This window comes from Pseudomonas fluorescens (genome assembly GCF_902497625.1).
Taxonomy (GTDB): domain Bacteria; phylum Pseudomonadota; class Gammaproteobacteria; order Pseudomonadales; family Pseudomonadaceae; genus Aquipseudomonas; species Aquipseudomonas fluorescens_BQ.
On record NZ_CABVGX010000051.1, the window covers coordinates 1 to 40,729 of the forward strand.

The 40,729-nt window shown below is 60.4% G+C and carries 31 protein-coding genes; 18 read left to right on the forward strand and 13 right to left on the reverse strand.

Annotation, left to right across the window (positions count from 1 at the left end):
- Positions 1 to 272 precede the first annotated feature (272 nt).
- Positions 273 to 710, forward strand: coding sequence for a Spy/CpxP family protein refolding chaperone (locus F8N12_RS23430; protein WP_150582488.1), 438 nt, complete (start codon positions 273 to 275; stop codon positions 708 to 710).
- Between the two features lie 174 nt (positions 711 to 884).
- On the forward strand, positions 885 to 2,228 hold the full coding sequence (locus F8N12_RS23435) for a sensor histidine kinase (RefSeq protein ID WP_150582489.1): 1,344 nt from the start codon (positions 885 to 887) through the stop codon (positions 2,226 to 2,228).
- A 92-nt stretch (positions 2,229 to 2,320) separates the two neighbouring features.
- Here F8N12_RS23435 and F8N12_RS23440 read toward each other — a convergent pair whose 3' ends face one another.
- Positions 2,321 to 2,890, reverse strand: coding sequence for an NAD(P)H nitroreductase (locus F8N12_RS23440; RefSeq protein WP_150582490.1), 570 nt, complete (start codon positions 2,888 to 2,890; stop codon positions 2,321 to 2,323).
- Between the two features lie 121 nt (positions 2,891 to 3,011).
- On the opposite strand from F8N12_RS23440, the gene F8N12_RS23445 reads away from it, so the two are divergent.
- Positions 3,012 to 4,466, forward strand: a complete 1,455-nt coding sequence (locus F8N12_RS23445) for a TrkH family potassium uptake protein (protein ID WP_150582491.1) — start codon at positions 3,012 to 3,014, stop codon at positions 4,464 to 4,466.
- Here the strand turns inward: F8N12_RS23445 and F8N12_RS23450 are convergent.
- Positions 4,423 to 5,484, reverse strand: a complete 1,062-nt coding sequence (locus tag F8N12_RS23450; RefSeq protein ID WP_150582492.1) for an AraC family transcriptional regulator — start codon at positions 5,482 to 5,484, stop codon at positions 4,423 to 4,425. The genes F8N12_RS23445 and F8N12_RS23450 overlap by 44 nt on opposite strands.
- Before the next feature lie 161 nt (positions 5,485 to 5,645).
- Here F8N12_RS23450 and F8N12_RS23455 point away from each other — a divergent pair, with 161 nt between their 5' ends.
- A complete protein-coding gene (locus F8N12_RS23455) occupies positions 5,646 to 5,957 on the forward strand; it encodes a DUF962 domain-containing protein (protein WP_150582493.1) in 312 nt (103 codons plus the stop codon).
- A gap of 26 nt (positions 5,958 to 5,983) precedes the next feature.
- Positions 5,984 to 6,574 (forward strand): HD domain-containing protein, encoded by a 591-nt coding sequence (locus F8N12_RS23460; protein WP_150582494.1) that lies wholly within the window; start codon positions 5,984 to 5,986, stop codon positions 6,572 to 6,574.
- Positions 6,575 to 6,696: 122 nt separating this feature from the next.
- On the opposite strand, the gene F8N12_RS23465 is transcribed toward F8N12_RS23460, so the two are convergent.
- Positions 6,697 to 7,512 carry a UDP-2,3-diacylglucosamine diphosphatase gene (locus tag F8N12_RS23465; protein WP_150582495.1) on the reverse strand — a complete coding sequence of 272 codons (816 nt, stop codon included), beginning with the start codon at positions 7,510 to 7,512 and terminating at the stop codon, positions 6,697 to 6,699.
- Positions 7,513 to 7,651: 139 nt separating this feature from the next.
- Between F8N12_RS23465 and F8N12_RS23470 the strand changes: the two genes are divergently transcribed.
- The gene (locus F8N12_RS23470; RefSeq protein WP_150582496.1) at positions 7,652 to 8,416 is read left to right on the forward strand and encodes a helix-turn-helix transcriptional regulator; all 765 of its coding nucleotides are present in this window, start codon (positions 7,652 to 7,654) and stop codon (positions 8,414 to 8,416) included.
- 208 nt (positions 8,417 to 8,624) lie between these two features.
- The gene (locus F8N12_RS23475) at positions 8,625 to 9,518 is read left to right on the forward strand and encodes a DMT family transporter (protein ID WP_150582497.1); all 894 of its coding nucleotides are present in this window, start codon (positions 8,625 to 8,627) and stop codon (positions 9,516 to 9,518) included.
- On the opposite strand, the gene F8N12_RS23480 is transcribed toward F8N12_RS23475, so the two are convergent.
- The 4 genes from F8N12_RS23480 to recQ all read right to left on the reverse strand — a co-directional run bounded on the left by F8N12_RS23480 (position 9,512) and on the right by recQ (position 14,473).
- A complete protein-coding gene (locus tag F8N12_RS23480) occupies positions 9,512 to 9,799 on the reverse strand; it encodes a SelT/SelW/SelH family protein (protein WP_150582498.1) in 288 nt (95 codons plus the stop codon). The genes F8N12_RS23475 and F8N12_RS23480 overlap by 7 nt on opposite strands.
- A 39-nt stretch (positions 9,800 to 9,838) precedes the next feature.
- Positions 9,839 to 11,656 (reverse strand): FimV family protein, encoded by a 1,818-nt coding sequence (locus F8N12_RS23485; RefSeq protein WP_150582499.1) that lies wholly within the window; start codon positions 11,654 to 11,656, stop codon positions 9,839 to 9,841.
- Positions 11,657 to 11,782: 126 nt separating this feature from the next.
- Positions 11,783 to 12,217, reverse strand: a complete 435-nt coding sequence (locus F8N12_RS23490; RefSeq protein ID WP_150582500.1) for a MarR family transcriptional regulator — start codon at positions 12,215 to 12,217, stop codon at positions 11,783 to 11,785.
- Between the two features lie 129 nt (positions 12,218 to 12,346).
- A complete protein-coding gene (recQ, locus tag F8N12_RS23495; RefSeq protein WP_150582501.1) occupies positions 12,347 to 14,473 on the reverse strand; it encodes a DNA helicase RecQ in 2,127 nt (708 codons plus the stop codon).
- 397 nt (positions 14,474 to 14,870) lie between these two features.
- Between recQ and F8N12_RS23500 the strand changes: the two genes are divergently transcribed.
- Both F8N12_RS23500 and F8N12_RS23505 read left to right on the forward strand, forming a co-directional pair.
- Positions 14,871 to 15,458 carry a YecA family protein gene (locus F8N12_RS23500; protein ID WP_150582502.1) on the forward strand — a complete coding sequence of 196 codons (588 nt, stop codon included), beginning with the start codon at positions 14,871 to 14,873 and terminating at the stop codon, positions 15,456 to 15,458.
- A 10-nt stretch (positions 15,459 to 15,468) separates the two neighbouring features.
- Positions 15,469 to 15,864 carry a YbaN family protein gene (locus F8N12_RS23505; protein WP_150582503.1) on the forward strand — a complete coding sequence of 132 codons (396 nt, stop codon included), beginning with the start codon at positions 15,469 to 15,471 and terminating at the stop codon, positions 15,862 to 15,864.
- Positions 15,865 to 15,954: 90 nt separating this feature from the next.
- On the opposite strand, the gene F8N12_RS23510 is transcribed toward F8N12_RS23505, so the two are convergent.
- On the reverse strand, positions 15,955 to 24,657 hold the full coding sequence (locus F8N12_RS23510; protein WP_150582504.1) for a retention module-containing protein: 8,703 nt from the start codon (positions 24,655 to 24,657) through the stop codon (positions 15,955 to 15,957).
- 576 nt (positions 24,658 to 25,233) lie between these two features.
- Here F8N12_RS23510 and F8N12_RS23515 point away from each other — a divergent pair.
- The 3 genes from F8N12_RS23515 to F8N12_RS23525 all read left to right on the forward strand — a co-directional run bounded on the left by F8N12_RS23515 (position 25,234) and on the right by F8N12_RS23525 (position 30,246).
- Complete coding sequence (locus tag F8N12_RS23515; protein ID WP_150582505.1) at positions 25,234 to 26,592, forward strand: TolC family outer membrane protein; 1,359 nt, start codon at positions 25,234 to 25,236, stop codon at positions 26,590 to 26,592.
- A gap of 117 nt (positions 26,593 to 26,709) precedes the next feature.
- Positions 26,710 to 28,869 (forward strand): type I secretion system permease/ATPase, encoded by a 2,160-nt coding sequence (locus F8N12_RS23520; protein WP_150582506.1) that lies wholly within the window; start codon positions 26,710 to 26,712, stop codon positions 28,867 to 28,869.
- Positions 28,870 to 28,878: 9 nt separating this feature from the next.
- Positions 28,879 to 30,246, forward strand: coding sequence for an HlyD family type I secretion periplasmic adaptor subunit (locus tag F8N12_RS23525; RefSeq protein ID WP_150582507.1), 1,368 nt, complete (start codon positions 28,879 to 28,881; stop codon positions 30,244 to 30,246).
- A gap of 139 nt (positions 30,247 to 30,385) precedes the next feature.
- Here F8N12_RS23525 and F8N12_RS23530 read toward each other — a convergent pair whose 3' ends face one another.
- The gene (locus F8N12_RS23530) at positions 30,386 to 30,982 is read right to left on the reverse strand and encodes a tRNA-uridine aminocarboxypropyltransferase (protein WP_150582508.1); all 597 of its coding nucleotides are present in this window, start codon (positions 30,980 to 30,982) and stop codon (positions 30,386 to 30,388) included.
- A gap of 4 nt (positions 30,983 to 30,986) precedes the next feature.
- A complete protein-coding gene (locus tag F8N12_RS23535) occupies positions 30,987 to 31,880 on the reverse strand; it encodes a LysR family transcriptional regulator (RefSeq protein WP_150582509.1) in 894 nt (297 codons plus the stop codon).
- A 384-nt stretch (positions 31,881 to 32,264) separates the two neighbouring features.
- On the opposite strand from F8N12_RS23535, the gene speB reads away from it, so the two are divergent.
- The 5 genes from speB (at position 32,265) to F8N12_RS23560 (ending at position 37,040) form a co-directional block, all read left to right on the forward strand.
- On the forward strand, positions 32,265 to 33,215 hold the full coding sequence (speB, locus tag F8N12_RS23540) for an agmatinase (RefSeq protein WP_028624255.1): 951 nt from the start codon (positions 32,265 to 32,267) through the stop codon (positions 33,213 to 33,215).
- Between the two features lie 9 nt (positions 33,216 to 33,224).
- Positions 33,225 to 33,632: a YybH family protein gene (locus tag F8N12_RS23545; RefSeq protein ID WP_150582510.1), complete on the forward strand. Its 408-nt coding sequence runs from the start codon at positions 33,225 to 33,227 to the stop codon at positions 33,630 to 33,632.
- A 49-nt stretch (positions 33,633 to 33,681) separates the two neighbouring features.
- Positions 33,682 to 35,193 (forward strand): purine-cytosine permease family protein, encoded by a 1,512-nt coding sequence (locus F8N12_RS23550; RefSeq protein WP_191623213.1) that lies wholly within the window; start codon positions 33,682 to 33,684, stop codon positions 35,191 to 35,193.
- Between the two features lie 75 nt (positions 35,194 to 35,268).
- A complete protein-coding gene (locus F8N12_RS23555) occupies positions 35,269 to 36,648 on the forward strand; it encodes a sodium:solute symporter (RefSeq protein WP_150582512.1) in 1,380 nt (459 codons plus the stop codon).
- A 140-nt stretch (positions 36,649 to 36,788) separates the two neighbouring features.
- On the forward strand, positions 36,789 to 37,040 hold the full coding sequence (locus F8N12_RS23560; protein WP_150582513.1) for an acyl carrier protein: 252 nt from the start codon (positions 36,789 to 36,791) through the stop codon (positions 37,038 to 37,040).
- Positions 37,041 to 37,156: 116 nt separating this feature from the next.
- Here F8N12_RS23560 and F8N12_RS28150 read toward each other — a convergent pair whose 3' ends face one another.
- The gene (locus tag F8N12_RS28150; protein ID WP_318189661.1) at positions 37,157 to 37,282 is read right to left on the reverse strand and encodes a PA1414 family protein; all 126 of its coding nucleotides are present in this window, start codon (positions 37,280 to 37,282) and stop codon (positions 37,157 to 37,159) included.
- A gap of 140 nt (positions 37,283 to 37,422) precedes the next feature.
- Positions 37,423 to 38,316, reverse strand: coding sequence for a putrescine utilization regulator PtrR (gene ptrR / locus F8N12_RS23565; RefSeq protein ID WP_150582514.1), 894 nt, complete (start codon positions 38,314 to 38,316; stop codon positions 37,423 to 37,425).
- Positions 38,317 to 38,418: 102 nt separating this feature from the next.
- Here ptrR and F8N12_RS23570 point away from each other — a divergent pair, with 102 nt between their 5' ends.
- Complete coding sequence (locus tag F8N12_RS23570) at positions 38,419 to 39,600, forward strand: MFS transporter (protein WP_150582515.1); 1,182 nt, start codon at positions 38,419 to 38,421, stop codon at positions 39,598 to 39,600.
- Here the strand turns inward: F8N12_RS23570 and F8N12_RS23575 are convergent.
- Complete coding sequence (locus tag F8N12_RS23575) at positions 39,545 to 40,477, reverse strand: DMT family transporter (RefSeq protein WP_150582516.1); 933 nt, start codon at positions 40,475 to 40,477, stop codon at positions 39,545 to 39,547. The genes F8N12_RS23570 and F8N12_RS23575 overlap by 56 nt on opposite strands.
- Between the last annotated feature and the right edge of the window lie 252 nt (positions 40,478 to 40,729).

The following is a 40,729-nucleotide window of genomic DNA, read 5'->3' on the forward strand; positions in this document are numbered from 1 at the left end:
CGAGGCTGCGTCCGGCGGCGCAGCCGTCGCAAAACCTGTAAACGCGGTCTACCTGAAAAATACGATCGACTGAATTGACGACGGCTGCGCCGCCGGACGCAGCGTCGCGGGCTCGACAGCTGCTACAGCGGGCCCGGTGAATCGCTGGGTTTGTCAGGCAGATACTAAATCCTCTTTACCGAAGCTTTACGCTTCGCTGACCGCCGCTGACCTTGATCTGCGTAATCTGAACTCATCCGGAACGTACCGGGAACGAGACAAGGAGATTCACCATGCGCAAGACTCTAATCGCTCTGATGTTCGCTGCCGCTCTGCCAACCGTCGCCATGGCCATGCCTGAAGGTGGCGGCCCGATGGACGGCCCGCGTCACGGTGGTCAGATGCATGGCATGCACGGCAAAGGCCCGTACAGCCAACTGGACCTGAGCCGCGAACAGCGCGAGCAGATCCGCAAGATCATGGGCGAGCAGATGCACGAACGTAAGCAAGTGGTCGGCAAATACCTGGAGAAGCTGTCGCCAGCCGATCAGAAAGCCATGAAAGACGAAATGGCTGCCAACCACAAGAAAGCCGACGCCGACGTACGCGCCCTGCTGAAGCCCGATCAACAGAAGCAATTCGACGACATGCAGAAGAAGAAGGCTGAGCGCCGCGCGGAATGGGCTGAATTCAAGGCCTGGAAAGCGCAACAACCGCAAAAAGCGCAATAATGCGCTGACCCTGGGTCCGACGGCTAACCCCGTCGGGCCTGTTTCCATGCGGTTCCCTGTGGGAGCGAGCCTGCTCGCGATAGCGGTGTATCAGATCACGAAATGTTGACTGGCACACCGCTATCGCGAGCAGGCTCGCTCCCACATTGACCGACATTTGTTTGAGGACTTTCTGTGCGCTCATTGTTCTGGCGGATTCTGGCCAGTTTCTGGTTGGCCATCGCCCTGGTGGCCGGGCTCTCCATTCTGCTGGGGCACATGCTCAATCAGGATGCATGGATTCTCAGCCGTCACCCGGGCCTTAATACGCTTGCCGAACAGTGGACGCAAACTTTCGAAACTCAGGGTGAAGACGCGGCGCAGAGCCTCCTGGAACAGCGTAAACGTCAGTACCATATTGACGTTCAGGTGCTCAACGAAAGCGGCGACCCAGTGGTGCGCGGCACTTTTCCACGTCGTGCTGCTGCCTTCGAAGCCCGCCAGAACAACGATGATCGCCGCCTGCCTTGGCGACGTTTGACTGATGAATACACCAGCGCAAAAACCGGTGATACCTATCTGTTGATCTACCGCATTCCCCATCCGGAACTGGATTCGTGGCATCGCGAAAGCCTGCTCTGGCCCTTGAGTGCATTGGGGATTGCGCTGGTGGTGCTGACGCTGTTCAGCCTGTTCGTCACCTTGTCGATCACCCGGCCGCTGAATCGCCTGCGCGGTGCCGTGCATGATCTGGGGCAGACCACTTATCAGCAAAACAGCCTGGTGAAGCTGGCCAACCGGCGCGATGAGTTTGGCGTGCTGGCCAATGATTTCAACCGCATGGGCGCACGCCTGCAAAGCCTGATCGGCAGCCAGCGTCAGCTGTTGCGCGATGTATCCCACGAATTGCGTTCGCCCCTCGCTCGATTGCGAATCGCCTTGGCGCTGGCGGAGCGCGCCAGTCCCGAAGAGCGGGAAAAACTCTGGCCACGCCTGACCCGTGAATGCGACCGTCTGGAGGCGCTGATCAGCGAGATTCTGGTGTTGGCCCGCGTGGACGCCGACAATGCCAGTGCGGAGGATGTCGACCTTAATGCGTTGCTGAACACGGTACAAAAAGATGCTCAGTTGGGATCCCCGGAGCAAAGCGTCCACCTGGAGGCCGAGCCGCAATTGAGCCTCAAGGGGTGGCCGACCATGATCGAACGCGCCGTGGACAATTTGCTGCGCAATGCCCAGCGATTCAATCAGCCCGGTGGCTTACCCATCGAGATGCTGGCGCTGCGGCAGGGCGAGCGGATTGTGATCAGTGTGCGCGATCACGGGCCGGGGGTTGAGGCAGAACACTTGAGTCAGTTGGCCGAACCGTTCTACCGCGCGCCGGGGCAGACGGCGGCGGGACATGGCTTGGGATTGGCCATCGCGAGGCGCGCAGCCGAGCGACATGGCGGCAGTCTGGTGCTGGCCAATCACCCGGAGGGCGGGTTTATCGCCAGTCTCGAATTACCGGTGGTGCCGGGGGTGGTTGTTCAAGCATGAGTCCGGCGGGGTAGCGGAAAAGATCGCAGCCCCTGCAGACGCGCAAACCCCTGTAGCAGCTGTCGAGTGCAACGAGGCTGCGATCTGGCGACTCACGCTTGCGGCAAAGGCCAGGCGCTGACAAACCCGCTCAGATCAACCGTCTCCGCCACGCGCGGCTCTTTCTGCGGCGTTCCCAGATAAAGAAACCCGATGACCTCTTCTCCTGCCGCCAGGCCCAGGCCCTTGGCCACGTGCGGCGAATACGCCAACTCACCCGTGCGCCATACTGCGCCAATCCCTTGCGCGTAGGCGGCCAGCAAAATCCCGTGCGCTGCACAGCCCGCCGCCAGCAATTGCTCGGACTTGGGATATTTGACGTGATCTTGCAAACGCGCGATGACCACCACCACCAAGGGCGCCCGTAGCGGGCCGTTGCGCGCCTTGTCCACAGCAGCCTCGGAAACATCGCCGTCCTGCAGCTTCGCCGCATCAGCCAGCAACTCGCCCATCTGCTCGCGCGCTGATCCTTCGACTGTCAGGAAGCGCCACGGCTGCAAATGGCCATGGTCCGGCGCGCGCATGGCGGCGCCAAACAGCACTTCGCGCTGCGCGGCGCTGGGCGCCGGCTCAAGCAGTCGGGGAACGGAAACACGGTTGAGCAAAGCGTCGAGAGCCTGCATCGGCCACCTCCTGAAAAAAATGTCCGGCTATTCTAGCGGTATCCATCGCCGGCATGCGGTTTACATGCCCCGCCCCACGGGTAGAATGGCGCCCTCCTCAATCACAGCCCGAGCGGACTTCATGGCGTTGCCGACTTTACGGACTATTGGTTTCATCATCGGCATCTTCCTGATCACCCTGGCGATCGCCATGGTCGTGCCCATGGCCACGCTGGTGATTTTCGAGCGCACCGGCGATCTGCCTTCGTTCCTCTGGGCCAGCATGATCACCTTCGTCGCCGGCCTTGCGCTGGTGATCCCCGGACGCCCCGAGCATGTGCATTTGCGTCCGCGCGACATGTACCTGCTGACCGTCAGCAGCTGGCTGGTGGTGTGCATCTTCGCCGCGCTGCCGTTTCTGCTGACGCAGCACATCAGTTACACCGACTCATTCTTTGAAAGCATGTCCGGGATCACCGCCACGGGTTCGACGGTGCTCAACAACCTGGACAAGATGTCACCCGGCATCCTGATGTGGCGCTCGATGCTGCACTGGATCGGCGGCATCGGCTTCATCGGCATGGCGGTCGCGATCCTGCCGTTGCTGCGCATCGGTGGCATGCGCCTGTTCCAGACCGAGTCGTCGGATCGCTCCGAAAAGGTCATGCCCCGTTCGCACATGGTGGCGCGTTTGATCGTGGCGGCCTACGTCGGCATCACCATTCTCGGCAGCCTGGCGTTCTGGTGGGCGGGCATGAGCCTGTTCGATGCGATCAACCACGCCATGTCGGCAATTTCCACCGGCGGTTTCTCCACCTCCGACAAGTCCCTTGCCAACTGGCCGCAACCGGCAGTGCACTGGGTGGCCGTGGTCGTCATGATTCTCGGCAGCCTGCCGTTCACCTTGTACGTGGCGACCTTGCGCGGCAATCGCCGGGCATTGCTCAAAGATCAGCAGGTGCAGGGTTTGCTTGGGCTGTTACTGCTGACGTGGCTGGTACTGAGCACCTGGTATTGGTGGACGACTCAGTTGCATTGGCTGGAGGCGTTGCGCCATGTGGCGCTAAACGTCACCTCGATTGTCACGACCACTGGTTTTGCGCTCGGGGACTACAGCCTGTGGGGCAATTTCTCGCTGATGCTGTTCTTTTATCTGGGCTTCATTGGTGGCTGTTCGGGGTCGACGTCTGGCGGGATCAAGATTTTCCGCTTCCAGGTGGCCTACATCCTGCTCAAGGCCAACCTTAACCAGTTGATCCACCCACGCGCGGTGATCAAGCAGAAGTACAACGGCCACCGCCTCGACGAAGAAATCGTGCGGTCGATTCTGACCTTCTCGTTTTTCTTCGCGATCACCATCTGCGTGATTGCGCTGCTGCTGTCACTGCTCGGCGTGGACTGGATGACGGCCCTGACCGGTGCGGCCAGTACCGTGTCCGGTGTCGGCCCGGGGCTGGGCGAAGTCATCGGCCCTGCGGGTAACTTCGCCACCTTGCCGGACGCCGCCAAGTGGATCCTCTCCTTCGGCATGCTGCTGGGTCGACTCGAGATCATCACCGTGTTTGTGCTGTGTATCCCTGCGTTTTGGCGTCACTGACCGGTTTGCTCATCTGCGCCAGGCGCGTCCGGTATTCGCCGGGCGTGGCGTCGAACCAGCGGCGGAAGGCGCGGAAGAAATTGCTCGGGTCCGCGAACCCCAGCAAGTAGGCGATTTCCAGCAGGGTCATCCTCGGTTGCGCCAGATACTGCTCAGCCAGTTCGCGCCGGGTGTCGTCCAGCAAGGTCTGAAAACTCGTGCCCTCCTCCTGCAAACGTCGCTGCAACGTCCGCTGCGACAGGTGCAGCGTCTGCGCCACCGTATCGCGTTTGGGTTCGCCCTGAGGCAACAGGCGGCATAACACCTGACGCGCTTTGTGCGTCACCCGGCTCTCGGAAAAACGCGCCAGGTATTCCCCGGCGAAACGGTCGTGCAGCAGCGCCATGGCTTCGTTGGCCGTTGGCAGCGGCGCTTCCATGTCGGCACGCTCGAAAATCAGCGCGTCATACGGCGCGTTGAACACCATCGGGGCGTGGAATGTTTGTTCATAGGCTTCGAGGTTGGCAGGCTGGTCGCCTTGCAGCAGGACCTTGCGCGGCTGCAAGGTTCGCCCGGTCAGCCAGCCACACAGCGCCAGCGCGCAGGCCAGTGACGCTTCGGCGCTCTGTCGGGTTGGTGGCAGATGATCGCCATGCACCGTCAGAATCAGTCCGTAGCCTTCATCGAGCAGGCGGAAACTCAGGTCGGCACTTTCGGCAATGATTCGCTGATAACGCACCAGACGTTGAAAACCTTCAGCCAACGTCTGACTGGACATCAGCGCATACCCGGCCACGTGAAACGATGCCGGCCGCGCCACTTTACCCATGTTCAGTCCGATCGCGGGGTTCCCTGACAGCTCCACCGCGCGCTGCCACAGGCGTGTCATCGAATCTTGCGGGAACCTCGCATCCGGATCATCCAGTGCCGCGAAGTCAAGCCCCAGCTGCTTGAACAGAACCCGGCAATCCAGGCCGTCCATCTCCAGCGCTTTGACAATTCCCATCGCCCAGCTTGCAGAAGTCGTTCGTTCACTCATGGCGGTTACTTACAAGGGTGAGCCGCATATAGCGGCGAATTTCCAAAGGATACTAAAGTGGCGCCCATTGTCACTGGCTGACGCCAATGATCACTCTAGACTCAAATAAGCTACCCGCAGAACAACTTGCAGGCGGATCCATCACCACAGAGATCGCAGTCGTGGAAAACATCAAACGTTTCAACAGCTTCGCTGAGTTCTACCCTTACTACCTGAGTGAGCACAGCGACAGCATTTGCCGACGGCTGCACTTTGTTGGCACCACGCTGGTGATCCTGATTCTGGCCGTGACCATCAGTAGAGGCGCCTGGATGATGCTGCTGGCATTGCCGCTGGCCGGTTACAGCTTTGCCTGGATCGGCCATTTCTTTTTCGAGAAGAATCGTCCTGCGACTTTTCAGCACCCGCTGTACAGCCTGCTGGGCGATTTTGCCATGTACCGCGACATGATCCTGCGGCGCGTGCCGTTCTAGCGACACAGCAGCCAAGAGGAAAGCCGATGAATACCACCGCCCGCTTCACCCACATGCAGGACGGCACCCAGGAAGACTGGGCGATCATCGCCGGGGATTTCAGCGCCTACGCTCGCCAGTTGCCGACCCGGATTGTGGCGCACCTGAAGTTGCTGGAGGGCGACTTTGGCGGCTTCCCGGTGGATCGTCTGACCCATTCGCTGCAAACCGCCAGCCGCGCCTGGCGTGACGGACGCGACGAGGAATACGTGGTCTGCGCGCTGCTGCATGACATCGGTGACACGCTCGGTTCGTACAATCACCCGGACATTGCCGCGGCGATCCTCAAGCCGTTTGTCAGTGCCGACAATCTTTGGCTGGTCGAGAAGCACGGGATTTTCCAGGGTTACTATTTCTTCCACCACCTGGGCATGGATCGCCATCTGCGCGAGCAATTCAGTGGGCATCCGCACTATCAGGCGACCATCGAATTTTGCGCCAAATACGATGCGGCAGCGTTTGATCCGTTGTATGACACGCTGCCATTAAGCTTCTTTGAACCGATGCTGGCGCGGTTGTTTGCACAGCCGAAGAACTCGATTTACAAGGCGGCGATGGAGGAGCGTTCGACTGCCTGATGTGTTTGCGGTGCCTGCTCTGGCCCTTTCGCGAGCAGGCTCGCTCCTACATCGAACTGCGCACGCCGTTAAAATGTGGGAGCGGGCTTGCTCGCGAAGACGCCCGCCCGGCACACTTTTTATCAAGCCGGCTCAGCAACCTTGATCGCCCGCAACCCAGCCTCCCGAGCCTGCGCGTCGGCCAGGCGATATAGCTCGATCGTCCCGTCCCAATGCTCGATCAGCGCCGTGCACGACTCCACCCAGTCCCCGCAATTGAGGTAGTCGACCTCCCCGACCTTGCGGATCTCGGCGTGGTGAATGTGCCCGCACACCACGCCGTGTAATTCCCGTTTGACGCATTCATGGGCGATGGCTTCCTCAAAATCGCTGATGAAACTGACCGCGGTTTTCACTTTGTGCTTGAGGTACGCCGACAGCGACCAGTAGCCATAGCCATAGCGGGCGCGCCAATGATTGAGCCAGCGGTTAAGCGTCAAAGTGAACTCGTAAGCTGAATCACCCAGGAACGCCAGCCAGCGGTGGTAGCGGGTGATGACATCGAACTGGTCGCCATGAATCACCAACAGATGACGGCCATCGGCGGTGACGTGAACGGCTTCGTCGACCAGTTGAATGTTGCCCAGAATCAGTTTCGAATAGCGGCGCAGAAATTCGTCGTGATTGCCCGTGACATAAATCACCTCGGTGCCGCGCTTGCTCATGGTCAGCAGCCGCCGGATCACGTTGGTGTGCGCCTGCGGCCAATACATCCCGCCGCGCAGTTTCCAGCCATCAATGATGTCGCCTACCAGATAGATCCTGTCGGTGTGATAGCCCTTGAGAAAGGCCGACAGATGCTCGGCCTGGCAATCGCGCGTACCCAAATGCACATCGGAAATCCACAGGGTCCGCACACGTTGCTTACGACTGGGTTTGGCGAGCTCGGCGCTGGTCATGGGGCGGCCCTCTGCGATGGTTTGGGCAAGCTTGCGCCGCTGTGATTAATCGGCCATGACAGACACAAGTCAGACGTGTGACAGCGCCCGCCTGCGGCCCCGGTGTAGACTGGCGGCGACCGTTATCGAGAGAACCGCGATGAGACCGATCCTCACGCTACGCCACTACACCGAGGACTTGATCGTCCACAGCCACGACCACGCACAACTGGTGTTCGGGCTTTCAGGTGCACTGGATTTCGAAGTCGACGGCCGCGGCAGCCAAGTGGTGCAAGAAAGTTTCGTGGTGGTGCCGTCCGGTTTTCATCACGCCTGTGGCAGCAGTAATGGCAGCCGTTGCCTGGTGCTGGACGTGCCCAGCGATCAGTGGCTTGCGCAGTCTCTGGGCAGTCATGCCGACGCCAGCCGACGCTTGCTCGATAGTGCCGCACGGCGGTCGCTGGACGCCGGGCAGAGCCAACTGGTCCACTGGTTGGCAGGCAGCCAGGTCAACGATCCGCTGATCGCACAACAAGGCGCGGTGTTGCTGCTGGCCAGCCTCAACAATGCCAGGCCGCAAACCGTGTGTGGCCGCCGTTTGCCCTATGCCACGCTGAACACGCACATTGATCAGCACGCGGCCTATCCGCTGCAAGTTGCCGATCTGGCGCGCATTGCCGGGCTGTCGACTGCGCGGCTGCACGCTCGGTTTATGGCGGAATGCGGGCAGACGCCGATGGACTATGTTCGCAGTCGCCGCCTGCATATCGCCGTGAACCTGTTGCGAGACTCGGCGCTGCCGATTGGCGAAATCGCCAGTCGGGTGGGCTACGGTTCGCAAAGTGCCTTCGCTGCCGCCGTTTTGCGTGAGTTTGGTGCTACGCCCGGAAAGTTGCGGCGCGAGGCTGGCGACAAAACTCAGTAGTTTCCCGACAGATTTGTCGAGACACACGCGCTTTAATGTATCAGCTGGCGAAGGCTCGGGCCGTGTTCGAACGTCCGAGCGCGCAGCGGGCACTCGAACTGCCGACACGATACCTCATGACTACGACCGCTGCGCGCTCGGACGCAGGCTCCGCCAGCTGCTACAGGAACGGTGTTCGCGGGTCCGGCTCACACTGTTGAGGATTGCAATGACTCCCCGTACCGCGTTTGGCGCCTTGCACATTGGCGCATTGATGTTTGGCCTGACCGGCGTATTCGGCAAGCTGGCTGCCGCATCCCCCGCCGTCATCGTGTTCGGCCGTGCGGCATTTGCCGTAATGGCGTTGGCGGCTTTTGCCAGATTCGCCAGTCAGACACCGTGGCGCAAACTGGAAGCTGTGGATTGGCGCCGGCTGCTGCTCAGCGGTGCGCTGTTGGCCGGACACTGGGTAAGTTTTTTCATCGCGGTGAAAGTGGCGGGCGTAGCGATTGCCACCCTGGGTTTTGCCAGTTTCCCGGCATTTACCGTGATACTCGAAGGGCTGATCTTTCGTGAGCGGATTCGCGCCAATGAGATTCTGCTGGTGGTGCTCGTCAGCATTGGCCTGGTGCTGGTAACCCCGGATTTCAATTTCGCCAGCGACGCTACCACCGGGCTGCTTTGGGCGGTGGGCTCGGGTCTGTTGTTCGCGTTGCTGTCGCTGACCAATCGCGCCAGCTCCGGGCGAATTTCGCCGGTGCAGGCTGCGCTCTGCCAGAACGCGGTGGTTGCGCTGTGCCTGCTGCCGGTAGCGGCGCCGCAATTGGCCGAAGTGCGCGTCATTGACTGGCTGTGGATCGGCCTGCTCGGGGTATTCTGTACCGCAGTTGCGCACAGTCTGTTTGTCGCCAGTCTCGCCGTGATCAAAGCGCGAACAGCCGCCGTGGTGTTCGCCATGGAGCCAGTTTACGGCATCACCCTGGCCTGGCTGTTGTTCAACGAAAATCCGACGGTGCGCATGCTGATGGGCGGCGCACTGATCATCGTTGCCATCGTTGTGTCGAGCAGGCTATCGAGCAGCGCCGGCAAAAAAAATGTAACGGCCGAGGCGGTCTCTCATTGAGTCCGGTCGTTGTGCCCGAGGTCGCGACCGGGATCAATCTGATCTCGGACCCGCTGTTTCAGCACCTTGGCCTCCGGGAAGCCGCCTTCAGTCTTGCGCTCCCAGATCTGCACATCGTCACAGAATATATGGAACACCCCGCCGGAGCCGGGGATCAGCGACACTTTGCCCAGATCCTCGCCGAAAGTGCTGAGCAGTTCCTGAGCCAGCCAGGCTGCACGCAACAGCCATTGGCATTGTGTGCAGTAGGTGATGACGATCTCCGGTTTAGGCGCGGTCATGCCGGACTCCTGATTTGCCCACGCAGGCTTGATAAAGCATCACCGGATACCGGCCAATAGCGTCCGGGCAGTTTGCTTGAGGGCTTCGTCGCCGTCTTCGAGCAACTCGTTGAGCAACTCGATAGCACTGTCCAGATCACCGTCATCGATGCAGGTCTGGGCTTGCTCCAGCTTGTCAGCATGAGCGGGGACAGCCGGTTCCAGTTCGGCCGATTCAGTGCTCAAGGGCTCCAGCTCGAATGACTGCAGCGGGTCGCTGAATTCATCCAGGAATGCGTCGTCCAGAGACGCTGCGTCGGGCTCGGCCACCCACTCCAGTTCTGCCTCGTCCAGCGTGGGTTCGTCAGACATGTCGAACTCAACAGGCAACATCTGCAGGCTTGACGAGAACTGCGACTCCTCCGTCCTGGCAGATTCATTGTCAGACAAGCTGCCATCGAATGGACTGATCAGGTCCCAGCTGGAATCCATGGACAGGTCGTCCAGGTTCAGGTGGAATTCGTCGGGTGGTGCCTCCGTGGATTGCGGCGTTGTGACAATGGGCGCGACGATCGCAGGGATAACCGGGGCGATCATGGGCGCCGCTGCTACCAGCCGGGTTGGCGCGGTAGTCATCTTCGGGTAGCGCTCGCGAATCTCCTCAAGTTGATGTGGGTCAAAACCGTTGTCTATCAGGCTTTGTTCCTGGGCATCGTAGGCCGGCACATCGCCCTGTTTGCCCAGGACCTCGAGCAACCTCAAGGCAAGGTCCGTGCGCTGCGGCTCCTTCGCCAGTGCTTCGCGCAGCAAGGCCGAGGCTTCGGAAAACCGGCCATAGGCGATATAGATGCCGACGCCTTCCAGCACATCGCCCGAGGGCGTCTCTTCATGATGCAGAGGGGCGTGCTTGAGCGCGGCAGCCTGCGCGGCGGGCTCATCGTCCCGATCAAGGACCGGCTCAAGTGGCTCTGCCAGGACGGCAGTAAGTTGCGTCGACGCCTGCTGCCTGCGGCGGCGAATCAACAGCCCGAGCAACAGCAGCCCCACCAGTGCCAGCAGACCAATGATCATGGGCCAGTCGACGGGCTCTGGTTCTGCAACGCTGACCGGGGCTGGAGCAACAGCAACGGGCGCTGCCGGCGCTACCACTGGCGGCGCCTGCTGCACTTCAGCCAGCCGGGTCTGCAGCTCGACGAGCTGATTTTTCTGGCCGGCAATCTGTTCGTCCTGCGCCACAACCTTCGCGTTGAGCTCGTCGACGGTTTTTTGCAGTTGCTGGTTCTGCAGCACACTTGCGGCCAATTGTTCAGACAAAGGATCGATCGCCGGCGCCGCAGATTGCTGGGCGTCAGGTTTCGCAGCCGGTTTCTTCGTCGCTGGCGGTGGCGCTGCAGGCGTGACACTCGGGAACGGCGAGTTCGGCGCACCGGCACCCGGCTCATCGGCGACAGGGACGATACCCGGCGAACCCGGCGGATCGATCAGCACCGTATACTCACGCAGCACCCGGCCGTTGGGTTGATTGAGTTGCACGAGGAAATTCAGAAAAGGTTCGTTGACCGGCTTGCTGGAGCTGACCCTGATCAAGGCGCGGTTACCGCGCAGAATCGGCGTGAATTTCAGGTCATTGAGGAAAAATACCCGCTCGACCCCGGCGCGACCGAATTCGTCGGCGGTGGCCAGGTTGACTGACAGATCACCCTCCTCCAGGCCTGCGGCATCCACCAGCGCGATGTCGGCACGCAATGGCTGATTCAACGCCGAATGCAAGGTGATCTCACCAAGACCCAATGCGGATGCCGAGAAGGACCAGGTGACCAGTCCGCCGGCTAACAACCATCTGCCACACCGCATTACTACCTGCCGACTCTCGAGCATGAGCATCCCTTAAATAACCGCGACCAAGCTGTAGGTGTTCGCACACCGGTGCTGATACGTTCCACTTGCCAATTTTTTATAGCCTGCTGGGTGGCATCTATCAAAAAGCCGCCGCGATCTTCTGCCTCAAGACTTTTCGAGGTTGGCCAGAATCAGGCCATGAACCCGCATGCACACCTTCAGATCCGCCTCGTCGATACCTTCAAACAATTCGTGTCGAAGTTGCGTGGCAATGGTTTCAATTTGTTCAATCAATGGGCGAGCCGGGGAGCAGAGTACGATCTTCTTGGCCCGGCGATCTTCCACCACCGACTGACGCTGCACCAGCCCCTGACTTTCGAGGCTGTCCAGAAGCCGTGCCAGCGTCGGCCCTTCCACGCCAACACTTTGCGCCAACTCACGCTGCGTGGGCGCATCGTCGAATCGAGCCAGGTGCAGCAGTACCAGCCAGCGCGCCTGGGAAAGCCCCAAACCGGCCAGACGGCGGTCGAGCTCCGCGCGCCATCCGCGCGACATATGGGCCAGTTGCATGCCAAAACGGTGTTGGTCGGTCAGCGGCATAAAACACTCATGATCAGACTGAAATAGAAAATACTAATTATTAGCCAGCTAAGCATGACCCTTGGCTTGAGGCAAGGCTTGTACCGAAGTGAATCGTTACATCAATCAAACCGTGCGCAAATACCTGATTCACATCTCGAATTCGGATTGCAGGGCAGCACGGACGCAATACAGAACACCTTCCGGCACGCGTCCGGCAAACAGCGCGGCGATCTCCGCCACAGGCGGTAGTTCGCCTTCGCCGTCGAGAAAAGCATCCTGGACTTCGCCCATCAGATCTTCAGGCAGATCCAGCGCCTGATCCAGCGACAGCTGCTGTTTGCCAATGGCTTCGGCGAGCATGGTGTAGACGTTTTTCTCAGAGCACTGCAACTGGCCAGCAATCTGCAACGGCGTCATACCGGCGCGAGCGAGGGTGATCAGTTCGTGACGCACGTCGGCCACCACTTTCGGCGCCTCGGCCTGGCCGCCGAGTACTTCGAGGAAGGCTTCGCCGTAACGCTCGAGCTTGCGCGCGCCGACGCCACTGACCGTGGCCATCTCCGCCAGCGAGGTCGGCTGGCTGCGGAGCATTTCCAGCAGGGTCGAATCGGGGAAAATGACGTAAGGCGGTACGCCGTGTTCTTCGGCCAGTTTGCGCCGCAATGCACGCAAGGCTTCCCATTGCTCGCGTTCTTCGCCACGCACCAGTTGGCTTGCCTGGCTCTTGCTGCTTTTCGCCGTGGTTTGTGGCTTGAGGTCGCGGCGTAATTCCAGGGTCACTTCACCTTTGAGCAGCGGCCGGCATTTGTCGCTCAGACGCAAGCCGCCGTAGCCTTCAAGATCGATGTCTGCAAGACCACGCGCAACCAGTTGGCGGAACAGCGAGCGCCATTCGCTTTCACCCATCGACTTGCCGACGCCGAACACGGACAAATGCTGATGGCCGAAGCTGCGCACTTTCTCGTTGTCCTTGCCCAGCAATACATCCACCAGATGACCGACGCCATAGCGCTGCCCCGTTCGGTAGATCGCCGATAGCGCCTGACGCGCCGGCTCGGTGGCATCCCAGGTCTGCACGCCATCGACGCAATTGTCGCAATGGCCGCAGGGCTCAGGCATGTCTTCATCGAAATAAGCCAGCAGGGTCTGGCGCCGGCAACGGGTTTCCTCGCACAGCGAGAGCATCGCGTCGAGCTTGTGATGTTCCAGACGCTTGTGGCGCTCGTCGCCTTCGGAGTTTTGCAGCATCTGCTTGAGCATTACCACGTCTTGCAGACCGTACGCCATCCAGGCATCCGCCGGCAGACCGTCACGGCCACCGCGACCGGTTTCCTGATAATAAGCCTCAAGAGATTTCGGCAGGTCCAGGTGCGCGACAAAGCGCACGTTGGGTTTGTCGATACCCATGCCAAAAGCCACGGTGGCGACCATGATCAAGCCTTCCTCGTTGAGAAAGCGTTTCTGGTGGTGGGAGCGTGTTTCGTTGGGCAGACCGGCATGATACGGCAGCGCCGGGAAACCCTGTTCGCTGAGGAATACGGCGACTTCGTCGACTTTCTTGCGCGAAAGGCAGTAGACAATACCGGCATCGCTACGGCGCTCGGCGAGGAACGCGAGCAACTGCTTGCGCGGCTGCTCCTTGGGCACGATTCGATAAAAAATGTTGGGACGGTCGAAACTCGACAGAAAGCGCTCAGCATTGTGCAAATGCAGCCGATCGACGATTTCTTCCCGCGTTCGTTTATCGGCGGTGGCAGTCAGGGCGATGCGCGGAACGGTGGGGAACAGCTCCGCCAACTGGCCGAGTTGCAGGTATTCGCGACGGAAATCGTGGCCCCATTGCGACACGCAATGCGCTTCATCGATGGCAAACAGGGCGATTTCAAGGCTTTGCAAAAACGCCAGCATGCGAGGCTGGACCAGGCGTTCGGGCGCAAGATAAAGCATCTTCACTTCGCCACGCTTGATCCGCGCGGCCAGCTCGCGTTGCTGCTCGGCGCTCAGCGTGGAGTTCAGGGCTGCAGCTGCGACACCCAGTTCTTCAAGTGTTGCAACCTGATCGTCCATCAACGCGATCAGCGGCGACACCACCACCGCCAGGCCTTCGCGTAGCAGCGCCGGCACCTGGAAACACAAGGATTTGCCGCCACCGGTAGGCATCAGCACCAAGGCGTCGCCGCCACTGGCCACGCGCTCAATGATCGCACCTTGCCGGCCACGAAAACTGTCGTAGCCGAAGATGTCCTTGAGGACGCGTTGAGCCTGTTCGAGCATAAAAACTCCAAAAATCACCGAAACATCCCCGCAAGGCTGGTCCACAAACACGCAGTCTGCACAGACAAATAGTAAGTGCGCATTGCATGACGCTTCACATCTCAGCCGCGACGCCGGCAGGGCATTCACAAAACGCGGGAGTATACCCGAGGGCTGTCCGGCAAAGGGCGCCGCTGAGAAGACGGGCCAGCAGGCAACTCCCGATCAGCCCGTTCAGGAGCCGCAGAAGGCTGCGATCTTTTTTATTTTGTATGGAAAGATCAAAAGATCGCAGCCTTCGGCAGCTCCCACGGGGGGACAGGGTTGGCGTATTGGGCAAATATGCCGCGCGGCTGGCCTGAGTGCTCAAGAAGGCCTAGAATTCGCGCATCTGATTAATTCCCAAGGTAGCCTTTTAATGTCCTTCGCTGAGCAATTAACCCGCCTGCAAGTCTTCCTCGACGCCGATGAACTGCATGACGAGGCGCTGGACTATGTGGCCGCCCACGGCTACCTCACCGCCCTGTCGATCTGCTCGGAAGAGGTTCCGGAGCGTGAGTGGATCGATGCGCTCTTCGCTGAAGAACCGCATTACGCCGACGACACCGAGCGCGAAGCGATCGAATCCACACTGATCCTGCTCAAGGCGCACATCGCCCGCCAACTGGCCGCCGATGAAGAGTTCGAGTTGCCTTGCGACCTTGACCTCGGTGAAGAGCCGGATGATTCCGATCTGCGCGGCTGGTGCATCGGTTTCATGGAAGGCGTGTTCCTGCGCGAAGCGGCCTGGTTTGAAACCGCCGAGGACGAAGTCAGCGAAATGTTGCTGCCGATCATGGTCGGCTCGGGTCTGTTCGACGAGCAGCCGGAATTCTCCGACATCGCAGCCGACGCCAACCTGATGGACGACATGATCGTGCAGATACCGGAAGCCCTGACCGCGCTGTACCTGCTGTGCAATGCCCCGGACGAAAAACCGGCGATCCTCAAGCCACGTCACCACTAAGGTGCCGCCTATGGACAAACCCATAGGCAACCGCTCCCCGATGTTGCGCTACGTGCTGCTGGCCATCGGCTGGCTCAGCGTGGCACTGGGGGTGATCGGCATTTTCCTGCCGGTATTGCCCACCACGCCCTTCCTCCTGCTGGCAGCCGCCTGTTTCGCCCGCAGCTCTGCGCGCTTTTACAACTGGCTGGTTGAGCATCCACGGCTAGGACCCTGGATCGGTGATTATCTGGAAGGCAACGGCATTCCCCTCAAGGGCAAGGTCTACGCCATTGGCCTGATGTGGATAAGCATTGTGTTCTCCTGTTATCTGGTGCCGATGATATGGGCACGCGGGTTCATGCTGACCAGTGCGATATTGGTCACGATTTATATCCTTCGTCAGAAGACCTTGCGTAAAGGCTGAGTGCCCGCAAGGCCTGGACCAAAACATCGGTAATAAAAAACCGCCATCTCCGGCCCGGAGATAGCGGTTTTTGTGTTTCAGGCTTTCAGATCAGACCGTATCTACCTTCAACGAATGGTCGTTCAACATCCCAGTGATAATGGTCGCGGTGTCATGGCCGCCCGCAACCATCCCACCCGCTCCCGGCGTCACGCCGTAATGACTGGCGAGGTTGACGCCGGCCAGATCGATGGTCTGATTCGGCGCAGCGCCGGCCATGGCGCTGACGTCAATGCTTGTGATGACTTCCGAGCCGCTGCCAATCACCTTGAAGTGCAGGTAATCGTCCAGGGAAGATACGCTAGCGTTTTCCCCCTGCAGCAGTTGTGACAGGTCGAGCTTGTCGGTACCCGGCGTGAAATCAGTCACTACGTCGTGGCCGCTGTTGCCTTTGAGCCACTGGAAGGTGTCCGCGCCAGCACCACCGGTGAGGGTGTTGTTGCCCAGGCCACCGATCAGGAAGTCGTCGCCGTCACCGCCGTTGAGGATGTCACTGCCCAACCCGCCGGTGATGATGTTGCTTTGACTATTACCAGTGAGCTGGTCGTTGAAACTGGACCCCGTAAGGTTCTCGATCGCGGTCAATGTATCTGTGCCCGCACCGCCGGTGTTCTGCGCACTGGTCAGACCGAGGTCGACCTTGACCCCAGCGGTGGCATTGGCGTAGCTGGCGGTATCGATGCCAGTACCACCGTCGAGCAGATCGTTGCCAGCGCCACTGTAGAGCAGATCATTGCCGGCGCCACCGTGCAACTCGTTGTTACCGGCTCCGGCACTGAGCACATCGTTGCCGTCGCCGGCATTGAGGATGTTATCTCCGGCGCCCGCCACCAGCACGTCATCGCCCGCAGTACCTGTAAGGGTGTGGCCGGCCTGATAGCTGATAGACACTGCCGCGCTGTCGCTGCCGCCGTGGTTGTCGTTGGCCGCATAGGTGCCATGCGCGTCCGGAGTGGCATCGTGGGCGTTGGCGTAATTGACCGTCATGGTCAATTTGTAGGCTTCCGAGTCAGTGCCGCCGTTGCCCGGCGTGTCCGTCGTGTTGGTGACGCGGATCTGGTAGGTGCCATCCGAGTTTGCCGTCAGGGTCTGGCCATCCGCGAGCGCCATGAATGCGCCGCCGTTGACCGAATACTCCATGCCGATGTTGCCCGCTTTGAGGTTGTGATCCAGATTCAGGGTTTCGCCCTGTTTCAGATTGACGGTGATGTTGTCCACGTCATTGGTGTTGAGGTTGCTGACTGCACCTAACGCGCCGCCGACCACCAGCATGGCGGTCATCGCCGCAGTGTTGGCGACGAATTGGCTGCGAGCGATCGTCACCGCTTGCTCGTTACTGCCGGTGAAGACGAAGTTCGGCTTGGTGCCGATGAAATCGGCGCCTTTGCCGGTCCAGCCGGTCTTGAACGTGATCGGCGTGGCGGTCATCGGATCGCCATTTGGATCTTTGTCATTGGCCAGTAGCAGCTCGGCGGGTACCACCACGTTAGGTGCAAGCACGTTGGTGATCACGTGATCGTCCACTGCGAGCGGTGCCGCATTCGGGATGACTTTGATCACCAGGTTCGAACTGGCGAGGTCGCCGTCGTTGTCACTGACCGTGAAGCCGATTTTTTCTGTCAGCGTCACCGCGGTGGTTTTCTGCGAGGTGTAGGTGTATTCGCCGGTGTCGAGGTTCACCACCAGCGTGCCTTTGTTATTGGTGGCAATGCTCAGGGTGTTGTTGACCGTGTTGAAGGTGCCATTGTTGGCCGCCCCGCTGACCGTCAGCGAACCCTGATTGCTGTTGCCTTTCGGATCGAAGCTGTAAGTGGTGCCGTCGACCGTGATGGCTTTGATGAAGCCGCCATCGGCGCCAAAGGTACCGCCCTCGCTCAACAACGAACCGGTGACCGGTGCGCCGACCACGGTGCCGGAAAGCACCGAGTTGAGTTGGTTGAGATCGGTCACCACCACCGACTTGGTGTCGGTGCCATGGCCCAAACCGGCGCTGCCGTCAAACGCCAATGGATCAAGGTTGAGATCGCGAGCGCCATTGCCCAGGCCGATCGCATAGTTGTTGATGTTGTTTGCTTCGAGGAAGTTTTTCCAGCCAGCTTCTTCCGTTTTATCGAGGTTGCCCACTGTGGGTTTACCGTCGGAGAAGAAGTAGCCAACGTTCTGCGCGCCGGCCAGTTTGCCGTCGGTGTTGAACGCAGATTGCGCCACTTTGATGGCTGCGTCGTAGTTGGTGTCCCCATGCGCTACCAGGCCGGAGATGATCGACTTGGCCGTGGCCACATCGACCCACACCGAGGTCTTGTCGGTGGCATCGCTGCTGAACGTGACGATCTGCACTTTGACGTCGCCAAGGTCGTCGTATTTGTCCAGCAATGCGCTGATTGCCTGCTTGGCCAACGCCATGCGCGACAGGCCGGCAACGCCGGAGGCGTCCTTCATGCTGCCGGAAACGTCGATCACCAACAGCAGGTTGGAATCGATCTCAACTGCCGCTACCGAACGGTCCGAAGCGACCGCTTTGGGTACGTCATCGACAATGTTGATCTGGATCGTGCTGGTGGTGCTGTTGCCCAGCGCATCAGTTGCTTTGTAGGTGAAACTTTCGCTGAGGCTGTTCGCCCCATCGTTGGCGCCCGGCGAGGTTTTCGGGGCCGAGGTCAGGGTGTAGGTGTAAGTGCCATTAGGGTTGAGCAGCAGTTGCCCGAACGCGCCGGTGGCGTTGCCGACCAGGGTGTAAGTGACCGCACCGCTGGCGCCGCTGACCGAACCGACCAATGTGCCGCTGGCGGTTTCGCCGGTATGGCCGGGCTCGCTGCCGGTGACTGTGCCAGGCGCCAGATCCAGGCCGCCTTTGTTCAGGTCCAGCGCCTTTTCGTAGACGGTGACGTCAGTGTCTTTGGCGGCTGCGATGCAGCTGTTGCTGACGTCGATGGTGATGGTCGTGGTAGCTTCATCGCCGTCGCCATCGCGCACGGTGTAAGAGAACACATCAGTCGCGCCAGCGGGGTTCACGCTGTTCGGATTGCTGTGATAAACCGCATTACCCTGTGCATCCAGCGTCAGGTAACCGTAGTTGCCCTGTATCTTGGTGTTCAGCCCACCAATGGCCGAGCTCGAATTGTCGTCGCCGGCGCGCACGCCGATGACCGCGCCGCCTGCAGCAGCGCCGTCGGCACCGAGAATATCGTTGCCCAGCACGTTGCCGGTGACGGTGCCGCCTTCAGTGACCGAGACGAAATCGCAGTGGGCGATCGGTACGTCATCGACAATGCTCACCACGATCTGGCTGGTGACCGTGTTGCCCAGCGAGTCGGTGGCCTGATAGGTGAAGCTTTCGCTGAGTGTGTTCGGGCCGTCATCGACGCCCGGTGTAGTCGTGGCTGGCGACGTCAGGGTGTAGGTATAGCTGCCATCGGCATTGAGCAGAATCTGCCCGTGGTTCCCGGTGGCATTGCTGACCAGCGAATAGGTAATCGCGCCGACCGCACCGGTGACCGAGCCGACCAAAGTACCGGTCGCTGTTTCAGCGGTGCTGCCTGGACGGCTGCCTTCGACAGTGCCCGGCGCCAGGTCCTGGCCATCGCGGTTCAGGTCCAGGGCCTTTTCCTGAACTTTGATGTCTTTATCCGTCGCCGCCATAAGGGCGCTATTGGATACGTCGACGGTGATGGTCGTGGTGGCTTCATCGCCGTCGCCATCGCGAACGGTGTAAGAAAACACATCGGTCGCGCCAGCGGGTTTCACAGTGTTCGGATTGCTGTGATAAACCGCATTGCCCTGGGCATCCAGTGTCAGGTAACCGTAGGTGCCCTGAATCTGAGTATTCAAACCGCCAATGGCGGAGCTCGAATTATCATCGCCGGCGCGCACGCCAATCACCGCGCCGCCTGCTGCAGCGCCGTCTGCCCCGAGGATATCGTTGCCCAACACGTTGCCGGTAACGGTGCCGCCTTCAACAACCGATACAAAATCGCAGTGGGCGATCGGCACGTCATCGACGATATTCACCACAATCTGGCTGGTGACCGTGTTGCCCAGCGAGTCAGTGGCCTGATAAGTGAAGCTTTCACTGAGTGTGTTCGGGCCGTCATCCACGCCCGGTGTGGTCGTGGCTGGCGACGTCAGAGTGTAGGTGTAGCTGCCATCGGCATTGAGCAGAATCTGCCCGTAGTTACCGGAGGCATTGCTGACCAGCGAATAGGTAATCGCGCCGACCGCACCGGTGACTGAACCGACCAGCGTGCCTGTCGCTGTTTCAGCGGTACTGTTGGGACGGCTGCCTTCGACGGTGCCCGGCGCCAGGTCCTGGCCGTCGCGGGTCAGGTCGAGGGCTTTTTCGTAGACTTTCACGTCGCTGTCGATCGCCGCCAGGAGGCGACTGTTGGACACGTCGATGGTGATGGTCGTGGTGCTTTCGTCGCCATCGGCATCGCGGATGGTGTACGTGAATACATCAGTCGCACCCGGAGCGCCAACCGTGTTCGGGTTGCTGTGATAAACGGCGTTGCCGCTGGCATCCAGCGTCAGGTAGCCATAGGTGCCATTGATCTGCGAATTCAGACCGCCAATGGCCGAACTCGAGGTGTCGCTGCCGCCGCGTACGCCAACCACTGCGCCGCCTGCGGCCGGGCCGTCGGCGCCGAGCACGTCATTGACCAGCACATTGCCGGAGACAATCCCGCCCTCCGCCACCGAAGTGAGATCGACATGGGCGGTGGGCACGTCATCGACGATATTGATCACAATCGTGCTGGTGACGCTGTTGCCCAGCGGGTCGGTCGCCTGATAGGTGAAGCTTTCGCTCAGGGTGTTCGGCCCGTCGTTGGCATTCGGCGTGGTGGTCGGTGGCGACGTCAGGGTGTAGGTATAGGTGCCATCCGGGTTGACCTGAATCTGGCCATACGTCCCGGTGGCGTTGCCGACCAGGGTGTACGTCAGCGCACCGGTCGTGCCGGTGACCGAACCGACCAGGGTGCCAGAAGCGGTTTCTCCGGTGCCGCCCGACTGGCTGCCAGTGACGGTGCCGGGCGCGAGGTCCTGGCCGTCCTTGGTCAGATCGAGCGCATTTTCTTTTACCGTGACATCAGTATCGACGGCCGCAACGAGGGTGCAGTCCGCCACGTTGATGGTGATGGTCGTGGTGCTTTCATCACCGTCCGCATCGCGCACGGTGTAGGTGAACACATCGGTCGCGCCAGGTGCGCTGACTGCGTTTGGATTGCTGTGGTAAACCGCGTTGCCATTGGCGTCGAGGGTCAGGTAACCGTAGCTGCCGTTGATCTGCGAGTTCAGACCGCCGATGGCCGAGCTAGAGGTGTCGCTACCCGCGCGCACGCCTACCACAGCACCGTTGAGCGCCGGACCGTCGGCACCGCCGATGTCGTTGTTGAGCACGTTGCCGCTGACCGTGCCGCCTTCCTGCACGGTGTCGGCATCCGGGTTGGCGGTCGGCAGGTCATCGACGATGTTGACGTTGATCTGGCCCGAAGCGGTACTGCCGTCGGAGTCAGTGGCGACCACATCGAAGTTCTCGCTGATGCTGTTGGCACCGGCGGCATTCGGGTGGGTTTCATTATCGACCAGCGTGTAGGTGTAGCTGACCACGCCGGTAATCGGGTCGTATCCGGTGATGGTCAGCGTGCTGCCCAACGGCGTGACGGTCGACTGCGGAAAACCTGCGGCAACGCCACCGGTGACCAGGGCGATGCCGCCGACGGTCAGGGTTTGCAGGCCGTCCAGCGCGGTCACGGTGAAGGTGCCGCTCTGGGTCAGTGCCGGCGTGTTCGGGTTGGTGCCGTCGCTGAGATTCTGCTCGGAGACGGTCAGCTCGCCACCGTTGACGTCGAGGCCGTTGAGGATCACGTCGTCATTGTTGTTGTGGATGTTCAGCACCAGCGTTGCGGTGCTGGTATCGCCATCGGCATCGGTGAGCGTGTAGACAAAGCTTTCCGTGCCGTTGCCGCCACCGTTCAACGCTTTGAAATCGGCGTCGCTGACGTCGAGGGTGTAGGTGTACGTGCCGTTGGCGTTAAGCACCAACGTACCGTAGGTCCCGGTGAACGTACCGGCAGTAATCGGCCCGGTCGCGACACGATCGGCGCCTTGCACGTCATTGGTCAGGACGTTGCCTTCCAGCGATGGCAATGCTTCGGAGCCGGTGCCGGTGTTGCTGTCATCGATCGCTTGCGGCACGTCGTCGACGATGTTGACATCAAGGCTGCCATTGGCGGTGGTGCCGTTGTCATCCACCACGGTCACGGCGAATTGCTCGGCGATGGTGTTGCTGCCATCAGCGTTCGAATGAGCTTCGTTATCGGCCAAGGTGTAGCTGTAACTGACGATGCCGGTAACGCTGTCGAAGCCAGTGATGGTCAGCGTGCTGCCGAGCGGCGTGACGATCGATTGCGGGAAGCCTGCGGCCACGCCTGCGGTGACCACGGAGATCCCGCCGACGGTGAGGTTTTGCACGCCGTCCAGCGCAGTGATGGTGAAGGTGCCGTTCTGGGTCAGCGCCGCCGCGTCCGGGCTGGTGCCGTCGCTGAGGTTCTGTTCGCGAACCGTCAGTTCGCCGCCGGCTACGTTCAAGCCGTCGATGGTCACCGGATCATCGTTGTTGTGAATGTCCAGGACCAGATTGGCAGTGCTGGTGTCGCCGTCGGCATCCGTGTAGGTGTAGGTGAACGTTTCGGTGCCGTCGCCGCCACCGGTCAACGCTTTGAAATCCGCGTCGCTGGTGTTCAAGGTGTAGGTGTAGGTGCCGTTGGCGTTGAGCACCAAGGTACCGTAGGTGCCGGTGAATGTGCCGGCAGTGACCGGCCCGGCGTTCGGCCCGGTCGCAACACGGTCGGCGCCCTGTACGTCATTGCCCAGCACATTGCCTTCGAGGGTCAGCAGGCTCTCCGACGCGGTGTCGGTATTGCTGTCATCGATCGCCTGCGGCACGTCGTCGACGATATTCACGTCGAGGCTGCCATTGGCTGTGGTGCCGTTGTCGTCGACCACGGTCACGGCGAATTGCTCGGCGATGCTGTTGCTGCCATCAGCATTTGGATGGGTTTCGGTGTCGGCGAGTGTGTAGCTGTAGCTCACCACGCCGGTGACGCTGTCGTAACCGGTAATGGTCAACGTGCTGCCGAGCGGCGTGACGACCGATTGCGGGAAGCCTGCGGCTACGCCAGAGGTGACCACGGCAATGCCGCCGACAGTCAGGTTTTGCACGCCGTCGAGGGCGGTGACGGTGAAAGTGCCGCTCTGTGTCAGGGCTGCTGCGTCCGGGCTGGTGCCGTCGCCGAGGTTCTGTTCACGAACCGTCAGTTCGCCGCCCGCAAGGGTCAGCCCATCGATCACTACAGGGTCGTCGTTGTTGAGAATTTCCAGGACCAGGTTGGCGGTGCTGGTGTCACCGTCGGCATCGGTGAGGGTGTAGGTGAACGTCTCGGTGCCAGTGCCGCCACCGGTCAACGCTTTGAAATCCGCGTCGGTGGTGTTGAGGGTGTAGGTGTACGTGCCGTTTGGGTTGAGTACCAGCGTGCCGTACGTACCGGTGAACGTGCCGCCGATGATCGGGCCGCTGTCGGGGCCAACCGGAATGCGGTCGGCGCCTTGTGCGTCATTCGGCAGGACGCTGCCGGTGAGCGTGAGCAGATTTTCCGAAGCAGCGCTGGCATTGGTGTCATCGACCGCCTGCGGCACGTCATCGCTGATGTTGACGTCCAGCGTGCCGGTCGCGGTGTCACCATTGCTGTCGCCGGCGACGACGGTGAACTGTTCGCTGAGGTTGTTGATGCCGTCACCGGCGGAATGGGTTTCGCTGCCGGTGAGGGTGTAGCTGTAGCTCACCACGCCGGTGGCCGGGTCGTAGCCGGTCACAGTCAGGGTGTTGCCCAACTGGGTGGTAATCGATTGCGGAAAACCGGCGGCCACGCCACCGCTGATCACGTTGATCCCGCCGATGCTCAGGCTGGTCAGACCATCCGGTGCGGAGATAGTGAACGTGCTGCTTTGAGTCAAGGCGCCGAGATTGCGTGCGGAACCGTCAGCGAGGTTGGCTTCGTTGACTGTCAGCTCGCCACCAGCCACCGAGAGGCCCGTTAGAGTGACCGGGTTGTTTGGCGGAGTGGGAACTTGAGGGTCACCGGGCAGCACTGGATCAGCCGGCACAACGGGGTCAACCGGGTCAACCGGGTTGACTGGATTGACCGGGAGATTGCCAGGATCGCCCAGGCCGTCATCGCCGTTGTCCGGGTCACCGGCGAGACGACCCAGCGGGAATTCGGGAATACCGTTGAAGCCTTCGGTCGGGAAGCCGACGGTAGGATCGACACGCCCCGCCACTTCTTCGAGCAACACGAAACTGTGGCCGCCGCCCAGGGGACCACCCGGCGCTCCCGGGTTACCCGGGCCGGCTGCGGTAGCTTCACCGGTTTGCGTCGGGTCAGCACCCGCAGCGATAGCTTTTTGCAGCTGCTCGACATCGGTCAGTTGCGCCTGCGTCGGCGTGGTCGCGTCAGCGGTGTCCACGTGCGGCGCTTGATGGGCGAGCAACTGCGAATTCATCTGCAGACTGCTGCCACGCCCCAGCGTCAGCTCCTGGCCGTTTTGCAAACGCACCGCTACCGCACCGTCGGTTCCGGTCACCAATTGTTCGCCAGCAAACAATCTGTCTCCTTCGATCAAGGCGCGACGCGTGCCATCACTGGCAACTGCGAACACCTGGCCAATGACCTTACTGACGATACCGATGAGCGTAGCCATGTGCATTTCCTCCGCTGCCAACCGCTGTCGGCACCTGTTGTCTGCGAAGAAGTTGCACTGGCTCGGGCAGGTGGGCTGTTGGCAGGGCACTGCGGACGCGGTCAAACACGCCGCAAGTCAGTCCTCAATGTCACCCAGCGCTTCGTTTGCAGGAAAACCCGCGATGATGAACCTGCGCCATCTGTGGCCCTGGATTCACTTCGCAATGCTGACCTGTCAACGATCCGTAACGGTCAAAACTCCCCGAGTGACAAAAAAATGCCGCTCGAAACCGTTACGCCTTACCTCCCCTCCAGCACTTCTTCGCTCTATGTCGATAAGTGGATGGAACTTTTTATCACTTCCCTTGATCGCGCTCTAAGTCTCTTGCTTCAAGGGTTTTACGAGTGAACAATGTCTTGGATTCAGCATAGCGCATAAGTTTTTTTTAGAATAAGGTTTATGAAAAATTCTTCTTAGCTTTTCGCTGGAATGTTCTTAGCTCTGTTGTTACAAGCTTGAAACGGTTTTACCTATAAATGTCGTCAAATATTTGGCGACTGATAAAGCGCCATCAGGAACCAGGGAGATGCACCCATGCGCCTTTTAACACCCCTCTGCAGTGCGATTTTACTGGCCATGGCCTGCACCACTCAGGCTCAAGCCATGTCGTTGACCGAGGCTATCCAAAGTACCCTCGCCACTCACCCGGAACTCGCGTCGCGCGTGGACAGCCGTCTGTCGGCTGACGAAGACGTAAAAGTCGCCAAGGGCGGGTTTTATCCGTCAGTGGATTTGAATGCCGCGTACGGGCGCGGGTACAGCGACAACACTAATACCCGGGCTTTCGGCAATCACAACACCGAAATCCTGACCTACACCCAGTCGGAACTGCGTCTGCGGCAGATGATCTTCGACGGTTTCAACACCGCCAACGAAGTCGAGCGCACCAAGGGCGTGGTCAATTCCCGGGCCTATTACGCTCAGGGCACCGCCCAGGATCTGGCCCTGCGCACCATCGAGGTCTACCTCGAAGTACTCAAGCGCCGCGAACTGGTGACGCTGGCCACCAACAACCTGCAAGCACACCTGCGGGTCAACGATCAGATCGGTTTGCGTACCCAGCGCGGTATCGGTAGCAACGCCGATGCCGATCAGTCGACCGCACGTCGCGCACTGGCAGAGAACAACCTCGACACCGCCCAGGTCGATCTGGCCGACGCCGAATCGAACTTCTTCGCCGTCACCGGGCGCATGCCCGATGAGCTGGAAACCCTGCCATCGATTCGCGGTGAAATGCCCGGCACGCTGCAAGATGCGCAGAACAGCATGGTCGACAACAACCCGTACCTGAAATCCGCGCAGGCCGACGTGCAGTCAGCCGAGAGCCAGTACGAAGTCGCCAAGTCGCCCTTCTACCCACGTTTCGATGCCGAAGCTGCCGTGGGCGCGAACAACAACGTGCAAGGCGAAGAAGGCCACGACAACGAGTGGCGCGTCGGTGTGGTGATGAATTACAACCTGTTCCGCGGCGGCAGCGACAAGGCACGCCTGGCGTCCAACGCGCACCTGATCAACCAGGCGATGGACATCCGCAACAACGCCCTGCGTCAACTCAACGAAAATATCCACCTGGCCTGGAACGCCATGGTCAACGCGCGCAAGCAAACCCCGACTGCCCGCGAATACGCCGAGACCACCACCCGCGTACGCGCCGCCTACCAGGATCAGTTCGGTCTTGGCCAGCGGACCCTGCTGGACGTGCTCGACAGCGAAAACGAACTCTACAACGCCAACCGCCGCTACACCGAAGTTCGCTACACCGAGGAATATTCCATGTACCGTGTGCTGGCGAACATGGGCGAGCTGTTGAGCAAACAACGCGTAGTACTGCCTGCCGATGCAATCGCTCAGACTGAAGTGAAAAGCGAAGCCCGTTTGCCTGAACTCAGATAAGCCGTAGAGCTGCCGGAGGCTGCGATCTTTTGATTCTGCTGTAATCAGATCAGAGGATTTCAGCCGTCGCCAGCCTGCGGTCGGCTGCATTACCACGGATCTACAGGAACAATCAGTGTGACCAGCATGCAACCCGGCAATATTGGCGTCGATCCGCGGCTGAGCTTCGATGACCCGCTTCTGGACGGTCTGTTGATACTCTGCAAACTTCATGGTGCGACTGTCAGTCGCGCCAGCCTCAGTGCCGGGCTGCCTATGGCACACCAACGCCTGAGCCTGGACCTGCTGCCCCGTGCAGCGGCCCGGGCCGGTTTGCAGGCGCGCCTGTTGCGGCGCGACCTGGCAGACATCTCGCCGCTCAATCTACCGGTCATGTTGATGCTCGCCAACGGACGCACCGCCGTTCTGCGGCGCGTCGGCGATGACGGGCGCCTGTTGATTCTGCCCAGCGAGGCCGATGGCGGTGAGCAATGGGTCAGTCGTGAAGAGCTGACCGCGGACTACAGCGGGCAGGCCTTGTTCGCACGCCCGCGACACGAGCTCGAAGACCTCCGCGCGCCGCTGGTACCGAGAGTGGATGCGTGGTTTCGCGACACCTTGAAATTATCCAAATGGCTGTACAGCGATGCGATTCTCGCCAGTTTCCTGATTAACCTGCTGGGTTTGATGGTGCCGCTGTTCGTCATGCAAACTTACGACCGCGTCGTGCCAAACCAGGCCACGTCGACGCTGTGGGTGTTGTCGATCGGACTGTTGATCGGCACCGGCTTCGAACTCGTGCTGCGCCTGGTGCGTGCGCACTTGCTGGACACCGCCGGGAAGAAAACCGATGTGATCCTCTCGGCAACGTTGTTCGAGCGCATCACCGGCATGTCAATGAAAGCGCGGCCGGCGACCATCGGCGGTTTCGCCCAGAGCATTCACGACTTCCAGGGGCTGCGCGAATTCCTCACTGCCGTGACCCTGACCAGTTTGATCGACCTGCCGTTCGCCGTGCTGATGCTGGTGGTGATCGGCTTGCTCGGCGGCTGGCTGGTGGTGATTCCGCTGCTGGCGTTCCCGATCACGATCATCTTTGCCATGGTGATTCAGTCCCGTCTGCGCGACACCGTGCAGAAAAGCCTGACCCTAGGCGCAGAACGCCAGGCGTTGCTGATCGAAACCCTTGGCGGGCTGGAAACCCTCAAGGCCTGCAGCGCCGAGAGTGAACGCCAGCACAAATGGGAAAGCACCCATGGCGCTCTTACCCGTCTTGACAGCCACGCGCGCAACCTCTCGGCGATGGCCACCAACGGCACATTGTTCATTCAGCAATTCGCCGGCATGGCGACCATTGTTGCCGGCGTCTACAGCATCATCGCCGGCAACCTCAGCGTCGGCGCACTGGTTGCGACCTACATGCTCGGTAGTCGCGTTCTGGCACCGCTCGGGCAAATCGCCGGATTGATCACGCGCTATCAACAAGCGCAACTGACCATGAAAAGCACCGACGCGCTGATGACCCTGCCGCAGGAGCGCGATGCCAGGCAACGTCCGCTCGAGCGCACGCAGTTGCAAGGTGCACTCGATGTGATCGGCGTGACCTTTCACTACAACGGCCAGAGCACGCCGGCGCTGGCCAACGTCAGTTTCAGCATGAAGCCCGGCGAACGTGTCGGCATCATCGGCCGCAGCGGTTCCGGAAAAAGTACCCTGGCCCGGCTGGTCATGGGTTTTTATGCGCCGGAAGAAGGTCAGTTGTTGCTTGATGGCCTTGACCTGCGGCAACTGGACGTCGCCGACCTGCGCCAGCAAATCGGCTACGTCGCCCACGACTTGCCGTTGCTGGCCGGCAGCCTGCGCGACAACCTCACCCTGGGTGCGCGCTACATCAGCGATGCGCGCATGCTCGAAGTGGCCGAATTGACTGGCGTGACCGAACTGGCGCGTCAGCACCCGCAAGGGTTCGACCGGCCGGTGGGTGAACGCGGTCAGTTGCTGTCCGGCGGTCAGCGTCAGGCCGTGTTGCTGGCGCGGGCTCTGCTGCTCGATCCACCGATCATGCTGCTCGACGAACCCACCAGCGCCATGGACAACAGCAGCGAAGATGTTCTGCGGCAGAAACTCCACGGCTGGATGCAAGGCAAGACCTTGTTGCTGGTCACCCACCGCACCTCGATGCTCAGCCTGGTGGACCGGCTGGTAGTGCTGGACAACGGGCGGATCGTCGCCGACGGTCCGAAAGAAGCGGTCATCGATGCACTACGCAAGGGCCGCGTCGGCTCTGCGGCGGTTTAGGAGTTGTCCATGTCTGATTCACCCGCAGCGTCTTCAAAAGACAGGGGCTACTTCGGCAGTTTCGGCAAAACCGCCGAAAGCGAATTCATGCCGGAAACGGCCGGCGCGGCTTTGCAGGACTCGCCGCGCTGGTCGCGCGTCACCGTGTGGCTGGCCGCCGGGCTTATCATTACGGCCGTGGTCTGGGCCAAATTTGCCGTGCTCGAAGAAGTGACCATGGGCGAAGGCAAGGCGATCCCCTCAAGCAAAGTTCAGGTGATTCAGAACCTGGAGGGCGGCATTGTCACCGAGATCTTCGTCCGCGAAGGTCAGATGGTGAACAAAGGCGACACGTTGCTGCGCCTCGATGACACGCGGTTTCTGTCAAACAAGGGCGAAAGTGAGGCAGATCGTTATGCGCTGACAGCGCAAGTCGAGCGCCTGTCCGCCGAGGCCGAAGGCAGGCCCTTTACACTGTCGCCCGAAGTGATCGCCAAAGCACCGCAAGTGGCCGCAGACGAACGCTCGTTGTTCGACCAGCGGCAGCGTCAACTGGCCAGTGAGAAACGCACGCTCAGTGAGCAACTGCGGCAAAAAACCCAGGAACTTGCAGAGTTTCGCTCCAAACAGGGCCAGTTCAGTTCCAGCCTGGCGTTACTGCAGCAGGAAATGAACATGTCGGCGCCGCTGGTCGGTACCGGGGCAGTTTCGCCCGTGGAAATTCTGCGACTCAAACGCAGCGCGGTGGAAATCCGTGGCTCGCTGAATGCCACCACGCTGGCGATACCGCGTGCGGAATCGGCGATCAACGAAATCAAAAGCAAGATTGACGAATCCGAGCAAGCATTCCGCTCCGAAGCCGCCAAAGAGCTCAACGAGAAACGCACGGATCTGTCGAAGATCACCGCATCAAGCATCGCTATCGATGACCGTGTATCCCGTACCACCGTGGTATCGCCGGTGCACGGGATCATCAAGATGTTGAAGGTCAACACCATCGGCGGCGTGGTTCAGCCGGGCAACGACATGGTGGAGATTGTGCCGATCGAAGAAAACCTGTTGATCGAAGCCAAGGTGCGGCCGCAGGACGTGGCCTTCCTGCACCCGGGGCAGAAAGCGATGGTCAAGTTCAGTGCATACGACTACACGATTTATGGCGGGCTGAGCGCCAAGCTTGAGCTGATTGGTGCAGATACGATCACAGATGACAAGGGCAACAGCTTTTATCTGATTCAAGTGCGCACGGACAAAAACCATTTGGGCGGCGATGCAAAACCGCTGCTGATCATCCCGGGGATGGTGGCCACCGTCGATATCATTACGGGTGAAAAAAGTGTGCTGGATTACCTGTTGAAACCGGTGTTGAAAGCGCGGACGGAGGCGATGCGGGAGCGGTGATCTCTGTTGCGGGGGTTGCTTTGATTTTTCCATCGCCATCGCGAGCAGGCTCGCTCCCACAGTGGATCGCAGCTTTTCTGGAAGAACTCGATTCCTGTGGGAGCGAGCATGCTCGCGATGAGGCCCTTATGAACCATGGCTACTCCGGCACGTGGTTACGCTGGTAGGTCTCCTGCCCCATCGCCGCTATCTGCCCGTCGATCAAAGCGTCGAACGGCTTTAATAACGCGTCAAAATCCGCCGGCGCTTCCAGCGTCTGCAGCGCCTGCACAATCGCTTCGATCGTCGACAACGCGCCCGGCTCCGGAGCCTTGCGTAAGCGATAACGCGATACAGCCCCCGCCGCCAGCGTCACTCTCGGCAACGCTGCCAGCAGCGGATTGAGGTGCAGCATTTTACTCGCCTTGCGCCAGGTCCCGTCCGGCACCACCAGCAGCATCGGCTCATCGTTCGCGGCGTAGGTCTGCAACGTCTGTGCATCGTTCGCCGGGAACAGCAGCCGCGCGCGATAACCGGGTTGATTCAGCAGTACCGGCAACTCCTCGAACACTTCACCGACAATCATCTCGGCATTGCTCAACCCCAACGCTGCCAACCGCGCCGTGTTCAGCGCATGGCTGACTTCACTCGGATGCTGCAAGAGCAGCACCCGGGTGCGGCTATCGAGGTTGGGGATCAGCGCACAAAGGCAATGGCTCTGGGGGCGCAGGCAGCGCGGACATTGAATTCGGGGCATCGTTTTAAACCTGATTGAGCTGCGCTTTGAGCAAGTCGCGGAACGTCTGGATCAATGGTTCACGACTACGGCCTCGACGCACGATCATCGAAAATGGCGCCTGATAACCAAAAGTCGCCGGGAGCAACACGCGCAAATCTCCCTTGTCCGCCCAGGCCTGGGCATAGTGTTCCGGCAGGTATCCAATGTAGGCGCCGGACAGCACCAGAATCAACTGCGCTTCCATACTTTCCACGGTCGCCGCGCTGTGCTTGAAACCGTGACGCGCCAGTTCGGCCTGACTCCAGTAGCCGCGACCGACCATGCGCTGCTGAGTGATGACTTGTTCGGGGATGCGCCGTTCGCTGAACAGCGGATGGCGACTGCTGCAATACAGCCAGTGTTGTTCGCGGTAGAGCGGCATGTAGACCAGGCCGCTCATGCGCGTGGAAAACGCACCAATGGCCAGGTCGAGACGGTTGTCCTGCACGCCCAGTTGCAATTCGTACGGGCTCATCACCGACAAGTGCAAATGCACGGCCGGGTGTTCCTGGCTGTAAGCGCCAATGGCTTCGGCGAATGGCAGGGCTTTGTCGCTCACGGTGGAATCGATCACGCCGAGGTTAAGCGTGCCGCGCAACTCGCCTTTGAGTGCAGCGGCGTATTGCTCGAACCCTTCGAGCTCACCGAGCAGGCGCAGGGTTTCCTGATGGAACAGTTCGCCTTTGCTGGTCAGGCTGAAACCGCCGCGTCCGCGATGGCACAGGACCAGGCCGAGCGCCGCTTCGAGCTGACTCATGTAGGTACTGATCGCCGACGTCGAGAGGTTGAGCTCTTGTTGCGCGTTGGCGAAACCTTGATGGCGAACCACGCTGACGAAAATGCGCAGGAGCTTCAGGTCGGGTAAAGCGTTGGCCATGGGGGAGCTCCAGCAAAAGGAAAGCGCAACCTTTGGGACGACGGCGAACCTGTGGCGAGGGGGCTCGCCCCCGTTGGGCCGCGAAGCGGCCCCAAATCACCTACTGCGGTTTCCGACAGAGAGAGTGTGCCGGGTGACGACTGCTGCGCAGCCGAACGGGGGCAAGCCCCCTCGCCACAAAAGCCGAATCGATACGGGATTCTGTGCATGGCCGCAAGTCTATCTCTGCACCCGCCATTAGTTTAGAAAAATCTGAACTAAGTATTTGCCCGCAGCGATTCTTTCCGGCCACTGCATTTCGCAGAATCGGCCCCACTCCGGTGCCCGTCTCTCCCCGAGCCGTGCAACCGACATAAATAAAACAACGACGATGAGGCCCTACCCGTGGACAAGATTCTTCACCAACCACTGGGCGGCAACGAAATGCCGCGCTTCGGCGGCATCGCCACCATGATGCGACTTCCCCATGTACCTACCGCTGCCGGCCTGGATGCGGCCTTCGTTGGCGTACCGCTGGACATCGGCACTTCCCTGCGCCCCGGCACCCGCTTCGGACCTCGCGAAATCCGCGCCGAATCCGTAATGATCCGCCCGTACAACATGGCCACCGGCGCCGCCCCGTTCGATTCCCTGTCGGTCGCTGACATCGGTGACGTGGCGATCAACACCTTCAATCTGCTGGACGCCGTGCGGATCATTGAAGAATCCTACGACGCGATCCTCGAACACAACGTGATACCGCTGACTCTCGGCGGCGATCACACCATCACCCTGCCGATCCTGCGTGCCATCCACAAAAAACACGGCAAGGTCGGCCTGGTGCACATCGACGCCCACGCGGATGTAAACGATCATATGTTCGGCGAGAAAATCGCCCATGGCACCACCTTTCGTCGCGCGGCCGAAGAAGGCTTGATCGATTGCGATCGCGTCGTTCAGATCGGTCTGCGCGCTCAGGGTTACACCTCGGAAGATTTCAACTGGAGCCGCAAACAAGGTTTCCGCGTGGTTCAGGCCGAAGAGTGCTGGCACAAATCCCTGGCGCCGCTGATGGCCGAAGTTCGCGAGAAAGTCGGCAACGGTCCGGTGTACCTGAGCTTTGACATCGACGGCATCGACCCAGCCTGGGCACCGGGTACCGGCACCCCGGAAATCGGCGGTCTGACGACCATTCAGGCGATCGAGATCATCCGCGGCTGCCAGGGTCTCGACCTGATCGGTTGCGATCTGGTAGAAGTCTCGCCGGCTTATGACACCACCGGCAACACCTCGCTGCTGGCCGCCAACCTGCTCTACGAAATGCTCTGCGTACTGCCGGGCGTGGCCCATCGCTGAGGATGGGTCATGAACGACACCGATCAGGTTTCAAGCGCTGCCGCTGCACTGGTGACAGCCTTTGCCCGCAACGATCGCGACGCCTACTTCGGTGCGTTCAGCGCCGATGCCAGCTTCGTGTTCTACACCCTCGAACAGCCTCTGCTGTCGCGCGATGCCTATCAGGCCTTGTGGGACAGCTGGCGCGCCGAGGATGGCTTCGAGGTGCTGTCGTGCACCTCGAGCAACGCTTTTGTCAGCCTGCAAGGTGATGTGGCGATTTTCATCCATGACGTGGCCACCGAGCTGCGCATGCAAGGGGAGCAACACTTCAGCCAGGAGCGCGAAACCATTGTGTTTCGCCGACAACAACAAGGCCTATGGCTGGCCTGCCACGAACATTTGTCCGCAATGCCGGAAGGGCTGCCACCCCTATAGCTTCAGGTGACGCTCACACACGATGAGCGCGCCGTTATGATCGGAGCAGATCATGAATAATAACAACGACAAAAGTCTTAGCAGCATCGAAACAAACGGGGTCGAACAGATCCCGGACCACGAGCGTGACGCCCGTCCCGGCGACCTGTTCCGCCTGATTTTCGGCGGCGCCAATACCTTTGCGACCGCAGTCCTCGGCAGTTTCCCGGTGCTGTTCGGGCTGTCGTTCCAGGCGGGTGTCTGGGCGATTGTCCTGGGCGTGCTGCTCGGCGCGCTGATTCTTGCACCCATGGGCCTGTTCGGTCCGCTCAATGGCACCAACAACGCCGTCTCTTCCGGTGCGCACTTCGGCGTGCACGGGCGGATCGTCGGCTCGTTTCTGTCGTTGTTGACCGCGATCGCGTTCTTCTCACTGTCGGTGTGGAGCTCGGGTGATGCGTTGATCGGTGGCGCGAAACGCCTGATCGGCATGCCGGAAACCGACCTGTCACTGGGTCTGGCTTACGGGCTGTTCGCGATACTGGTGCTGATCGTGTGCATTTATGGTTTCCGCTTCATGCTATGGGTCAACCGCATTGCGGTGTGGGCCGCCAGTGCGCTGTTCCTGCTCGGGGTGTTCGCCTTCGCGCCGACGTTCGACAGCCAGTTCAGCGGCACAGTCGCGATGGGGCAGGCCGGCTTCTGGGCGGCCTTCATCGGCGCGGCGCTGGTGGCCATGAGCAACCCCATTTCATTCGGCGCATTCCTCGGTGACTGGTCGCGCTACATTCCACGAAATACGCGAAAAAGCCGCATCATGCTGGCGGTGATCGCGGCACAGATCGCTACCTTGATTCCGTTCCTGTTCGGCCTTGCCACCGCCACCATCGTCGCGATCAAAGCGCCGGACTACATCGCTGCCAACAATTACGTCGGCGGTTTGCTGGCCGTGTCGCCGAGCTGGTTCTTCCTGCCGGTTTGCCTGATCGCAGTGATCGGAGGTATGTCGACTGGAACGACTGCGCTGTACGGCACCGGGCTGGACATGTCGAGCGTGTTCCCGCGCGTGCTGTCCCGGGTCAAGGCGACGCTGTTGATCGGGGTGATGTCGATTGCTTTCATCTTCATCGGACGGTTTGCGGCAAACCTGGTGCAGAGCGTGTCGACCTTCGCCGTCCTGATCATCACCTGCACCACCCCGTGGATGGTGATCATGATCATCGGTCTGCTGGTGCGTCGCGGCTTCTATTGCCCGGATGACTTGCAAGTGTTCACTCGCGGCGAAACAGGTGGCCGCTACTGGTTTACCCATGGCTGGAACTGGCGCGGCCTGGGGGCCTGGATCCCGAGTGCGCTGGTCGGCCTGTGCTTCGTCAACCTGCCGGGGCAATTCGTTGGCCCCTTGGGTGAACTGGCGGACGGCATCGACATCAGCCTGCCGGTCACACTGGGCCTGGCGTCGGTGCTGTACCTGACCTTGCTGGGTCTGTTCCCGGAACCGGCCGCCGTGTTCGGGCCAAATGATCCACGCAGCAAGGGCACCAGCACCATCGAGAAACCTGAAATTCGTCAGCCGGCCTGACACCCCTCCCGTTCTGGGAGCCACACAGAAATACCTTTGCCTCACCATAAAAAAGACAATCGGAGACACGCCATCATGGCTTTGGATTTATTGGTCGTCATCATTTACGCCGTGGCAATGCTGGTGCTGGGCTACTACGGCATGCGCAAGGCAAAAACCCACGAAGACTACCTGGTCGCAGGTCGCAACCTGGGCCCGGGCCTGTACATGGGCACCATGGCTGCCACGGTTCTGGGCGGTGCATCCACCGTCGGCACCGTTCGCCTTGGCTACGTCCATGGCATTTCCGGCTTCTGGCTGTGTGCCGCACTGGGTTGCGGGATCATCGCGATTAACCTGTTCCTCGCCAAACCGTTGTTGAAACTGAAGATATTCACCGTCACCCAAGTGCTGGAAAAGCGCTACAACCCGATGGCGCGGACGGCCAGCGCGACCATCATGCTCGCGTACGCACTGATGATCGGGGTGACGTCCATCCTGGCCATCGGCACCGTGCTGCAAGTACTGTTCGACATGCCGTTCTGGATTTCGGTATTACTCGGCGGCGGCATCGTAGTGATCTACTCCACCATCGGCGGAATGTGGTCGCTGACCCTGACCGATATCGTCCAGTTCGGCATCCAGACCGTTGGCCTGATGTTCCTGTTGTTGCCGATCTGCCTGTATCGCGTAGGCGGCTGGGACCAACTGGTGGCGCAACTGCCGGCGGCCAGCTTCAGCTTTACCAGCATCGGTTGGGACACCATCATCACGTACTTCCTGATCTACTTTTTCGGCATCCTGATCGGCCAGGACATCTGGCAACGCGTGTTCACTGCGCGCAGCGAAAAAGTTGCGAAAGTCGCCGGTACCTCGGCCGGTATCTACTGCATCATCTACGGCCTGGTCTGCGCCTTGATCGGCATGGCGGCGCACGTACTGATCCCGGATCTGGACAACGTCAACAACGCCTTCGCAGCCATCGTCAAAGTGTCTCTGCCGGACGGCATCCGCGGCCTGGTGATCGCCGCAGCACTGGCTGCAATGATGTCCACCGCCAGCGCCGGCCTGCTCGCTGCGTCAACCACACTGTCCGAAGACCTGCTGCCAAAATTGCGCGGCGGCAAGCCGTCGAACGTCAACAGCAACCGTCTGTTCACCCTGCTTACCGGCATCGTAGTGCTGGGCATCGCGCTGGTCGTGAACGATGTAATCAGCGCGCTGACGCTTGCCTACAACCTCTTGGTCGGCGGCATGCTGATCCCGCTGATGGGCGCCATCTACTGGAAACGTGCAACCACGGCCGGGGCGATCACCAGCATGGCGCTGGGCTTCATTACGGCTCTGGTATTCATGTACACCGATGGCATGGACGCCAACACGCCGATCTATTACAGCCTGGGTGTCAGCCTCGTGAGCTTCGTCGCGGTGAGCCTGCTGTCCCGTCGTCCGGCAGTGGTGGCGACTGCGATCTAAACTGTACTTAACTTGATGCTTTCTTGGACGGGTGTGGCGTCGGTTGCCACACCCGTTTTTTTTTCGTGTGAAGAGTGCCCGGGATCGAGACTGCTCTACTCGATACGGGAACAACTACGTCAACGCTCGCGAAGACAATCATGAAAAAAGCAGCCGTTCGCGCCGCCGTCCACCGCTTCATCAGCCGCTTGCTGGAAGATCAGCAAGACTTCGCCGACAACGCCAGTCTGCAGGACCTGGGATTGGACAAAGAGGATATTGAAGAATTGATCTTTCATCTGGAAGATGAGCTGGGGCTGACGGCATTTACCGCAGAGGAAGATCAGCTTCTCAAGACCGCCAGAACGGCGAATGACTTGAGTCGGTTTTTAATACAGATTGGGCGCCACTGAACCGTGCCACACCCGACCAACCCCATCTGGGCTGGGAGCTAATTGTGGTGAGGGGGCTTGTCCCCGTTGGGCCGCATAGCGGCCCCAAAATATCTACTGCGATCCAGCCGAGGCGCTTATCGCCGGCGTTGTTGGCGTCGACGTTCGTCGTCCGTCCGAATAGGCACGGGTTGCATAGGCGGTTCGATCAAACCGAGTGCAACACCCAGATCGTGCAGCCAGCTTTGGATTTTCTCTTTCATGGTGCCCCCTTCAGGGTAATGCTGAGCGGCTGAAATTCTAAAAGCCCCTTCGCACTGATAATAGTCCGAAGTCCTACGCAATGCTCGGCAAAAGAAGCAATGATCTGTTACTGAATTGATCTGAATTCCCGGCGATAAGTTCAAGCCATTGCCGACGTCGCGATCACCGGTGATGGATACAGCGCCTGCTGTTGCTCGATCCATGCGTTCAGGTTCGCCCCGACCATGCCCTTGCGCCACATCAACCACGTCGTCGCACTGGCAAACGGCTCAGCCAGCGGGTGTACGGCGACACTTTCCCGACCGGGCAGGCTCGCAAGCATCGACTCCGACATCAACGCCACCCCGGAGCCGGCGATGACACAAGCGAGCATTCCCGGATAAGACTCTATTTCCATCGCCCGGCCCATGGCGGCATGCGCGTGCGCGAACCACGCTTCCAGGCGCATACGGTAAGAGCAGCCCTGGCGAAAAGTGAACACCGAGCGCCCCTCGACCTCCAGGGCACTGCGCACCGGCGGGTGATCGGCTTCACTGATCAGCACCAGCCGCTCATGGCACAGCGGCACTCCGTCAAGTCCGGCCAGCTCCAGCGGACCATCGACCAGCGCGGCGTCGAGCCGACCGGACAGCAGACCTTCCAGCAATTCTCCACTGGGGCCGGACTGCACCTGCAGATTCACCGCTGGATACTGCCGGTGATAGCGCGCCAGCAACGCAGGCAGATGGATGGCCGCCGTGCTGTACAACGTACCCAGCACGAAATCACCGGCCGGTTGCCCGCCCTGCACTGCCGCTTGCGCCTCGTCATGCAAATTGAACATCTTCGCGGTGTAGTCCAACAGGACTTTTCCCGCAGGTGACAACAGCAGACGCTGACGCTCGCGAACGAACAACTCCACACCCAGTTGTTCTTCGAGTTGTTTAAGCCGCGTCGACAGGTTGGAAGGCACGCGATGCAATCGTTCGGCGGCCCGGGTGATCGAGCCTTCTTGCGCAACAGCCTGGAAGATCCGTAATTGGCTAAATTCCACGACCCTCTCCAAATCAGAACAAGTTACCCACTATTATTCATTTTTAAAGAAAGTCAATCACCTCTAGCCTGACGGTCATTGAGCCTCTGCCGGAACCTGAACATGACTCCTCTGATCCGTTTGTCAGCCTGCTTTATCGCTTTGATGATGGCCATGGGTATCGGGCGCTTCGCCATGACGCCGCAGTTGCCGCACCTGCTCAGCGAAGGACAGATCGACCTGACTGCTGCCGGTTTGATCGCGGCCGCCAATTATCTGGGCTACCTGGTCGGCGCCGTTGATGCGATGTTTTCCCACCGTCCCGAGCAAGTTCGACGGCGGCTGCTGGGCGGCCTGTGGCTGTGCGTGCTGCTGACCCTGGGGTCGTTCTGGGCCAATGGGTTCTGGTCGCACATGATCCTGCGTTTCGGTACCGGGCTGGCCAGCGCTTGGGTGCTGGTGATGATTACCGCCCTGAGTCAGCCACTGGCCGCAGCAGCCGGCCGGCCGCGACTGGGTGCAGTGGTATTCGCCGGGCCCGGCCTGGGGATCTTTATGACAGGCCTATTGGCTCTTGCCTCCAACCTGATGGGGCAAACCTCGGCAACATTGTGGCTGGTGTATGCGGCCGCCGGGCTGGTGATGCTGCTGGGGATATTGCCATTTCTGCCGCGAGCGGTGGCAACCCACTCCACCGCGCCTGGCGCTGGCGGCACGGGCAATCGCGGAATTGGGCGGTTAGGGCTGATTTACGGGTTGTACGGCTTGGGCTACATCATTCCGGCGACGTTTCTGTCGCAGATGGCCAGCGCACAGTTTCAGGGTCAATGGCAGGCGGATCTGTTCTGGCCGTGTTTCGGCCTGGCGTCAGCAATTGGCGTGGGGTTGGTCAGCTTGCGTCGACACAATCCGGATGCCACCCGGCACTGGCTGATGGCAACGTTATGGCTGCAGGCGGCAGGTGTATTCGCGTGCCTGATCGGCAGCGGTGCCGGTCTTGCGTTGGGTGTGATGCTCTGCGGGACGCCGTTTCTGGCCTGCATGCAATTGGTCATGCAACGGTCGCGCGAACTGGCGCCGCATTCCACTCAGCGCAACGCAGGTTTGCTGACGGCGTGCTTCGCTATCGGCCAACTGAGTGGTCCGCTGCTGGCAGCATCAAGCAGTCATTTCAGCGGCGGCCTGCACCTCGCCCTGATCGTTGCCGGCAGTGCTTTGCTGATCGCGGGCGGTTTGTCGCTCAGCCCGATCAAGGCTGCCCGAGGACTTTGCGCAAACGACGGCGAACCCACTGCTCCGCGCTGACAAACGTGATGCCCAACAACACCAGCACTGCGCCGACGACGAAGTTGAGGCTCAATTCTTCGCCGAGCAACACCACGCCAAAGGTGACGCCAAACAACGGCGTCATGAACGAAAACACCGCGAGGTTCGCCGCCAGGTATCGACGCAGCAACCAGAACCAGGTCAGGTAGCTGAAAAACGACACCACCAGCCCCTGGAACAACACACTGGCCACGGCCACGCCGGTCAGGCTGACATGGGTAACCTGCCCGCTGAGGATCGCGATCAGCAGAAGGCCGACAAACCCGACCATCAGCTGATAGAACAACGTCAACGTCACCGGCGCTTCCGATAGGCGAGAGGCGCGCACCACCACCGTGGTCGCGCCCCACGCCGCACCTGCCAGCACGCCGAGGGCATCGCCCATCAGCATGCGTCGATCAAGGTTGTCCCACGAAACCCCGCCGGCGAACGCAACCGCGATGCCAATGAAGGCCAGCAGGATACCCAGCCATTGCACCGGTCTCAATCGTTCGCTGGGCAGTAGCCAATGCACGCCCAATGCGGTGAAGATCGGCGCGGTGTAGAGAAACACCGACATGTGCGCGGCGGTGGTCAGTTGCAGGCCTTCGGAAATGAAGAAGAACTCAAGACCGAATAAAGCGCCGGCGAGCAGTCCACCGCGCCAGGTATGACTGACCTGAGCCCAACCGCCTTTCCAGCAGATAAGCAGGCCTACCAGCAGCGCGGAAATACCCGAGCGCGCGGCGGCCTGCATCACCGGCGCAATGTCCGGTGCAGCCCACTTGATCATGACCTGCTGAACGCCCCAGACCAGGCACAAGCCTACCATCACCTGCAGGGCAAATCCGTCGGCGCTACGTCGTGTGATGCTCACCGGAAAACCTCTACGACCCAATCAATCCCTGTAGCAGCTGGCAAAGCCTGCGCCTGTAGCAGCTGGCGAAGCCTGCGCCTGTAGCAGCTGGCGAAACCTGCGTCTGTAGCAGCTGGCGAAACCTGCGTCTGTAGCAGCTGGCGAAGCCTGCGCCCGTAGCAGCTGGCGAAGCCTGCGCCCGTAGCAGCTGGCGAAGCCTGCGCCCGTAGCAGCTGGCGAAGCCTGCGCCCGTAGCAGCTGGCGAAGCCTGCG

Coding starts and splice junctions, on each gene's coding strand:
- F8N12_RS23430 (WP_150582488.1), top strand. CDS start 273: ATGCGCAAGACTCTAATCGCTCTGATGTTCGCTGCCGCTCTGCCAACC.
- F8N12_RS23440 (WP_150582490.1), bottom strand. CDS start 2,890: ATGCAGGCTCTCGACGCTTTGCTCAACCGTGTTTCCGTTCCCCGACTG.
- F8N12_RS23445 (WP_150582491.1), top strand. CDS start 3,012: ATGGCGTTGCCGACTTTACGGACTATTGGTTTCATCATCGGCATCTTC.
- F8N12_RS23450 (WP_150582492.1), bottom strand. CDS start 5,484: ATGAGTGAACGAACGACTTCTGCAAGCTGGGCGATGGGAATTGTCAAA.
- F8N12_RS23460 (WP_150582494.1), top strand. CDS start 5,984: ATGAATACCACCGCCCGCTTCACCCACATGCAGGACGGCACCCAGGAA.
- F8N12_RS23465 (WP_150582495.1), bottom strand. CDS start 7,512: ATGACCAGCGCCGAGCTCGCCAAACCCAGTCGTAAGCAACGTGTGCGG.
- F8N12_RS23470 (WP_150582496.1), top strand. CDS start 7,652: ATGAGACCGATCCTCACGCTACGCCACTACACCGAGGACTTGATCGTC.
- F8N12_RS23475 (WP_150582497.1), top strand. CDS start 8,625: ATGACTCCCCGTACCGCGTTTGGCGCCTTGCACATTGGCGCATTGATG.
- F8N12_RS23480 (WP_150582498.1), bottom strand. CDS start 9,799: ATGACCGCGCCTAAACCGGAGATCGTCATCACCTACTGCACACAATGC.
- F8N12_RS23485 (WP_150582499.1), bottom strand. CDS start 11,656: ATGCTCGAGAGTCGGCAGGTAGTAATGCGGTGTGGCAGATGGTTGTTA.
- F8N12_RS23490 (WP_150582500.1), bottom strand. CDS start 12,217: ATGCCGCTGACCGACCAACACCGTTTTGGCATGCAACTGGCCCATATG.
- recQ (WP_150582501.1), bottom strand. CDS start 14,473: ATGCTCGAACAGGCTCAACGCGTCCTCAAGGACATCTTCGGCTACGAC.
- F8N12_RS23500 (WP_150582502.1), top strand. CDS start 14,871: ATGTCCTTCGCTGAGCAATTAACCCGCCTGCAAGTCTTCCTCGACGCC.
- F8N12_RS23505 (WP_150582503.1), top strand. CDS start 15,469: ATGGACAAACCCATAGGCAACCGCTCCCCGATGTTGCGCTACGTGCTG.
- F8N12_RS23510 (WP_150582504.1), bottom strand. CDS start 24,657: ATGGCTACGCTCATCGGTATCGTCAGTAAGGTCATTGGCCAGGTGTTC.
- F8N12_RS23515 (WP_150582505.1), top strand. CDS start 25,234: ATGCGCCTTTTAACACCCCTCTGCAGTGCGATTTTACTGGCCATGGCC.
- F8N12_RS23525 (WP_150582507.1), top strand. CDS start 28,879: ATGTCTGATTCACCCGCAGCGTCTTCAAAAGACAGGGGCTACTTCGGC.
- F8N12_RS23530 (WP_150582508.1), bottom strand. CDS start 30,982: ATGCCCCGAATTCAATGTCCGCGCTGCCTGCGCCCCCAGAGCCATTGC.
- F8N12_RS23535 (WP_150582509.1), bottom strand. CDS start 31,880: ATGGCCAACGCTTTACCCGACCTGAAGCTCCTGCGCATTTTCGTCAGC.
- F8N12_RS23545 (WP_150582510.1), top strand. CDS start 33,225: ATGAACGACACCGATCAGGTTTCAAGCGCTGCCGCTGCACTGGTGACA.
- F8N12_RS23555 (WP_150582512.1), top strand. CDS start 35,269: ATGGCTTTGGATTTATTGGTCGTCATCATTTACGCCGTGGCAATGCTG.
- F8N12_RS23560 (WP_150582513.1), top strand. CDS start 36,789: ATGAAAAAAGCAGCCGTTCGCGCCGCCGTCCACCGCTTCATCAGCCGC.
- F8N12_RS28150 (WP_318189661.1), bottom strand. CDS start 37,282: ATGAAAGAGAAAATCCAAAGCTGGCTGCACGATCTGGGTGTTGCACTC.
- F8N12_RS23570 (WP_150582515.1), top strand. CDS start 38,419: ATGACTCCTCTGATCCGTTTGTCAGCCTGCTTTATCGCTTTGATGATG.